Source organism: Actinomadura sp. NPDC000600, from assembly GCF_040492135.1.
In the GTDB taxonomy this organism is placed as follows: Bacteria; Actinomycetota; Actinomycetes; order Streptosporangiales; family Streptosporangiaceae; genus Spirillospora.
Genome location: NZ_JBEUPD010000021.1, coordinates 56866 through 112665 on the forward strand (window position 1 = coordinate 56866; position 55800 = coordinate 112665).

At 72.8% G+C, this 55800-nt stretch carries 56 protein-coding genes (2 of these 56 cut by a window edge); 28 read left to right on the forward strand and 28 right to left on the reverse strand.

All coding sequences use genetic code 11. From position 1 onward, the window contains the following. The 3 genes from ABWI07_RS27575 to ABWI07_RS27585 form a co-directional block, all read left to right on the forward strand. Positions 1-1430, forward strand: the 3' portion of a protein-coding gene (locus ABWI07_RS27575; RefSeq protein WP_235036578.1) for a glycoside hydrolase family 15 protein. 457 nt of this gene lie to the left of the window's left edge; only the last 1430 of its 1887 coding nucleotides appear in the window; its start codon lies beyond the left edge, outside the window; it ends in the stop codon at positions 1428-1430. Between the two features lie 114 nt (positions 1431-1544). Beyond that, positions 1545-2738 carry a septum formation family protein gene (locus tag ABWI07_RS27580; protein ID WP_353820239.1) on the forward strand — a complete coding sequence of 398 codons (1194 nt, stop codon included), beginning with the start codon at positions 1545-1547 and terminating at the stop codon, positions 2736-2738. Positions 2739-2950: 212 nt separating this feature from the next. After that, on the forward strand, positions 2951-4114 hold the full coding sequence (locus ABWI07_RS27585) for a septum formation family protein (RefSeq protein WP_353820240.1): 1164 nt from the start codon (positions 2951-2953) through the stop codon (positions 4112-4114). A gap of 46 nt (positions 4115-4160) precedes the next feature. Here the strand turns inward: ABWI07_RS27585 and secD are convergent, their stop codons facing one another. Together secD and ABWI07_RS27595 are read right to left on the reverse strand one after the other, a co-directional pair. Next, positions 4161-6431 (reverse strand): protein translocase subunit SecD, encoded by a 2271-nt coding sequence (gene secD, locus ABWI07_RS27590; RefSeq protein ID WP_149257578.1) that lies wholly within the window; start codon positions 6429-6431, stop codon positions 4161-4163. A 63-nt stretch (positions 6432-6494) separates the two neighbouring features. Then, the gene (locus tag ABWI07_RS27595) at positions 6495-6938 is read right to left on the reverse strand and encodes a hypothetical protein (RefSeq protein ID WP_149257579.1); all 444 of its coding nucleotides are present in this window, start codon (positions 6936-6938) and stop codon (positions 6495-6497) included. Positions 6939-7235: 297 nt separating this feature from the next. On the opposite strand from ABWI07_RS27595, the gene ABWI07_RS27600 reads away from it, so the two are divergent. Then, positions 7236-7913 (forward strand): hypothetical protein, encoded by a 678-nt coding sequence (locus ABWI07_RS27600; protein WP_149257580.1) that lies wholly within the window; start codon positions 7236-7238, stop codon positions 7911-7913. Between the two features lie 130 nt (positions 7914-8043). Here ABWI07_RS27600 and ABWI07_RS27605 read toward each other — a convergent pair whose 3' ends face one another. The 3 genes from ABWI07_RS27605 to ABWI07_RS27615 all read right to left on the reverse strand — a co-directional run bounded on the left by ABWI07_RS27605 (position 8044) and on the right by ABWI07_RS27615 (position 11440). Further along, a complete protein-coding gene (locus ABWI07_RS27605) occupies positions 8044-9432 on the reverse strand; it encodes a glycine--tRNA ligase (protein WP_149257581.1) in 1389 nt (462 codons plus the stop codon). A gap of 169 nt (positions 9433-9601) precedes the next feature. After that, complete coding sequence (locus ABWI07_RS27610; protein WP_149257582.1) at positions 9602-10990, reverse strand: DUF1906 domain-containing protein; 1389 nt, start codon at positions 10988-10990, stop codon at positions 9602-9604. Between the two features lie 165 nt (positions 10991-11155). Further along, entirely contained in the window at positions 11156-11440 is a 285-nt protein-coding gene (locus ABWI07_RS27615; RefSeq protein ID WP_149257583.1) for an antibiotic biosynthesis monooxygenase family protein, read from the reverse strand. A gap of 28 nt (positions 11441-11468) precedes the next feature. Here ABWI07_RS27615 and ABWI07_RS27620 point away from each other — a divergent pair, with 28 nt between their 5' ends. Both ABWI07_RS27620 and ABWI07_RS27625 read left to right on the forward strand, forming a co-directional pair. After that, positions 11469-11777 carry a DUF6703 family protein gene (locus ABWI07_RS27620; RefSeq protein ID WP_235036579.1) on the forward strand — a complete coding sequence of 103 codons (309 nt, stop codon included), beginning with the start codon at positions 11469-11471 and terminating at the stop codon, positions 11775-11777. 32 nt (positions 11778-11809) lie between these two features. After that, positions 11810-12760: a metal ABC transporter substrate-binding protein gene (locus ABWI07_RS27625; protein ID WP_353820241.1), complete on the forward strand. Its 951-nt coding sequence runs from the start codon at positions 11810-11812 to the stop codon at positions 12758-12760. Here ABWI07_RS27625 and ABWI07_RS27630 read toward each other — a convergent pair. Then, positions 12711-13982 (reverse strand): RNA-guided endonuclease InsQ/TnpB family protein, encoded by a 1272-nt coding sequence (locus ABWI07_RS27630; RefSeq protein ID WP_353820242.1) that lies wholly within the window; start codon positions 13980-13982, stop codon positions 12711-12713. The genes ABWI07_RS27625 and ABWI07_RS27630 overlap by 50 nt on opposite strands. Positions 13983-14113: 131 nt before the next feature. On the opposite strand from ABWI07_RS27630, the gene ABWI07_RS27635 reads away from it, so the two are divergent. The 5 genes from ABWI07_RS27635 (at position 14114) to ABWI07_RS27655 (ending at position 18460) form a co-directional block, all read left to right on the forward strand. Then, a complete protein-coding gene (locus ABWI07_RS27635) occupies positions 14114-14830 on the forward strand; it encodes a metal ABC transporter ATP-binding protein (protein WP_353820243.1) in 717 nt (238 codons plus the stop codon). Then, positions 14827-15729: a metal ABC transporter permease gene (locus tag ABWI07_RS27640; protein WP_149257587.1), complete on the forward strand. Its 903-nt coding sequence runs from the start codon at positions 14827-14829 to the stop codon at positions 15727-15729. Before ABWI07_RS27635 ends, ABWI07_RS27640 begins: the two co-directional genes overlap by 4 nt. Beyond that, entirely contained in the window at positions 15726-16112 is a 387-nt protein-coding gene (locus tag ABWI07_RS27645; RefSeq protein WP_149257588.1) for a Fur family transcriptional regulator, read from the forward strand. Before ABWI07_RS27640 ends, ABWI07_RS27645 begins: the two co-directional genes overlap by 4 nt. 211 nt (positions 16113-16323) lie before the next feature. Continuing rightward, positions 16324-17937, forward strand: a complete 1614-nt coding sequence (locus ABWI07_RS27650) for a M4 family metallopeptidase (protein ID WP_149257589.1) — start codon at positions 16324-16326, stop codon at positions 17935-17937. Between the two features lie 97 nt (positions 17938-18034). After that, entirely contained in the window at positions 18035-18460 is a 426-nt protein-coding gene (locus tag ABWI07_RS27655; RefSeq protein ID WP_353820244.1) for an OsmC family protein, read from the forward strand. A 225-nt stretch (positions 18461-18685) separates the two neighbouring features. On the opposite strand, the gene ABWI07_RS27660 is transcribed toward ABWI07_RS27655, so the two are convergent. Continuing rightward, positions 18686-19492 (reverse strand): isoprenyl transferase, encoded by an 807-nt coding sequence (locus ABWI07_RS27660; RefSeq protein ID WP_149257591.1) that lies wholly within the window; start codon positions 19490-19492, stop codon positions 18686-18688. Then, positions 19489-20253 carry a DNA repair protein RecO gene (gene recO / locus ABWI07_RS27665; protein WP_149257592.1) on the reverse strand — a complete coding sequence of 255 codons (765 nt, stop codon included), beginning with the start codon at positions 20251-20253 and terminating at the stop codon, positions 19489-19491. Before recO ends, ABWI07_RS27660 begins: the two co-directional genes overlap by 4 nt. A gap of 209 nt (positions 20254-20462) precedes the next feature. Here recO and ABWI07_RS27670 point away from each other — a divergent pair, with 209 nt between their 5' ends. Together ABWI07_RS27670 and ABWI07_RS27675 are read left to right on the forward strand one after the other, a co-directional pair. After that, complete coding sequence (locus tag ABWI07_RS27670; protein ID WP_353820245.1) at positions 20463-21482, forward strand: M4 family metallopeptidase; 1020 nt, start codon at positions 20463-20465, stop codon at positions 21480-21482. After that, complete coding sequence (locus ABWI07_RS27675) at positions 21479-21730, forward strand: protealysin inhibitor emfourin (RefSeq protein WP_353820246.1); 252 nt, start codon at positions 21479-21481, stop codon at positions 21728-21730. Before ABWI07_RS27670 ends, ABWI07_RS27675 begins: the two co-directional genes overlap by 4 nt. Before the next feature lie 57 nt (positions 21731-21787). Here the strand turns inward: ABWI07_RS27675 and leuA are convergent, their stop codons facing one another. From leuA to ABWI07_RS27690, 3 genes are all read right to left on the reverse strand, one after another. Continuing rightward, a complete protein-coding gene (gene leuA / locus ABWI07_RS27680; protein ID WP_149257594.1) occupies positions 21788-23515 on the reverse strand; it encodes a 2-isopropylmalate synthase in 1728 nt (575 codons plus the stop codon). A gap of 211 nt (positions 23516-23726) precedes the next feature. Further along, positions 23727-24503, reverse strand: a complete 777-nt coding sequence (gene ddaH, locus ABWI07_RS27685; protein ID WP_149257595.1) for a dimethylargininase — start codon at positions 24501-24503, stop codon at positions 23727-23729. A gap of 1 nt (position 24504) precedes the next feature. After that, positions 24505-25116, reverse strand: coding sequence for a tellurite resistance TerB family protein (locus ABWI07_RS27690; RefSeq protein ID WP_149257596.1), 612 nt, complete (start codon positions 25114-25116; stop codon positions 24505-24507). A 101-nt stretch (positions 25117-25217) separates the two neighbouring features. Between ABWI07_RS27690 and ABWI07_RS27695 the strand changes: the two genes are divergently transcribed. Beyond that, on the forward strand, positions 25218-26087 hold the full coding sequence (locus ABWI07_RS27695) for a hypothetical protein (protein WP_353820247.1): 870 nt from the start codon (positions 25218-25220) through the stop codon (positions 26085-26087). 9 nt (positions 26088-26096) lie between these two features. Here the strand turns inward: ABWI07_RS27695 and era are convergent, their stop codons facing one another. From era to ABWI07_RS27710, 3 genes are all read right to left on the reverse strand, one after another. Beyond that, positions 26097-26987, reverse strand: a complete 891-nt coding sequence (era, locus tag ABWI07_RS27700; RefSeq protein WP_149257598.1) for a GTPase Era — start codon at positions 26985-26987, stop codon at positions 26097-26099. A 294-nt stretch (positions 26988-27281) separates the two neighbouring features. Further along, positions 27282-30623 (reverse strand): ATP-binding protein, encoded by a 3342-nt coding sequence (locus ABWI07_RS27705; protein WP_353820248.1) that lies wholly within the window; start codon positions 30621-30623, stop codon positions 27282-27284. A gap of 52 nt (positions 30624-30675) precedes the next feature. Continuing rightward, a complete protein-coding gene (locus ABWI07_RS27710) occupies positions 30676-32808 on the reverse strand; it encodes an MMPL family transporter (RefSeq protein ID WP_353820249.1) in 2133 nt (710 codons plus the stop codon). 178 nt (positions 32809-32986) lie between these two features. On the opposite strand from ABWI07_RS27710, the gene ABWI07_RS27715 reads away from it, so the two are divergent. Continuing rightward, positions 32987-33325: a cytidine deaminase-like protein gene (locus ABWI07_RS27715; protein ID WP_149257601.1), complete on the forward strand. Its 339-nt coding sequence runs from the start codon at positions 32987-32989 to the stop codon at positions 33323-33325. A 65-nt stretch (positions 33326-33390) separates the two neighbouring features. Here the strand turns inward: ABWI07_RS27715 and ABWI07_RS27720 are convergent, their stop codons facing one another. The 4 genes from ABWI07_RS27720 to ABWI07_RS27735 all read right to left on the reverse strand — a co-directional run bounded on the left by ABWI07_RS27720 (position 33391) and on the right by ABWI07_RS27735 (position 36754). Next, positions 33391-34737, reverse strand: coding sequence for a hemolysin family protein (locus tag ABWI07_RS27720; protein ID WP_149257602.1), 1347 nt, complete (start codon positions 34735-34737; stop codon positions 33391-33393). Further along, positions 34737-35213: an rRNA maturation RNase YbeY gene (gene ybeY, locus ABWI07_RS27725; protein WP_149257603.1), complete on the reverse strand. Its 477-nt coding sequence runs from the start codon at positions 35211-35213 to the stop codon at positions 34737-34739. The genes ABWI07_RS27720 and ybeY overlap by 1 nt, the downstream gene beginning before the upstream one ends. Beyond that, a complete protein-coding gene (locus tag ABWI07_RS27730; protein ID WP_149257604.1) occupies positions 35210-36286 on the reverse strand; it encodes a PhoH family protein in 1077 nt (358 codons plus the stop codon). Before ABWI07_RS27730 ends, ybeY begins: the two co-directional genes overlap by 4 nt. A gap of 123 nt (positions 36287-36409) precedes the next feature. Continuing rightward, positions 36410-36754 (reverse strand): histidine triad nucleotide-binding protein, encoded by a 345-nt coding sequence (locus ABWI07_RS27735; RefSeq protein ID WP_149257605.1) that lies wholly within the window; start codon positions 36752-36754, stop codon positions 36410-36412. Between the two features lie 301 nt (positions 36755-37055). Here ABWI07_RS27735 and ABWI07_RS27740 point away from each other — a divergent pair, with 301 nt between their 5' ends. Together ABWI07_RS27740 and ABWI07_RS27745 are read left to right on the forward strand one after the other, a co-directional pair. Continuing rightward, complete coding sequence (locus ABWI07_RS27740; RefSeq protein ID WP_149257606.1) at positions 37056-37643, forward strand: SigE family RNA polymerase sigma factor; 588 nt, start codon at positions 37056-37058, stop codon at positions 37641-37643. After that, positions 37640-38326 (forward strand): hypothetical protein, encoded by a 687-nt coding sequence (locus tag ABWI07_RS27745; RefSeq protein ID WP_149257607.1) that lies wholly within the window; start codon positions 37640-37642, stop codon positions 38324-38326. The genes ABWI07_RS27740 and ABWI07_RS27745 overlap by 4 nt, the downstream gene beginning before the upstream one ends. 10 nt (positions 38327-38336) lie before the next feature. Here ABWI07_RS27745 and ABWI07_RS27750 read toward each other — a convergent pair whose 3' ends face one another. The 3 genes from ABWI07_RS27750 to hrcA all read right to left on the reverse strand — a co-directional run bounded on the left by ABWI07_RS27750 (position 38337) and on the right by hrcA (position 41373). After that, a complete protein-coding gene (locus ABWI07_RS27750) occupies positions 38337-39068 on the reverse strand; it encodes a 16S rRNA (uracil(1498)-N(3))-methyltransferase (protein WP_149257608.1) in 732 nt (243 codons plus the stop codon). A gap of 160 nt (positions 39069-39228) precedes the next feature. Next, positions 39229-40362, reverse strand: coding sequence for a molecular chaperone DnaJ (gene dnaJ, locus ABWI07_RS27755; RefSeq protein WP_149257609.1), 1134 nt, complete (start codon positions 40360-40362; stop codon positions 39229-39231). After that, the gene (gene hrcA, locus ABWI07_RS27760; protein ID WP_353820250.1) at positions 40363-41373 is read right to left on the reverse strand and encodes a heat-inducible transcriptional repressor HrcA; all 1011 of its coding nucleotides are present in this window, start codon (positions 41371-41373) and stop codon (positions 40363-40365) included. A 204-nt stretch (positions 41374-41577) separates the two neighbouring features. On the opposite strand from hrcA, the gene ABWI07_RS27765 reads away from it, so the two are divergent. Continuing rightward, positions 41578-42390 (forward strand): DUF3097 domain-containing protein, encoded by an 813-nt coding sequence (locus ABWI07_RS27765; RefSeq protein ID WP_353820251.1) that lies wholly within the window; start codon positions 41578-41580, stop codon positions 42388-42390. Between the two features lie 197 nt (positions 42391-42587). Here the strand turns inward: ABWI07_RS27765 and hemW are convergent, their stop codons facing one another. Both hemW and ABWI07_RS27775 read right to left on the reverse strand, forming a co-directional pair. Further along, positions 42588-43796, reverse strand: coding sequence for a radical SAM family heme chaperone HemW (gene hemW, locus ABWI07_RS27770; RefSeq protein ID WP_353820253.1), 1209 nt, complete (start codon positions 43794-43796; stop codon positions 42588-42590). 39 nt (positions 43797-43835) lie between these two features. Further along, positions 43836-44228, reverse strand: a complete 393-nt coding sequence (locus ABWI07_RS27775) for an antitoxin YezG family protein (protein WP_353820254.1) — start codon at positions 44226-44228, stop codon at positions 43836-43838. Positions 44229-44445: 217 nt separating this feature from the next. Between ABWI07_RS27775 and ABWI07_RS27780 the strand changes: the two genes are divergently transcribed. The 3 genes from ABWI07_RS27780 (at position 44446) to ABWI07_RS27790 (ending at position 47512) form a co-directional block, all read left to right on the forward strand. Then, positions 44446-45339, forward strand: coding sequence for a hypothetical protein (locus tag ABWI07_RS27780; RefSeq protein WP_353820256.1), 894 nt, complete (start codon positions 44446-44448; stop codon positions 45337-45339). 103 nt (positions 45340-45442) lie between these two features. Next, positions 45443-46849: a hypothetical protein gene (locus ABWI07_RS27785; protein WP_353820257.1), complete on the forward strand. Its 1407-nt coding sequence runs from the start codon at positions 45443-45445 to the stop codon at positions 46847-46849. Between the two features lie 147 nt (positions 46850-46996). After that, the gene (locus ABWI07_RS27790; RefSeq protein ID WP_353820258.1) at positions 46997-47512 is read left to right on the forward strand and encodes a DUF4870 domain-containing protein; all 516 of its coding nucleotides are present in this window, start codon (positions 46997-46999) and stop codon (positions 47510-47512) included. A gap of 54 nt (positions 47513-47566) precedes the next feature. Here the strand turns inward: ABWI07_RS27790 and lepA are convergent, their stop codons facing one another. After that, positions 47567-49411 carry a translation elongation factor 4 gene (lepA, locus tag ABWI07_RS27795; protein WP_149257618.1) on the reverse strand — a complete coding sequence of 615 codons (1845 nt, stop codon included), beginning with the start codon at positions 49409-49411 and terminating at the stop codon, positions 47567-47569. Positions 49412-49652: 241 nt separating this feature from the next. On the opposite strand from lepA, the gene rpsT reads away from it, so the two are divergent. Both rpsT and ABWI07_RS27805 read left to right on the forward strand, forming a co-directional pair. Beyond that, on the forward strand, positions 49653-49922 hold the full coding sequence (gene rpsT, locus ABWI07_RS27800; protein ID WP_149257619.1) for a 30S ribosomal protein S20: 270 nt from the start codon (positions 49653-49655) through the stop codon (positions 49920-49922). 40 nt (positions 49923-49962) lie between these two features. After that, positions 49963-50505, forward strand: coding sequence for an RNA 2'-phosphotransferase (locus ABWI07_RS27805; RefSeq protein ID WP_502912861.1), 543 nt, complete (start codon positions 49963-49965; stop codon positions 50503-50505). On the opposite strand, the gene ABWI07_RS27810 is transcribed toward ABWI07_RS27805, so the two are convergent. Continuing rightward, on the reverse strand, positions 50447-50974 hold the full coding sequence (locus tag ABWI07_RS27810; protein ID WP_353820259.1) for a hypothetical protein: 528 nt from the start codon (positions 50972-50974) through the stop codon (positions 50447-50449). The genes ABWI07_RS27805 and ABWI07_RS27810 overlap by 59 nt on opposite strands. A 70-nt stretch (positions 50975-51044) precedes the next feature. Here ABWI07_RS27810 and ABWI07_RS27815 point away from each other — a divergent pair, with 70 nt between their 5' ends. Next, on the forward strand, positions 51045-51965 hold the full coding sequence (locus ABWI07_RS27815; RefSeq protein ID WP_353820260.1) for a LysR family transcriptional regulator: 921 nt from the start codon (positions 51045-51047) through the stop codon (positions 51963-51965). Beyond that, entirely contained in the window at positions 51905-52324 is a 420-nt protein-coding gene (locus ABWI07_RS27820) for an SRPBCC family protein (RefSeq protein ID WP_353820261.1), read from the forward strand. Before ABWI07_RS27815 ends, ABWI07_RS27820 begins: the two co-directional genes overlap by 61 nt. Before the next feature lie 11 nt (positions 52325-52335). Here ABWI07_RS27820 and ABWI07_RS27825 read toward each other — a convergent pair whose 3' ends face one another. Continuing rightward, on the reverse strand, positions 52336-52881 hold the full coding sequence (locus ABWI07_RS27825) for a TetR/AcrR family transcriptional regulator (protein ID WP_235036584.1): 546 nt from the start codon (positions 52879-52881) through the stop codon (positions 52336-52338). Positions 52882-52966: 85 nt separating this feature from the next. Between ABWI07_RS27825 and ABWI07_RS27830 the strand changes: the two genes are divergently transcribed. Next, on the forward strand, positions 52967-53371 hold the full coding sequence (locus tag ABWI07_RS27830) for a nuclear transport factor 2 family protein (protein ID WP_149257623.1): 405 nt from the start codon (positions 52967-52969) through the stop codon (positions 53369-53371). 115 nt (positions 53372-53486) lie between these two features. On the opposite strand, the gene ABWI07_RS27835 is transcribed toward ABWI07_RS27830, so the two are convergent. Further along, positions 53487-53762 (reverse strand): hypothetical protein, encoded by a 276-nt coding sequence (locus tag ABWI07_RS27835; RefSeq protein ID WP_353820262.1) that lies wholly within the window; start codon positions 53760-53762, stop codon positions 53487-53489. 140 nt (positions 53763-53902) lie between these two features. Here ABWI07_RS27835 and ABWI07_RS27840 point away from each other — a divergent pair, with 140 nt between their 5' ends. Both ABWI07_RS27840 and ABWI07_RS27845 read left to right on the forward strand, forming a co-directional pair. Beyond that, positions 53903-54634, forward strand: coding sequence for a PspA/IM30 family protein (locus tag ABWI07_RS27840; protein WP_353820263.1), 732 nt, complete (start codon positions 53903-53905; stop codon positions 54632-54634). Positions 54635-54723: 89 nt separating this feature from the next. Continuing rightward, positions 54724-55146: a CBS domain-containing protein gene (locus ABWI07_RS27845; RefSeq protein WP_149257625.1), complete on the forward strand. Its 423-nt coding sequence runs from the start codon at positions 54724-54726 to the stop codon at positions 55144-55146. A 497-nt stretch (positions 55147-55643) separates the two neighbouring features. Here the strand turns inward: ABWI07_RS27845 and holA are convergent, their stop codons facing one another. After that, on the reverse strand, positions 55644-55800 hold the 3' portion of the coding sequence (gene holA / locus ABWI07_RS27850; RefSeq protein ID WP_149257626.1) for a DNA polymerase III subunit delta. Its footprint extends 797 nt past the window's final position; only the last 157 of its 954 coding nucleotides appear in the window; the start codon falls outside the window, past its right edge; the stop codon is at positions 55644-55646.

The window sequence follows — 55800 nt, forward strand, 5'->3', positions numbered from 1 at the left end:
ACGGGCAGACGCCGGCGCGCTGGGAGCACACCGGCTCCGGCTACCACGAGGCCGCCGCGCGCGGCAACGGCGTCGGGCTGCGGCTCACCACCGACATGAACGTCGGTTTCGAGGGGTCGCTCGCCACGTCGCGGACGCTGCTGAAGCAGGGCGAGTCCCGGTTCGTCGCGCTGTCCTGGAGCGAGCACGCGGCGCCCTCGTCGTGGGAGGAGGCGCAGGACCGGCTCGTCTGGACGGTCCACCACTGGCAGCACTGGCTCGACCGGGGCCGCTTCCCCGACCACCCGTGGCGCAGCCACCTGCAGCGCAGCGCGCTCACCCTGAAGGGCCTGACGTTCGCGCCGTCCGGCGCGGTGGCCGCGGCGGCGACCACGTCGCTGCCGGAGGCGCCGGGCGGCGACCGGAACTGGGACTACCGCTACACCTGGATCCGCGACTCCACCATGGCGCTGTGGGCGTTCTACACGCTCGGCTACGACTGGGAGGCCAACGACTTCTTCTACTTCATCACCGACGTCGCCGAGGCCGCCGAGGGCAAGCTGCAGATCATGTACGGGCTGGACGGCCGGGAGGAGCTGCCCGAGTCCACGCTCGACCACCTCACCGGCTACGACAACGCCCGCCCGGTGCGCATCGGCAACGAGGCGTACATGCAGGCGCAGCACGACGTGTGGGGCGCGATCATCGGCTCCATCTACCTGTTCGTGCGCAAGCGGGACCGGCTCGACGACCGGCTCTGGAAGATCGTCGTCAAGCAGGTCGAGGACGCCCTGGCCAACTGGCGGACGCCCGACTGCGGCATGTGGGAGGTGCGCGGCGAGCCGCAGCACTTCACCTCGTCCAAGGTGTTCTGCTGGGTCGCTGCCGACCGCGGGGCGCGGCTCGCGCGCATCCGCGGCGACCAGGAGCGGGCGCGCCGCTGGCAGGCCGCGGCCGACGAGATCCACGCCGACGTGCTCGCCAACGCGCTGGACGAGCGCGGCGTCTTCACCGCCCACTACGGCGCGACGGCGCTGGACGCCTCGGCGCTGCTGATCCCGCTGCTCGGCTTCCTGCCCGCCGACGACAAGCGCGTCCGGGAGACCGTCCTCGCCATCGCCGACGAGCTGTCGGAGGACGACCTCGTCCTGCGCTACCGCGCGGCGGAGACCGACGACGGCTTCGAGTCGGACGAGGGCACCTTCACGATCTGCTCCTTCTGGCTGGTCAGCACCCTGGTGATGATCGGCGAGCTGGAGCGGGCCCGCGCCCTGTGCGAGAAGCTGCTGTCCTACGCGAGCCCGCTGCAGCTGTACGCCGAGGAGATCGACCCGCACACCGGCCGCCACCTCGGCAACTTCCCGCAGGCCTTCACCCACCTGGCGCTGATCAACGCCGTCATGCAGGTGATCAGGGCCGAGAACCCCGAGGACCAGCCGCCCCTCGCCTGACCCCCCGCACCCGTGGCCGGGACCGTCCCCGGCCACGGGGTCCCTTGATCACGACTCGGCGACGACCGCCCGGAGGGCGGGTTTTTTGCCGATTGTCCGGCCTACCGTTTCGCCGTGACCACGCCACCATCTCCTGACGACGTCCCGGACGGCCCCGCGACGGACCCCGCCTGGGCACCTCCCGACAGGCCCACGTCCGACACGCCCACGTCCGACACGGACGCCACGCCCGGCCCGGCCGACGCGGCCTCGCCGGCGGACGGCGCGGACGAGACCTCGCCCGCGGACGGTCCGGAACCCTCGCCCATCGCGGGCGAGCGGCCCGATCGGGCGCGGACGAACGGCTTCGCCATCGCCGCCCTGGTCACCGGTGCCGTGGGCCTGGTCCTGTTCGCGATCGCCTTCGCCGTCGCCGCCCTGGTGCAGATCCGCCGCCGGGGAGGCCGCGGCAGGGGCCTCGCACTCGGCGGGCTCGGCGCCTCGGCGGCCTGGCTCGCGGCAGCGGCGATCATCGCGGCGCTGTTCGGCGACTCGCTGTTCTCGGCCGGAGAAGGAGAGGCCGACCCGAGCCAGCGGGACGGCTACGTGCTGTCGTCGACCCTGAAGGTGGGTGACTGCTTCACGGCGCAGACCCGTGACTCGGCCGATCCGAACGTGTTTCCCAGCCGCTGTGACAGCCCCCACAACGGTGAGGTGGTGGCCAAGCCGACGCTCCCCGCCGGCCCCTTCCCCGGAGTCGGACGGCTCGCCGCCCAGGCGGCGGCGCTGTGCAAGGAACGCACCCCGGACAACGTGAAAAAAGTCGTGGACGACGATTTCGACGCGCGGGCCGAGCTTCCCAAGCGCAAGGACTGGGAGAACGGGAAGCGGACTGTGACGTGCACGCTCGTCTACGTCGGCGAGGGCAAGTACGTCGGCGAGGGCAAGTCGCTCATCACTCCCCTCAGCCGCGCCGTGATCACTCCCCGGCACGAGGCGATGTTCGAGCAGGGCGAATGCCTGGAGAAATGGGACGAGAGCATGACCCCTCCGGTCGTGGACTGCGACCGGCCGCATAAGTTCCAGGTACTGGCGACGTACAAGCTCCAGGGCAAGGAGTACCCGGGCAGAGGGAAACTCGAGAAGATGGTCTCGAAGGGCTGCGCGAAGCGGGCGGCGGACATCTGGGGGAGCGATTCGCCGCCCGACGGCGTCTACCCCACGTTCTCCACTCCGACCGAGCAGGAGTGGAGACGCGGCTATCGGGACGTGTACTGCCTGATCGCGGGCAACGGGCCGCTCAAGCGGTCGTTCGTGCCGAAGAAGTGACGTCCCCGCCGGCTACCGGACGCGGTCGAACACGACCACCGAGTCGTTCACCGGGATCCGATGGGCCGACAACCCTGAGGACCAGCCGCCCCTCGCCTGCCCCCCGCGCCCGTGGCCGGGACCGTCCCCGGCCACGGGATTCCTTGATCACGACTCGGCGACGACCGCCGAAAAGCCCGGCTTTTACCAATTGTCCAGCCTACCGTTTCGCCGTGACCACGCCACCATCCCCTGACGACATCTCGGACGCCTCCGCTCCGAGCCCCGACTGGGCACCTCCCGACACGCTCACATCCGACGCGGACGTCGCGCCCGGCCCGACGGACGAGACCCCGCCGGCGGACACCGCGCACGAGCCCCCGCCGGAGGACGGTCCGGAGCGTCCTTCCGGCGGCGACGAGCGGCCCGTCCGGCCGCGGACGAACCGGTTCGCCATCGCCGCCCTGGTCACCGGCATTGTCGGCCTGGCGCTGCTCTCGATCGCGTTCGCCGTCGCCGCGCTCGTCCAACTCCGCCGCCGGGGAGGCAGGGGCACGGGCCTCGCTCTCGGCGGGCTCGGCGCCTCGGCGGCGTGGCTCGCGGCGGCGGCGGTCGTCGCGGCGCTGTTCGGCGATTCGCTGTTCTCGGCCGAAGACGGGGAATCCGACCCGCGCCGCCGGGACGGGTACGTGCTGCCGTCGACCTTGAAGGTGGGCGACTGCTTCACGGCGCAGACCCATGACTCGGCCGACCACTACGTGTATCCCAGCCCCTGTGCCAACCCCCACAACGGTGAGGTGGTCGCCGAGGCGGCGCTGCCCGCCGGGCCGTTCCCAGGAGTCCAGCGGCTCACGGCCCAAGCGGCGGCGCTGTGCAAGGAACGAACCCCGGACAGCGTGAAGAGGGTCACGGCCAAGGATTTCGACCCACGGGCCGAGGTCCCCGGGCGCAAGGACTGGGAGAGCGGGAAGCGGACCGTGACGTGCACGCTCGTCTACGTCGGCGAGAACAACACGCTCACCGCACCGCTCGACCGCGCCTTCATCGTCCCCAAGTACGAGACGGATTTCGAGCAGGGCGACTGCCTGGAGAAGTGGGACGAGTACATGGCCCCTCCGGTCGTGGATTGCGATCTGCCGCATCAGTACCAGGTGCTGGCGACGTACAGGCTGCGGGGCAAGGAGTACCCGGGAGACAAGAGACTCGACGAGATGATCCTGGAGGGCTGCGCGGAGCGCGCGGTGAAGGTCTGGAAGAGCGACCCGCCGCTGGACAAGGTCGACCCCACGTACTCGGCGCCGACCAAGGAGAGCTGGGAATCCGGCAATCGGGACGTGTACTGCCTGATCACGGGCAGGAACGGGCCGCTCAAGCGGTCGTTCGTGCCGAAGAAGTGACGTCCCCGCCGGGCCGCCGCCACAGCGGGCGGCGGCCCGGACGGGGTCAGACGACGGCGCCCGAGTCGTCGGGGGTGCGGCGGGCGGGCCTGGACTTCTGCTTCGGCTGGGGCGGCGGAGCCTTCGTGCGGCGCTCCAGCACCACCGCCAGCGGCGTCGCGGTGAAGACGCTGGAGTAGGTGCCGACGACGATGCCGATCAGGAGCGCGACGGCGAAGTCCGTCAGGGAGTCGCCGCCGAGGACGGCCAGGGCCGCCAGGATGAACAGGGCGCCCACCCCGGTGTTGATCGTCCGCGGGACGGTCTGCAGGGTGCCCCGGTTCGCGATGTCGGCGAACCGGCCCTTCGGGTTCGCCGTCCACATCTCCCGGACGCGGTCGAACACGACCACCGAGTCGTTCACCGAGTAGCCGATGATCGTGAGCAGCGCGGCGAGGAAGACGCCGTCGATCGGCTTGCCGAGCCAGGCGAAGACCCCGGTGACGATCGTGATGTCGTGGAACATCGCGAGGACCGAGCCCGCCGCGAACGTCCACCGGAACCGGATCGTCAGGTAGGCGAGCTGGGCCAGCAGGGCCACGGCGAGGGCGATGAGCGCCTTGGTCCGCAGCTCGTCGCCGAGGCTGGGGCCGATCAGCTCGTCGCGCTGCTTGACGGCGCCGCCGCCCTCCTTCGCGAGGGCGTCCTGGATGCGCTTCTCCTCCGCGTTGCCCAGGTCGGACGTCCGGACGGAGATGTCGTCCTTCCCCGAGGTCTGGACGACGGCGCGCGGGAACCCGGCGTCGGCGACGGCGGCGCGGGCGGTGTCGATGTCGACGTGCCTGCTGGTGGAGTACTCGACCAGGCGGCCGCCGGTGAACTCCACGCCGAAGTTCAGGCCGCGGGCGAAGATCCCCGTGACCGCGAGGACGACGGCGAGCGCGGACAGGCCCAGCCAGAGCCGGCTGCGCTTCATGATGTCGGGGCCGCTGTTCTCCAGCCACGACCGGATGCGGCCGGAGCCGCCGAGGCCGCCCGCCCTGCCCTTGCTGAGCCTCGGCATGCGCGCGGCGGCGGCGTCGGTGAGGACCCGGCTCAGCAGCATCGCGGAGACGAGGGAGCCCAGCACGCCGATGGTCAGCGTGACGCCGAAGCCCCGGACCGGCCCGGAGGCCAGGAAGAACAGCAGGCCACCGGCCAGCAGGGTCGTGACGGCCGAGTCGGCGATCGCGGACCAGGCCTTGTCGAACCCGACGGCCAGCGCCGCCCGCGCGCCGCGGCCCGGCGCCGCGGCCCGCTCCTCCCGCGCGCGTTCGAAGGCCAGCACGTTGGCGTCGATCGCCATGCCGATGGCCAGGACGAACCCGGCGAGGCCCGGCAGCGTCAGGGTGGCGCCGACGGCGACGAGGGCGCCGTAGGAGATCAGCGCGTACCCGGCGAGCGCGACCGTGGCGAGCAGGCCGGCCAGCCGGTAGACGGCCACGATGAACAGGCCGGTCAGCAGGATGCCGATGACGGCGGCGCGGGCGCTGGCGTCGATCGCCTCGTCGCCGAGCGTCGGGCCGACCACCCGCTGCTCGATGATCTTCACCGGGACGGGCAGCGAGCCGCCCTGGATGAGCGCCGCGAGGTCCTTGGCCTCGTCCGGGCTGAAGTCCCCGGTGATCTGGGTGGAGCCGCCGGTGATGCCGACGCCGCAGGCGACGCTCTCGGTGACCTGCGGCGAGGAGATCACCTTGCCGTCCAGGACGATGGCGACGCGGCGCTCGTCGCCGACCGCGCAGGCGGCCTTGGCGGTCAGCCGCTCCCAGGTGGCGCCCCCGCCGCCCTTGAACTTGACGTCGACGGCCCAGCCGCCGAGGTTCTGCGGGTCGTAGGAGGCGCTCGCCGAGCCGATCCCGGCGCCGGTGAGCGCGGCGGGGCCGATGAGGATCTGCTGCCCGCTCTCATCCGGGATCTGCTGCTGCCCCTTGGCCGGCGCGCCGCCCCCGGCCAGCACCGGATGGGCGGTGAGCTGCGCGGTCTTGCCGATGGCCTCGGCGGCGCGGGTCGGGTCCTGGACGTCCGGCAGCTCGACGATCAGCCGCCGGTCCCCGGACCGGGTGATGGACGACTCGGCGACCCCGAGCGCGTCGACGCGCCGGTGCAGCACCTCGCGGGCGCGGTCGGTGGACTCCCGGTCGGCCTTCACGGTCGGGGAGTCCTGCGTCTCCAGGACGATCTGGGTGCCGCCGCGGAGGTCGAGGCCGAGGCGGGCGGGTTTGGACCAGGCGAAGTAGAACGATGTGGCGAGCACGGCGAACGCCAGTACCGCCCGCACCACGTTGGCGCGAGTCAAGGGGAACCTCCACACAGGGGCTACGGCACCGCACGCGGGCGTGCGGCACCGGGGACGGAGAACTCAGATCCCTGTGGAGGCGGGCGGAGCGCGCCCGCGCGGGGCGCCCCTCGGCGCGACGTCGGGCGGGACGTGCGCGGCGGCGGCCCGGACGAGGCGTCCGGACCGCGGCTCGGTCGCGGCGCCGGACGCCGGGAGCGTCGCGTGCTCGGGCTGGGCGCTCGGCGCCGCCGCCCCCGCCGCGTGGAGCGCGGCGGCGGCGATCGCGGTCTGCGTACGCCCGGCCGCGCGCTGCTTGCCGGAGAGCCGGGTGCGGGACGGCGCCTGTTGCACCACCCCGGCGCGGACGCCGGAGACCGTCCCGGTGGAGGGCGCCCTGCCCGGCGCGCCCGCGCCGGCCGGGACGCCGGCGCCGACCGGTCCGGCGACGAAGCCGAGGAGGCCGAGCACGACGACGAGCAGCCGGGCGACGGGACGGCGGAAGGCGGGGTGGCGCTCGTCGCCCATTCCGCCCTCCCTCCCAGGTCTCCGGCGGCCGCTCGCCCGGCCGTTCCCGCCAACCTAGCCCACTTTCCTCCGGGCGGCGCGCACCCTGACCTGGCAGGCGAAAGCGTGAAAGCAGGCTCGTCAAGAAGGGGTTGCGTGACAAAGCCCTTGCCCTCCCCCGCGCACCCGGCCTTACCAGCAGACACTGGCGAGTGTCCCGATCCGGCCACGCCGCAGTCGACCGCCCGCCATTGCCTGCGCCATTTATGCGAATTACTTTCGCGTATGCCCACCCCGAACCGGACAGAGGAGTATCCGGTGGCACGAATCAGACAGACCGCGATCGTCGGGACCGCCGCGCTGGCCGTCCTCGCCGCGGGGGTCGCCCCCGCGTACGCCGCGGGCACCACCATCCGCAAGGGCTCGGCCACGGCCGCTGCCTACTCCGGCAACGTGCAGGCCTCGCTGCTCGGCACCGCGACGGTCAGCAGCTCGCTCGGCGGCGGCTCCTGCAGCCAGTCGACGATGACCGGCGCCATCAGCTCGGACGGCAGCGGACTCAACGTCAGCTCGGCGACCTTCACCGGCGACGGCGGCGGCCCCTGCAGCGGCAGCACCAGCTCGACGATCACCGCGCAGAGCCTGCCGTGGACGGGCGGCAACGTCACCTACGACCCCAACCACACCGGCGGCCGGGACGCCACCGTCACGATCGCCAACTTCAAGGTGAAGGCCGTGGTGAACATCTTCGGCGGCATCACCTGCGTGTTCGGCGGCAACCTCACCGCCAACGGCTACAACGGCGACAACGCCTCGCGGCCCGTCACCTCCAGCGGCGACGCGCAGGTCGGCGTGCAGAACGCCACGGTCAACAAGCAGTCGGGCAGCAGCTTCCTCTGCCCGTCCACCGCCACCGTGACCGCCACGTACGCGCTGCGCGGCGAGTCGGTCGCCGGATCCGGCACCTACGACCAGGCCCTCTACGTCACGAGCTGACGGGAGGCCGGAACGGAGCTCCCCAGGAGGCGGCAGGGCCCCTCCCAGTACGTGCTCCCAGGAAAGCGGGCCGCCCCGATATGGGGCGGCCCGTCACGTCGTCACCGGGGCCCTCGGCCCCGAAGCCGGGTCAGCAGCCGACGAGCTGCGCGGCGAGGAACGACTCGACCTGGCTGATCGCGATGCGCTCCTGGCTCATCGTGTCGCGCTCCCGGACGGTCACCGCGTCGTCCTCCAGGGTGTCGAAGTCCACGGTGACGCAGAACGGGGTGCCGATCTCGTCCTGGCGGCGGTAGCGGCGGCCGATGGCGCCGGCGTCGTCGAACTCGACGTTCCAGTTGCGGCGCAGCTGCGCGGCGAGGTCGCGGGCCTTCGGGGACAGGTCGGTGTTGCGCGACAGCGGCAGCACCGCGACCTTCACCGGGGCGAGCCGCCGGTCGAGCCGCATGACGGCGCGCTTCTCCAGCTTGCCCTTGGCGTTCGGCGCCTCGTCCTCGGCGTAGGCGTCCATCATGAAGGTGAGCGTGCAGCGGTCGACGCCGGCCGCGGGCTCGATCACGTACGGGGTGAACCGCTCGCCGGACTCCTGGTCGAAGAACGACAGGTCGGCGCCGGACGCCTTGGAGTGCGTCGTCAGGTCGTAGTCGGTGCGGTTGGCGATGCCCTCCAGCTCGCCCCACTCGCTGCCGACGAAGTCGAAGCGGTACTCCACGTCGACGGTGCGCTTGGAGTAGTGCGACAGCTTCTCCTGCGGGTGCTCGAACAGCCGCAGGTTCTCCTTGCGGATGCCGAGGTCGACGTACCACTGCATGCGCTCGTCGATCCAGTACTGGTGCCATTCCTCGTCGCTGCCGGGCTTGACGAAGAACTCCATCTCCATCTGCTCGAACTCGCGGGTCCGGAAGATGAAGTTGCCGGGCGTGATCTCGTTGCGGAACGACTTGCCGATCTGGCCGATGCCGAACGGCACCTTGCGGCGCGCGGACTGCTGGACGTTCAGGTAGTTGATGAAGATGCCCTGCGCGGTCTCGGGGCGCAGGTAGGCCAGGCCCGACTCGTCCTCGACGGGGCCGAGGTAGGTCTTGAGCAGCCCGTTGAACATCTTCGGCTCGGTGAACGAGCCCTTCACGCCGCAGTTCGGGCACGTGATGTCGGCGAGGCCGTTCGCGGGCGGGCGGCCGTGCTTCTCCTCGTAGGCCTCCTCCAGGTGGTCGGCCCGGAAGCGCTTGTGGCAGGACTGGCACTCGGTGAGCGGGTCGACGAACGCCTGGACGTGGCCGCTGGCCTCCCACACCTCGCGCGCCAGGATGACGCACGAGTCGAGGCCGACGACGTCGTCGCGGCCCTGCACCATCGACTTCCACCACTGGCGCTTGACGTTGTTCTTCAGCTCGACACCGAGCGGGCCGTAGTCCCAGGAGGCGCGGAGCCCGCCGTAGATCTCGCTCGACGGGTAGACCAGGCCCCGCCGCTTGGCGAGGTTGACGATCGTGTCCAGCACATCGGAACGGCGTGCCATGAGAGATTCTCCATCCGGCTGGCGGTCGGCGGGAACAGTGAGTGCGCCCCGGTCCCGCGGCGACGGCGGGCGGCGGCGAGTGTGATCCCCGGTGATGTGCTCCGGCGCGGTCGCCGCCGCCGCCGGAGAGTGTTCCCCAGCTTAGGGCACGGGGGCCGTTGGACAGGACCTAGTAAACGCGCCCGTCGGCGATGTCGCTGTCGACGAGCAGGGAGACCCCGCCGTGCGTCTCCCGGTGGCCGCCGCGGTACTGCTTGATGCGGCGGTGCGGGGACCACCAGCCGTCCGGCAGGTGGGGGTCGCCGTACACCTTGGCCCGGCCGTCCCAGTTGGCGAACCAGATGCCCAAGGGCTTGCTGATCGAGGACCGGCCCACGTCGCGGATCCCGGACGTGGAGCTGCTGTAGAGGCACGGCACGTACCCCTCGGACTTCAGCCGGTCGACCCAGTTGTCGACGAACCGGAGGACGGCGGCCCTGCAGGCGCTGTTCCCGTGCCTGTAGCCCTCCATGTCGTAGTAGAGCGGATTGCCTTCCGGGATGCCGAGCGCCCTGGCCCTGCGGGCCGCGTCCGCGGCGGCCCGGGCGCCCTGCGACGCGGCGTTCCCGGCGGTGAACCGCTGCCGGCGGTAGCCGCACGGCGCCTGGAGGCCCACGTAGGTGGCGGTGAGGCGGTAGCCCATCGCGCGCACCTGCCTCACCCAGGACGCCGTGAGGTTCGGCTGGGCGCATCCGCGCGCCGCTCCCCCGATGTAGATGTTGGTGACCTTGAATGAGGGGCGCCAGGCCCTCATGGTCGCGAGGGACGGGGCCGTGCAGGTGTCGAACCCCCTCCCGCGCACCCACGGGCGCTCCAGCGCCGTCCCCTGGCTGGGCGAGGGGACGTCGGTGGGCACCGGGCCTCCGCTGGGCTCCGGGCTCCCGACGGGCGCCGGCCCGTCGCCGGACTCCGCGCCCTCGTCGGGGGAGGCGCCCTCCTCCGGCGGCGAGGGGACGGCGGTGCGGCGGGCGCCCGGCCCGGCCTTCCACTTCCCGGACAGCCGGGTGCCGCGCAGGATCCGCTGGAGCCTCGCCGGATCCGTGCCGTACACGCCCGTGATCGTGACACCGGCCTCGGGGAGGGTGAGCCGCGTCTCGTGGCCGGCGGTCCGCGCGACGGTCAGCGAGGCGAGCCTCCGGGCGTGCACGGTCCGGGCGGCGCGCCCGTTCCCCGCGGGCTGGATGTGAAGGGCCTCGGTCCGGCCGACGACGCGGGCCGGGCAGTCCGGCTGCGGGCCGGGGCGGCCGAGGTAGACCGCGTGCCGGTCGTAGCGGACGCAGCGGGACGGCTCCCGGTCGAGCCGGTGCACCTCCCAGCCGGCCGGGACGGGGACGCGCAACCCCCGGTACTCGACCACCCGGGGACCGTGCGCGGTCGCCGCGCCGCCCGCCGGCCCCCGTCCGGTGAGCGCGGCGGCCTGATGGGACGCGGGCCGCGCGGGGGCCGTCCCGGCGACGGTGAGGGCGGCGGCGACGGCCGCCGCCCCGGACGAGACGCTGAACAGGACGGCACGGCGCATCACATCTCCCCCGCGGAGTGCATGATCATGTGCGGAAAGGATGACCTTGACCGGGTCGCCGAAACCGGGACGGGTCGCTTCTTGACCACCGGTTTCCCGCGTTCTGACCGTGCCTCCGGAGCGGCCGCCCGGGCGCGCCGCCGGGCGGCCGCCGGGGCGGGCCGCTCAGGCCGAGGAGACCACCTCGTAGGCGCCGGGCTCGTCCACGGCGAGGGCGGCGAGCGGCATGAACCGGAGCCGCACCTCGTAGGCGCCGAGCGCGCGGCGGTAGTGCCCCGCCCCGTCCCATTCGGTGACGAGGGCCCACAGGCCGGGGTCGTCGACGGTCCGGGCGAGGCGTCCGGAGCGGAAACCGGTGCTGGCGGCCAGCGCCTCCAGCACCGCGGTCATGCTCTCGGCGAAGCCGCCGGACTCCTCCTCCGGCACCCGGTACCGGGTTATCGCGATCATCCGTCCATCCTGGCAGTACGTTGGGCGTGTGGAGACGAGAGGTGAGCGCGGGACGGGGCTGCGGGCGGCCGTCGAGCGGCGCAGCGCGGCGCCGGTGGTGTTCCTGCACCGGCTGCCGCGATGGGTCCTGCTCGCCGCCGTGTTCGTGCTGCTGGTGGTCGGCATGGCCGGGACCGGCTGGGTGGCCGCGGCCGGGCTGCTGGCGCTGGCCGCGGCGCTGGGCTGGTTCGCCTACCTGAACTGGCCCGCGCTGGACGGCTCGGGACGGCTCCTGCGCGTCGCCGCACTGGTGGTTCTGGTCGGGTTCGCCCTGGGACGCGGCATCGGTCGGTTTTGACAACCGTTTTCATCTTCGTCCATAATCGCAACGTGCCCCGTATCCGCGCAGCCCTGCGAACCGCCACGGCCGCGGCCGTCGCCCTGGCCGGCGCGGCGGCGGGCCTGACGGCCTGCGCCGACGCGGGCGCGGACGTCCCGCCCAGCAGGACCGCGGTGGTCGCGTCCTTCTACCCGATGGCCTGGCTGGCCGGGAAGGTCGGCGGCGACGACGTGTCCGTCCGGACCCTCACCAGGCCCGGAACCGAGCCGCACGATCTGGAGTTGACGGCGCGGCAGGTCGCGAACGTCGAGGACGCCGACTACGCCGTCTACGTCAAGGGCGTCCAGCCCGCCGTGGACGACGCGGTCCGCAAGCACGCGCGGGGCAGGTCGCTCGACGCCGCGAGCCTCGTGCCGAAGCTCCCTCCGCCGGGCGAGACCGACGACGAAGAGGCCCACGACGGGATTCGGCACCAGGAGGCGCCCTACGACCCGCACATCTGGCTCGATCCGAGCCGGATGGCGACCGTGGCCACCGCGCTGGGCGAGCGGCTGGCCGCCGCCGACCCCGAGCACGCGGCCGGCTACCGGGAGCGCGCCCGCTCCACCGCGCAGGGGCTGACCGGGCTCGACCGCGAGTTCCGGGACGGGCTGGCCACCTGCGCGCGGCGGGAGATCGTGACCGCGCACGCCGCGTTCGGCTACCTCGCCGACCGCTACCGGCTCCGGCAGATCCCGGTCGCGGGGGTGGACCCGTCCGGCGAGCCGTCCCCGAAGAGGCTGGCCGAGCTGGCGCGGCTCGTCTCCTCCACCGGCGCGACGACGGTCTTCACCGAGACACTGGCGAACCCGAGGGTCGCCGGCGCCCTGGCGCGGGAGGCGGGCGTGCGGACGGCCGTGCTCGACCCGGCCGAGGGCGTGGCGGACGGGGCGTCCGGCGACTACTTGACGATCATGCGACAGAACCTGCGGGCCCTGCGGCCCGCGCTGGAGTGCTCTTGACTACTTCTCCCGCCTGAAGGCAGGGGGTTCCAGCGGTCGCCCGCCGGGTTTCCTGCTTCACCGACGACCGCCCCATCCGGGAGGTGCCCCGTTGAGGTCCTACACCGTCTCCACAGGCGGTCACCGCCAGCCCTGCGGCCAGGATGTTGCGCGCCGCGTTCACGTCGCGGTCATGCACCGCGCCGCACGCGCACGTCCACTCCCGGACGTCCAGCGGCAGCCCCTCGCGGACGGTGCCGCAGGTTCCGCACAGCTTGGTGGAGGGGAACCAGCGGTCGACCACGACCAGGTCGCGGCCGTACCAGGCGCACTTGTACTCCACCATCGAGCGCAGTTCCGCCCACGCGGCGTCGGAGATGGCGCGGGCGAGCGTGCGGTTGTTAAGCAGGTTGGCAACGGCGAGGTCTTCGATCACGACCGTTTGGTTCTCACGGACGAGACGGGTCGACAGCTTGTGCAGGAAGTCACGGCGCCGGTCGGCGATCCGCGCATGCACCCGCGCCACCTTCCGGCGAGCCTTCTCCCGATTCGCCGAACCGGGTACCTTGCGGGCCAGGTTCCGCTGCGCCTTGGCCAGGCGGGCGCGGTCACGCCGCTCGTGCCGGGGGTTAACGATCTTCTCCCCGGTCGACAGGACCGCCAGGGAGGTGATCCCGGTGTCGATCCCGACCGCCGCGTCGGTGGCGGGAGCGGCCGGGATGGTGTCCTGGCACAGGATCGAGACGAACCAGCGTCCGGCGCTGTCGCGCGACACGGTCACCGTGCTCGGCTCGGCGCCCTCGGGCAGGGGACGCGACCACCGGATGTCCAGCGGCGCGGTCATCTTCGCCAGCGTGATGTGCCCGTCGCGCCAGGTGAAGGCACTGCGGGTGTACTCGGCCGAGCAACGCGACCGCTTGCGCGACTTGAACCTTGGGTAGGCGGCGCGCTTGACGAAGAAGTTGGTGAACGCGGTCTGCAGATGCCGCAGCGCCTGCTGCAGCGGCACGCACGACACCTCGGACAGGAAGGCCAGTTCCTCGGTCTTCTTCCACTGCGTCAGCAAGGCCGACGACTGCGCGTAGGAGATCCGGCGCCGCTCGCAATGCCAGGCCCGGGTGCGCTCCTCCAAAGCCTTGTTGTACACCAGCCGCACGCACCCGAACGTGCGCGACAGCTCGGCCGCCTGCTCGCCGGTGGGGTAGAAGCGGTACTTGAACGCCCGCCTGACCTGCCGCGCCATGACCCACGTTCTAGCAGCCCCGGCCCGAGCCGACCCGGCGGACGCCGAAACGTCCCGGTTTCCTCGAGCTGTTCCGCAGGAGCCCGTTCCCTCCCCGGCCTGAAAGCCGGGGTATCCACGGAGGAGACCCAATGAGCGCGACCACCGCCCCGCCGTTCGCGATGACCGGCGGGCTCGTCCGGCGGGACGGCCGCGCGGTGCTCGCCGGCGTCGACCTGCGGGTGGAGGCCGGCGACGTGCTCGCCGTCCTCGGGCCGAACGGGGCGGGCAAGTCCACCCTCGTCCGGGCGCTGCTCGGGCTCGTCCCGCTGGCCGGCGGCCGGACCGAGATCTTCGGCGAGCCGCCCGCGCGGTTCCGCGACTGGCGGCGGATCGGCTACGTGCCGCAGCGGCTGCCGATGGGCGGCGGCGTGCCCGCGACCGTCCGCGAGGTCGTGGCATCCGGACGGGTGGCCCGGCGCTCGCGCTGGCGGCCCGCGCCGTTCGCCGACCGGGCCGCCGACCGCGCCGCCGTCGACCGCGCCCTGGAGACGGTCGGGCTGACCGCGCGGGCCCGCGACTCGTCGCACCTGCTGTCGGGCGGCCAGCAGCAGCGGGTGCTGATCGCCCGCGCGCTCGCCGGCGAACCCGACGTGTTCGTGATGGACGAGCCGACCGCCGGGGTGGACGCCGGCAGCCAGGCGGCGCTCGCGTCCGCGCTGCACGGGCTGGCCCGCGCCGGGCGCACGGTCGTCCTCGTGGCCCACGAGCTCGGGCCGATGGAGCCGCTCGTGACCCGCACGGTCGAGCTCGACCACGGCCACGCCGTCCGCGAGACCGCCCGGCAGACCCTCGAAAGGCCCGCGTGAGCGAGATGCTGCACTACGACTTCATGCGCATCGCCCTGGTGATGGCGGTGCTCATCGGCCTGACCGCCCCCGCCGTGGGGACGTTCGTCGTCCAGCGCAGACTGTCCCTGCTCGGCGACGGCATCGGCCACATCGCGCTGACCGGCATCGGCCTCGGGCTGCTCACCAGCACCTCCCCCGTCCTCGCCGCGCTGGCCGTGTCGGTGCTCGGCGCCATCGCGATCGAGGTCCTGCGGGCGCGCAGCCGCAGCGGCGCGGACGTCGTGCTCGCCCTGCTGTTCTACGGCGGGCTGGCGGGCGGAGTGCTCCTGACCAGCGCCGCAGGCGGCGGCTCGGCGGGCCTGCAGTCCTACCTGTTCGGCTCGATCAGCAGCGTGACGGTGAGCGACCTGTACGTCGTCGCGGGGCTCGCCGCCGCGGTGCTCGCGGTCGTCGCGGTGTTCGGCCGCGAGCTGTTCCTGCTCTGCCAGGACGAGGAGGTCGCGCGGGCGGCCGGGCTGCCCGTCCGGTTCCTCAGCGTGCTGATCGCCGCGACCGCCGCGGTGACGGTGGTGATCTCGATGCGGGCGATCGGGCTGCTGCTCGTCAGCGCGCTGATGGTCGTCCCGGTCGCGGCGGCGCAGCAGCTCACGCGGGGATTCTGGAGCACCATGCTGGCCGCGATGGGGATCGGTGTACTGTCGGCCGTGGCGGGTCTGGCGGGTTCCTTCCAGTACGATCTCCCTCCGGGCCCCTCGATCGTGTTGCTGGCGCTCGCGGTGTTCGTGGCCGCGGTCGCCGGGGGCTCGGTGGTGCGCCGCCGGCGTGCCCGTGCCGTGGCCGGCGCCGTCCCCGCGAGGGGCGCCGGGCCCGGCGTCGAGCCGCGCGTGGATGCCGAGGCGGAGGTGCTAGGGGGATGACGACGGCCCGCCGGGACGCGGTACGTCAGGTGCTGGCCGGCTGCGAGGGCTTCCGCAGCGCCCAGGACATCTACGCCGACCTGCGCGCCGACGGCTCCAAGATCGGCCTCACCACCGTCTACCGCGCGCTGCAGGCGCTCAGCGACGCGGGCGAGGTCGACGTGCTGCGCACCGACGAGGGCGAGGCCGTGTACCGCGCCTGCCGCACCGAGCAGCACCACCACCACCTCGTCTGCCGCGGCTGCGGCCGGACGGTCGAGGTCGAGGGCCCGGCCGTGGAGCGCTGGGCCGACACGATCGCCGCCGAGCACGGCTTCACCGACATCACCCACACGGTGGAGGTCTTCGGGACCTGCGCGAACTGCGCCGCGAAGCAGTCCTGAAGTCCGAAAACGCCCTTCCCGCGCACTTTTTGCCAACCTGTCGCTGCCCTCTGAACTCGGACAGAGTCGGTATCTCACACGCTGCGTAGGCATTTCTTGTCAAATTGCTACATCTACTTCCCAGTAGCCCTATGTCATAAATGTCCCGTCGCCACGGCGGGCCCGACGGCGGGCCCTCGGGGGAGCGTGGCGCCCGCACGAGAGGGCGTTCATGACAAGACGGGCGTTCACCAGCCGAAGGACCGCGCTCCTGGCCTCGGCGACGTTGCTCGCGACGGCCGCCACCGCGCTCCCCGCCTCCGCACGCCAGCCGGCGTCCCCACCCGGTCCGCGCGCCGCCGCCGAGCACGCGCTCCGGGCGCTCACCGGCCGCGCCGCGGAGGTCCGCGGCGGCGGCGGGCAGGCGTTCCAGGTGGTCGGGGTCGGCATCGACCGCGACGGCACCTCCCACACCCGCATGACCCGCACCTACAACGGCCTTCCCGTCCTGGGCGGCGACATCGTCGTCCACGAGTCGGCGGCCGGCGCGTGGCGCGGCACCAGCCTCACCCTCGCCAAGGCGCCGTCGGACTCCAGCCCGGAGGTCTCCGCCAAGACCGCCGAGAAGCGCGCCGCCACCAAGAGCCGCAAGGCGGACGGCGCCCCCGCGCTCGTCGTGGAGGCCCGCACCGCCGACCACGCCCCCCGCCTCGCCTGGCGCGTCCAGACCGTCGGGAAGAAGGCCGACGGGACGCCCAGCCGCGTCTTCACCTCCGTGGACGCCGCGACCGGCAAGGTACTGCTGCGCGAGGAGACGATCCGGACCGCCGCGGGCGACGGGAAGTCCCTCTACACCGGGACCGTCCCGCTCGAGACGACGCTGTCCGGCAGCACCTACCAGCTGAAGGACCCGACGCGCGGCAACACCTACACCGGGGACGCCCAGAACGACACCGACCTCTGCTTCCTGAGCTGGTGCTTCCACCGGGCCCCCGCCACCCTGTTCACCGACGCCGACAACCACTGGGGCAGCGGCACGACGTCCGACCGCGCCACCGTCGCCGTGGACGCCCAGTTCGGCACCAACACGACCTGGGACTTCTACAAGAACGTCTTCGGCCGCACCGGCATCGCCGGCGATGGCAAGGGGTCCTACAACCGCGTCCACTACGGCAGCGGCTACGCCAACGCCTTCTGGGACGACTCGTGCTTCTGCATGACCTACGGCGACGGTGACGGCAGCCAGCTCGGCCCGCTCACGTCCCTGGACGTGGCCGCGCACGAGATGAGCCACGGCGTCACCAGCTCCACCGCGAACCTCACCTACAGCGGCGAGTCCGGCGGCCTGAACGAGGCCACCTCCGACATCATGGCCGCCGCCGTGGAGTTCTACGCGAACAACTCCAACGACGTCGGCGACTACCTGGTGGGCGAGGAGATCGTCCTGCCCGGCTTCGGCAAGGCAGCGCTGCGCTTCATGGACAAGCCCAGCAGGGACGGCAGCTCCGCCGACTCCTGGTCGACGAACACCAAGAACCTCGACGTGCACTACTCCTCGGGCGTCGCCAACCACTTCTACTACCTGCTGTCCGAGGGCAGCGGCGCGAAGACGATCAACGGCGTCTCCTACAACAGCCCCACGTCCAACGGCTCCACGATCACCGGCATCGGCCGGGACGCCGCCACGAAGATCTGGTACCGGGCGCTGACCACCTACATGACGTCCTCGACCAACTACGCGGGCGCGCGCACCGCGACGCTGAACGCGGCCAAGGACCTCTACGGCTCGGGCAGCACCCAGTACAACACCGTCGCCGCGGCCTGGTCCGCGGTGAACGTCAACTAGCCCCGATCCGGGCGGAACGCCCCGCGCCGGCCTCCGGCGCGGGGCGTTCCCGCGGTTCGGGTGATCCACCCGCCGCGCCATGGTGAAGAATCGGGGCATGGCTACGACACGAACCGCGAACGCGCATTGGGAAGGCTCCCTCCTGGAGGGGCAGGGGACCGTCTCGCTGGACTCCTCGAAGCTCGGCACCTACGACGTGACCTGGGCGTCGCGGTCCGAGGAGCCGAACGGCCGGACGAGCCCCGAGGAGCTCATCGCCGCCGCCCACTCCACCTGCTACTCGATGGCCCTCTCGCACGGCCTCGCCGGCGCCGGGACCCCGCCGGAGAAGGTCGACACCAAGGCCGAGGTCACCTTCCAGCCGGGCGAGGGCATCACCGGCATCCACCTGACCGTCCGGGCCAGCGTCCCCGGCCTGTCCGCCGCCGACTTCGAGAAGGCCGCCCAGGCCGCCAAGGAAGGCTGCCCGGTCAGCAAGGCCCTCACCGGCACCAAGATCACCCTAGACGCCAGCCTGGTCTGACCCGGCCAAGCCCAGCCGGGGAACGGGCGCACCAAGCCCAGCCACTTCCCGGCCACGCGGCGACCTGAACGATCGCGATCGCGTCCGAAGGCAGTTTCGAGCGAAGCAAGAAACTGATCGCGCAGCGAGCCGCCAGGCGAGCCGGAGCGATGCAGCGATCGCACGCAGTTGGGGCGGGTCGGGCGCCCCCAGGCGCCCGACCCGCCCCAACTGCAATGAACACAGTCAGGCGCCCCCGGGCGCCTGACCCGAAAAGACCGCATTAGGCACGGCTCCTCCATAGCGGCGGTCGCGGGAGGCGTAGATCTCGCAGGCGTGCCAGAGGTGGCGGCGGTCGAAGTCGGGCCAGAGCGTGTCGAGGAACACCATCTCCGCGTAGGCCGACTGCCAGAGCAGGAAGTTGGACGTGCGCTGCTCCCCCGAGGAGCGCAGGAACAGGTCGACGTCGGGGATGCCGGGCTCGTCCAGGTAGCGGGCGAAGACCTTCTCGTTGATCTTGCCGGGGTCGAGCCGGCCGTCCCGGACGTCCCTGGCGATCGCCGCCGCCGCGTCCGCGATCTCGGCGCGGCCCCCGTAGTTCACGCAGAACTGCAGGGTGAGGACGTCGTTGTCGCGCGTCATCTCCTCGGCCGTCTCCAGCTCCTTGATGACGCTGCGCCACAGCCGGGGCCGCCGGCCCGCCCACCGCACCCGCACGCCCATCGAGTGGAGCTGGTCGCGGCGGCGGCGGATCACGTCCCGGTTGAAGCCCATGAGGAAGCGCACCTCGTCCGGCGAGCGCTTCCAGTTCTCGGTGGAGAACGCGTACGCCGACAGGTACGGGACGCCGAGCTCGATCGCGCCCATGATCACGTCGAAGAGCGAGTCCTCGCCGCGCTTGTGCCCCTCGGTGCGCGGCAGGCCGCGCTCCTTCGCCCAGCGGCCGTTGCCGTCCATGACGATGGCGACGTGCCGCGGCACCAGGTCCGCGGGGATCGGGGGCGGGGTGGCGCCGTCCCGGTGCGGATCCGGAGGCGATACGGCCCTGCTCAAACTCTCTCCCTATCGGTGTCGTCGTCGCGCGTCTCGCGCTCCACATGGCGCAGGGAACGGATCCCGTGCTCCAGATGCCACTGCAGGTAGGCGGCCACCAGGCCGCTGGTCTCCATCCGGTGGCGCTGCTCGCTGCCGTCGGCGTACTCCCAGTCGCCGCGCAGCAGCGCCAGCATCAGCGCGAACGTCGGCGGCGCCGGGGTCGCGGCGCCCGGCTGGCGGCAGTTCGCGCACACCGCCCCGCCCGCCGCGATCGCGAACCCGCGCAGCCCGCCGCGGTTGCCGCACCGGCAGCACTCGTCGAGCGCGGGCGCCCAGCCGGCGACCGACAGCGAGCGCAGCAGGTAGGCGTCCAGGACGAGCCGGGGGTCGTGGACGCGCTCGGCGAGCGTGCGCAGCCCGCCGACCAGCAGCAGGAACTGCCGCAGCGCGGGCTCGCCCTCCTCACTGGTGAGCTTCTCCGCGGTCTCCAGCATCGCCGTCCCCGCCGTGTAGCGGGGGTAGTCGCTGACGAGCGCCTCGCCGTACGGGCGCAGCGTCTCGGCCTGCGTGATCAGGTCGAGCGAGCGCCGCTCGTAGAGCTGCAGGTCCACGTGGGTGAACGGCTCCAGCCGGGCGCCGAACCTGGACCTGGTCTTGCGGACCCCCTTCGCCGCGGCGCGGATCCGGCCGGTCCGCCGGGTCAGCACCGTCACGATGCGATCGGCCTCGCCCAGCTTCTGGGTGCGCAGGACGATGCCTTCGTCGCGGTACAGGGTCACCCGTTCATTCTGACGCACGTCACCCGGTGCCTCGGTGCGCCGGGAGCATTTCCGCAGGATCTCCACAAGTCACTCAGTGACCCCGCTGCGCTTCATAACGAACACGCAACGTGACCGGATTCGGCCGTAGTGGTCCCCCGAAAGCCATGGCCCGCACGACGGGTTGCTGGCAGCGTTGTGGCATGAGATGCCACATCGTGCCACCGCACATGCTGGAACGGATCGCCCGCGATGCCGAGGACCCGGCCATACGCGGCCGGGCCCGCCGTACGCTGGCGCTCACCTCCGCCCAGTTCGTCGAGCGCCGGACGGCCGCGGCCGCGGCCCCCTCCCCGTCCGAGGACTTCGTCCCCAACCGGACGATCAACGACGCCGGGCACCGCGAGGAGCTGCCCGGCCGCACCGTCCGGGCCGAGGGAGCCCCCGCCACCGGCGACGCGACCGCAGACCGGGCCTACGACTGGCTGGGCGCGACCTTCGGCTTCTTCGAGGCCGTGTACCGGCGCGACTCGATCGACGGCGGCGGCCTGCCGATGGTCTCGACCGTCCACTACGGCGACCGCTACGACAACGCTTTCTGGAACGGCGAGCAGATGGTGTACGGGGACGGCGACGGCGTCCTGTTCACCGACTTCACCGCCCCGCTCGACGTCACCGGGCACGAACTCGTCCACGGCGTCACCCAGTACGCCGCGGGCCTGGAGTACTACGGCCAGTCTGGCGCCCTCAACGAGTCGGTGTCCGACGTGTTCGGCTCGCTCGTCAAGCAGTGGCATCTCGGCCACGGCGCCGACCGGGCCGACTGGCTCATCGGGGAGGGCCTGCTCGCCCCCGGCGTCCACGGCGTCGCGCTCCGCTCCATGAAGGAGCCGGGCACCGCCTATGACGACCCGCAGCTCGGCAAGGACCCGCAGCCCGCCCACATGGACCACTATGTCGACACCTACCGCGACAACGGCGGCGTCCACATCAACTCGGGCATCCCCAACCACGCCTTCTTCCTCGCCGCCACCGCCATCGGCGGCAACGCCTGGGAGAAGGCCGGCCGCATCTGGTACGACGCGCTCACCGGCGGTTCCCTCGCCTCCGACGTCGACTTCGCCGGCTTCGCCGCCGCGACCGTGAAGGCCGCGACCGCGCTCTACGGAGCAGGCGCCGACGAGACCGAGGCGGTGAGCAGGGCCTGGACGGGGGTAGGAGTCTCCTTGGGGGCGAACGAGACGCAGTGAAGGTGACAGTCGTCCGCAGCGGTGGGTTCGCGGGGATCGAGCGGCGCGGCGAGTCCGACAGCGCCAGCGATCCCATGCTGTCGAGGCTCGTCGGCCGCGTCGATCTGAAAAGCGTGCCGCCGCCGGGCCGAATCCCCGACCAGTTCCTCTACGAGATCGATATCGACGGCGATCGGACCACCGTCGGCGAGACCCAGCTCCACGGCCCCCTCCGGGAGCTGGTCCACCACGTCCTCGGACGCATATGACCGTCCTGTCTCGGGTTCAGGCGCCCGGGGGGACCTGAACCCGAGGCCGCAGACCGCTCATCGTCCCTGCGCGCGGGCCACCCGGTTGACGGCCGACAGCATCGCCTTGAGGGACGCGGTGACGATGTTGCCGTCGATGCCGACGCCCCACACCGTCGTGTCCTCCCCGTCGCCGAACCGCACGTCGCACTCGACGTAGGCGGCGGCGCGCGCGTCGCCGCCCGCGCTCATCGCGTGCTCGGCGTAGTCCAGCACCCGGACGTGGATCCCGATCGTGGCGAGCGCGTCCTCGAACGCCGACACGGGACCGTTGCCGACGCCCTCGATCTCGCGGATCTCGCCGTTCACGCGGATGTCGCAGCTGAGCGCGTCCTTCTCGTCCACCCGGGACGTCGCGCGGTGCGCCAGCAGCCCGGCGCGCGGGCCGCCGGTGAGGAACTCCGCCTCGAAGATCTCCCACATGCGCTCGGGGGTGACCTCGCCGCCTGCGGCGTCGGTGTGCTCCTGCACGACCCGGGAGAACTCGATCTGCAGCCGGCGCGGCAGCTCCAGCGCGTGCTCGGTCTTCATGATGTAGGCGACGCCGCCCTTGCCGGACTGGCTGTTCACCCGGATCACGGCCTCGTACGTGCGGCCGACGTCGTGCGGGTCGATCGGCAGGTACGGGACCTCCCACCGGTACCGCTCCACCGGCACGCCTGCGGCCTCGGCGTCGCGGCGCAGGTGGTCGAAGCCCTTGTTGATGGCGTCCTGGTGGGATCCGGAGAACGCGGTGTAGACCAGGTCGCCGCCGTAGGGGTGCCGCTCGTGGACGGGCAGCTGGTTGCAGTACTCGACCGTCCGGCGGATCTCGTCGATGTCGGAGAAGTCGATCTGCGGGTCGACGCCCTGGGTGAACAGGTTCAGGCCGAGGGTGACCAGGCACACGTTGCCGGTGCGCTCGCCGTTGCCGAACAGGCAGCCCTCGATGCGGTCGGCGCCCGCCATGTAGCCCAGCTCCGCGGCGGCGACGGCCGTCCCGCGGTCGTTGTGGGGGTGCAGCGACAGGATGACCGAGTCCCGGTAGGAGAGGTTCCGGTTCATCCACTCGATCTGGTCGGCGTACACGTTCGGGGTGGCCATCTCCACCGTGGCGGGCAGGTTGACGATGACCTTCCGGTCCGGCGTCGGCTTCCACACGTCGTTGACGGCGTTGCAGACCTCGACCGCGTACTCCAGCTCGGTGCCGGTGAACGACTCCGGCGAGTACTGGAAGTAGATCTCGGTGTCGCCCATGTCCTCGGCGAGCTTGGCGCACAGCTTGGCGCCCTCGACCGCGATCGCGGTGATGCCGTCCTTGTCCTGCCCGAACACCACGCGGCGCTGCAGCGTGCTGGTCGAGTTGTACAGGTGGACGATCGCCTGCTTGGCGCCGCGCACCGCCTCGAAGGTCCGCTCGATCAGCTCGGGGCGGGCCTGGGTCAGCACCTGGACGACGACGTCATCGGGGATCCGGTCCTCCTCGATGATCTGCCGGACGAAGTCGAAGTCGGTCTGGCTCGCCGCCGGGAACCCGACCTCGATCTCCTTGTAGCCCATCCGTACCAGCAGCTCGAACATCTTGAGCTTGCGGTGCGAGTCCATCGGGTCGATCAGCGCCTGGTTGCCGTCGCGCAGGTCGACGGCGCACCAGCGCGGAGCCTCGGTGATCACCTGGTCCGGCCACGTCCGGTCGGCCAGCCTGACGGGGGCGAACGGCGCGTAGCGCTGGAAGGGCATGCCGGAAGTCTGCTGTTGCGGATACATCCTGTGAGTTCTCTCTGCTCGAACCTCGCGGCCGACGTCCACGGCGAAGCCCCGCAGCGAGGGAGCCGGCCTGCTTACAGGGCCCCGCTGCGGCCGCTAAGGAGGAGCAGCTCACGCAACACGTTCGCCAAGTTAACAGATGCCATCCGTGTTACGGAAACGAACGTCCGCATCCTGAGACACAACGTCCTCCCCCGCGGTCCTGCCCCTGTCAGGGTACGAGGACGGAGAGGCAGGTCACGCAACCGTCGAGCGCCTCGAACTCGCTGATGTCGACGCTCGTGACGCGCAGGCCGTCGGCCGCCAGCCGGGCGGCCGTGCGCGGCGCCGACGCCGCCATGAGGACGTGGTCGGGCCCCAGCACCACCACGTGGGCGCCCTCCGGTTCGCGGACGACCCGCAGGCACGGCAGAACCGACGTGTCCACCATCTCCGGGACGCCGATCAGGCCGCCGTCCGGCAGCGCGGTCATCGCCGACTTCAGGTGCAGGCAGCCGCGGATGTCCACCGGGACGACCTTCCGCCCGCCCAGCAGGTGCGCGAGCTGGCAGATGCCCTCCTCGTTGGTCCGGGCGCCGCGGCCCACGTAGACGGTGCCGTCCGCCTGCAGGACGTCCCCGCCGTCCAGCGTTCCGGGCTCCTTGATCCGCTCGACCCGCAGGCCCAGGTCGCGCGCGGCCTGCTCCGCGCCGGGGGTCTCGCCGCGGCGGCTCGGCGCACCCGACCGGCCGACGACGGCCAGGCCGCCGCAGACGACCAGGGCGTCCTCGACGAAGACGGCGTCGGGCAGGTCGTCGGCGGGCGCGACGGCGCGGACGCGCCAGCCCGCGGCCCGCAGCGCCGCGACGTACGCCTCGTGCTGGCGCGCCGCGAGCCCCACGTCCACCGGGCGGCGGTCCGCGTGGGTGACGATGCCCTCGGCGAGGCGCGGTCCGGGCGGCCTGACCAGTGCGCTGCCCGCGGAGGCGGGGCCTGCGGCGGAAGGCATGTCAGCGCGCCGCCCCCTCCGTGGTCACGATGACGCCGAGCGCGTAGGCGCGGGACATGCCGAGCAGGGCGGCGATGCCGTGCAGGGCGGACCGCTCCCCCTCGCCGAGCGGGCCGTCCGCCAGCCCGATCCGGACGGCCTGCGCGAGGAACCACTCCTTGGCCTCCACGGCGAGGTGCGCCCCGGCCTGGACGACCTCCTGCTCCAGGAACGTCCGGCGCAGCGCGAGGTCGGCGTCCACGGCGGCCGCGTCGTAGTCGGGCTCGCCGTAGCCGGTGACCGTCGTGATCGCGCGGGCGCGGGCGGCGGCGTCGGCGGGATCGCCGGAGCGCAGCACCAGGGCCGCGGCCGCCCGCATCCCGGCGGCCAGGGACTCGGCCATCTGCTGCGCGGTCGGCGTCCGCAGGGCGGACACGGGAAGGCGGGCGCGGCACGTGCGGCACTCCACGGCGTGCCCGAGGCGCCACAGCGGCACCATCGGGACGAAGAACACCGAGAACCAGCGGCGTCCGGCGCGCCTCCGGTAGGCGCGGTCGCCCCCGCACTGCGGGCAGTGGAACGTCCCCTCGCTGACCGTACGGAACACCGCCGTCAGGCCAAAAACGAGCAACACCGGCGCTCTCCTCCCATAACGGACTTCGTTCCAACCTACAGATCCGCGCGGGGGGAGGTGGCCGTCCCGGGCAATGCCCTTCGTACGTTTACGCTGGGTTCATGACCGGTGACCTGGGATCCGACGCGGGCCGCGCGCGGTCGCGCCCGTCCTTCCTGCCGCCCGTCGACGGCTATCCGCCGCCGCACGACGGGCCGGCCGAGGCCGTCCCCGCCGCTCCCGGCCCGTACCCGCGGCGGGGCGGCGGCGCCTGGATCGCCGCCCTGATCATCGCCGCGTCCGGCCTGCTGGTGTCGGCGTTCCTGCCGTGGGCTCGCGCAGAGGTCGTCGTCGACCTGTTCGGCCGCTCGCTGAGCCGCGACCTCGGCAGCATCGCGGGCATCGACGCCGACGACATCGTCCTCGCCGTCCCGGTCCTCGCCGTGATCGCGATCGCGCTGGCCGCCTGGGACCTGATCGGGCGGGACGCCCGGATCGGCGGGCTCGCCGCGGTCCCCGGCATGCTCGCCCTGCTGGTGTGCGGGATCTTCGTGCTGCGGCTCGGCGACGTCCGCGACGACCTGCCCCAGACCGGCCTCGACCTCGGCTACCAGATCACCGTCCGGTTCGGCTGGTACCTCGCGGTCATCACGTCCCTGCTCGTGGTCGGCTTCAGCCTCGCCCGCCCCGTCAGCGACCGCGTCGCGAAGTCGCAGAGCCAAGAGGAGCAGGACTACCCGCAGCCTCCCCATGCCGACCAGCAGTACACGGGCCAGCAGTACACCGGCGAGCAGTACGCAGGCGAGCAGTACGCAGGCGAGCAGTACCCGGCCCAGCAGTACCCGACGGGTGAGTACGCCGCCTGGCCCTCGGAGGAGCAGGCGTGGGGCCGCCAGGGGCAGCCGCACGAGGAGCCCGCGCCGCCCGACGGCGAGCCCGGGACGGACCGGCCCGATCCCGAAGGGACGGCGCCCCGGCGGGACGCGGACTGACGCCGACCGTCAGTCGTAGAAGCCGAGCCTGCGGAGCTGCTTGGGGTCGCGCTGCCAGTCCTTGAGGACGCTGACGCGCAGGTCGAGGAACACCTTCGTGCCGAGCAGGGCCTCGATCTGGCGGCGCGCCGCCGCGCCGACCTCCCGCAGCCGCGAGCCCTTGTGCCCGATGATGATCCCCTTCTGGCTGGACCGCTCGACGAACAGGTGCGCGTAGACGTCGACGAGGTCGTCGCGGCCCTCGCGGGGCGCCATCTCGTCCACCACGACGGCGATCGAGTGGGGCAGCTCGTCCCGGACGCCCTCCAGCGCCGCCTCGCGGATCAGCTCGCCGACCAGGACCTGCTCGGGCTCGTCGGTCAGGTCGCCCTCCGGGTAGAGCGGCATGCCCTCAGGCAGATGGGAGATCAGCAGGTCGCCCACGAGGCCGACCTGGAAGCCGCTCTCGGCCGAGCACGGAACGATGTCGGCGAACTCGCCGAGCCCCCCGACCGCGAGGAGCTGCTCGGCGACCTGCTCGGGCGCGGCGAGGTCGGTCTTGGTGACGATCGCGACCACGGGCGTCTTCCTGACCCCCGCGAGCTCCCTGGCGATGTACCTGTCGCCGGGGCCGACCGGCTGGTCGGCGGGCACGCAGAACCCGATCACGTCGACCTCGGTCAGCGTGGACCGGACGAGGCTGTCGAGCCGCTCCCCGAGCAGCGTCCGGGGCTTGTGCAGGCCGGGGGTGTCGACGACGACGAGCTGCGCGTCCGGACGGTGCACGATCCCCCGGATGGCGCGCCGCGTCGTCTGCGGACGGCTGCTGGTGATCGCCACCTTCGTCCCGACCAGCGCGTTCATCAACGTCGACTTGCCCACATTGGGCCGCCCGATAAAACAAGCGAACCCTGTATTCATTGCGTTCCTCTCCTCCTTCGGGCCTGGCGGCCCTCCATCGTCGAGAAACGCGGGCGATCGCTGGCATCGCTCCGACTCGCCTGACGGCTCGCTGCGCGATCAGATTCTCGCAAGCTCGAATCTGCCTTCGGACGCGATCGCAACCATAGAGGTCGTTGCGGGGTTGCGGCGGTGGCCAGGGCCAGTGCGTCCATGGAGACGGGTGCGCTTATGGCTTTTTCTCCTTGTTCGGGCCCAGCGGCCCTCCGTCCGCGGCTGGGGATGCCAGTTTAGTCGGGTTGCAGGAGAGAGCGGTCACGCCGCGGTGCCGAGGCCTTCGAGGGCCGCGGCGGCCTTCTCGGTCCAGAAGGGGGCCTCCAGGCGGGCGGCGACGTCAGCGGCCCTGCGGTAGTGGGCGGCGGCCACGTCGGCGGGGCGTTCCAGGAAGCGGGCGAGGTCGCCGAGGACCTGGGCGGCGGGGCCGACCGTGGCGACGGCGGTGGCGCCGCCGGTGAAGTGGCCCTCGTAGGGCAGCAGCGCCGCGTAGGCCTCCTCGGCCAGGGGGCGGTCGCCGAGGGCGACGGCGCGCAGGCCGCGGACCGCCATGGTCAGGTCGAAGAAGTAGTCGCGCCGGACGGGCCCGGCACCGGCGACGACCCGGCGGGCCTCGGCGAGGCGGCCGGCGGCGGCCAGGGTGAGCGCGTACATGTCCGCGGTCGCCCCGACGTGCCCCCACTGCTCGTGCAGCCAGGCGGCCTCGTCCATCGCCTCCTCGGCCCGCCCCAGGACCAGCCGCAGGCAGAACGGGCCGAGAAGGGCCATGCCGCGCTCGCTGAACCAGATCCGGGTCCGGCCGATGGAGCCGCCGACCTCGGCGAACGCGCGTTCCGCCTCCTCCGGCCGGGCGGCGAAGGCGCGCACCAGCGCCGTGTACCAGTCGGCGATGCGGGCGAGCAGCGGCAGCCCGTACTGCTCGGCGAGCCGGCGCCCCTCCGTACGGTGCCGGTGCGCGGCGGGCAGGTCGAGCGCGGCGACGCTCGTCTGCTGGAGCTGCAGGTGGGCGAGGACGCGGTAGGTGCCGAGGTCGTGCTCGGTGGCGAGGGCCAGCAGCTCGGAAGCGAACCGGTGGCGCTCGGTGAGCCCCTCCGCGCTCCGGTAGGAGTTGATGTAGGCGCCGTTGAGGGCCAGGGCGACCAGCTCGGGCGCGCCCAGCTCGCGGGCCAGGCGGAGCGCCGCCTCGGCGGCCGCCGCGCCCCGGTCGTGCTGCTCGCCCTCCAGCTCGATCGCCAGCGTGGTCAGCAATCTGACGCGCAGCTCCGGCTCGGCTTCGGGCAGGCGTGCCAGCGCCTCCTCGGTGGCCTCCACGGTGTCGAGGTCGAGGCTCCCGTACTCCCGGCTCGTCCACAGCGTCGGGACGTCGAAGCCCACGATGATCCGGGCGAGGAGCCGGACGTCGCCGAACGCGCGGGCGTCGGCGATGGCGGCGATCCGCCGGACCCTGGCGTCGACGACCTGCCCGGCGAGGGCGCTCGACCGGATCGCGGCGACCTCCGCCTCCAGCCGGTCGCGGGTCGCCTCGGGGCCCTGCGCGCGGAGCGTCTCGACGACGCGGACCCACAGGTCGGCGGCGGTTCCGTGCGCGAACCGCATCTCGGCGGCCGCGGCGGCGCGCCGCGCGTACCGGACGGCCTTGTCCGGGTCTGTGCCGGATTCGAGGTAGTGGTGCGCGATCGCGGCGGCCTCGTCCGGGAGGTGCCGTTCGAGCGCGGCGGCGACCCGGCCGTGCACGCGGGTGCGGCGGGCCCGGGACAGGCCCGTGTAGAGGGTGTCGCGGACGAGGGCGTGCGCGAACCGGATCCGGCCGGGCGCGGGCTCGGTGACGAGGCCCGCGGCCAGGCCCGCCTCCACGGCGTCGATCACCGTCTCCTCGTCCCCGGACAGGTCGGCCAGAACGCGCAGGTCGGCGTCCCGGCCGGCGACCGCGGCATCCCGCAGCACGGTCTGGACCGGTCCCGGCAGCCGCGCGATGCGGCGCCGCAGCACGTCGCCGACGCCGGCGGGTACCCGGCGCGTGGCGGCGGGCAGCCCCTCGGCGTCCAGAAGCCGGGCCGTCTCCCGGGTGAAGAACGGGTTGCCGCCCGTGCGCTCGGCGATCGCGGACAGCTCCGCGTCGTCCAGCCCGGCGGCGCAGGTGTCCCGGACGAGGACCGCGACCTCCGCCGGCGACAGCCCGGCCAGCTCGATCCGCGCGGGCTCGTGCCGGGCGAGGGCGGCCAGCGCTGCGGCGAGACCGTCCGGGACCTCGGTCTGCCGGAACGTGGCCAGCAGCAGGACGGGACGGTCCCGCAGCCGCCCGGCGAGCCGGATGAGCAGGGCGAGGGTCTCCTCGTCCGCCCAGTGCAGATCGTCCAGGACGAGCAGGAGCGGCGCGGTGTCCGCGAGTTCGGCGAGGTAGTCCCCGACCGCCAGGTGGAGGCGGAAGCGCCCCGTGACGACGTCGGCCTCGCCGCGCTCGACGACGGCGTCGTCCAGCAGCGGCCCGAGCCGTCCGGCGAGGCCGGCGGCGGGCGGGGCGGCGGCCGCCAGCCCGCGCAGCAGCTCGGCCCAGGGCCAGGCCGCGGGCGCTCCCCCGGTCTCCGGCGCCGTCCCCCATCCGCACGTCCAGCCCCGTGCGGCCAGGTCGCGCGAGAACCTCTCGGCGAGCGCGGTCTTGCCCATGCCGGCGTCGCCGCAGAGGAGGACGGCGCCGCCGCGGCCCGCGGCGGCGCTCCGGGCGGCCTCCTCCAGTCGCGCCAGTTCCTGGACGCGTCCCACGAAGGCGGGGCCGTCCTCGGCGCGGGGCTCGGACGCGAGCCGCAGCGCAGGACGGGCCGTCGCCGGCCGTTCCGGTTCCCCGAGGGCGGGGTCCTGCGCAAGGATGCCGGCCTCCAGGCGGCGCAGCGCCGGGCCGGGGTCGACGCCGAGTTCCTCGGTCAGGGTCGCGCGGGCTCGCCGGAGGGCGCCGAGGGCGTCGCCCTGGCGTCCGGCGCGGTACAGGGCGAGGGCCAGCAGCCGCCACGCCTCCTCGCGCAGCGGGTTGGCGGCGGCGTGGGTCTCCAGGTCGGGGACGGCCTCGGGGGCGGCGCCGAGCCGGAGCATCGCCCCGGCGCGGTGCTCGACCGCGAGCCGGCGCCGCTCGTCCAGGCGGGCGGCCTCGGCCGCCGCCCACGGCAGGTCGCCGAACTCGGCGTAGGCGGGCCCGCGCCACTCGGCGAGCGCCGCCTCCGCGCGGCGGCGGGCCTCCGGCGGGTCGGCGTCCGACAGCTCGGCGGCCTGGTCGATCAGCGCGTCGAACCGCCACGCGTCGACGGCGCCGTCCGGCAGCCGCAGCGCGTACCCCGGCGGCTCGGTGACCAGGACCCGCGCGGGCGTGCGGGGCGGGCGGTCCGGTTCTAGCGCGCGGCGCAGGTGGGACACGAACGACTGGAGGCCGGCGGCGGCGCGCGGCGGGGCCGTGCCCGCCCACAGGTCGTCGACGAGCCTCTCGGCGGGCACCATCCGGCCCCGCGCGGCGACGAGGCGGGCGAGCACGGAGCGCTGCCGGTGACCGCCGAGGTCGGCGGCGGCCCCCGCCACCTCGGCTCCGAAGGCCCCGAGAACGCGTACGACAGGCGACATGTCCCGATCAGCCTAACCGGGACATGCCGCCCTCCTCTGATCACTCCCCCGGTTACGCGCGGCTGGGTTCGGGCCGCCGCACGGGGGCCCCGGCGGGCGCCGCGCCGCCGTGCAGGTCGATCGTCGGCAGCACCCGGGCGAGCGGCTTCGGCAGCCACCAGTTCGCCCGGCCGAGCAGCGACATCGTGGCGGGCACCAGCACCAGCCGGACGACCGTCGCGTCCAGCGCCACCGCCACCGCGAGCCCGACCCCCATCTGCTTGATCACCAGGCCGGGGTCGGCGGCGAAGCCGAGGAACACCGCCACCATGATCAGCGCCGCGCTGCTGATCACCCGGCCGGTCGCGGCCAGCCCGGTGGACACCGACCCGCGCGCGTCGCCGTGCAGCAGCCATTCCTCCCGGACCCGCGAGAGCAGGAAGACCTCGTAGTCCATGGAGACGCCGAACAGCACGGCGAACATCAGCAGCAGGATGAACGACGACACCGGGACGCTGTGCGGGAGGCCGAGCAGCTCGGCGCCCCAGCCCCACTGGAACACGGCCGTGAGCACCCCGTACGCGGCGCCGATCGACAGCAGGTTCATCACCGCGGCCTTCAGCGGCGCCAGCAGCGACCGGAACACGATCATCAGCATGATGAACGAGGTCGCCACCACCGCGCCGATCACCGGCCACAGCCGGTCCGAGAGCATCCGGGACAGGTCCACGTAGGCGGCGGTCAGCCCGGTGATCTCGGTGTCCGGCGGCAGGACGTCCGCGCGGATCCGGTCGACGAGCCCGGTCACCCGCTCGTCCTGCGGCCCGTACCTCGGGGTGACCATGATCACCGCGGCGTCGCCGCGCGGGGAGGCCTGCGGCGGCGCCGCGGACGCGACGCCCTCGGTGGCCGCAAGCCGGTCCCGGAGCGCCGGCAGGGCGGCCCGGTCGGTCTTGCGCAGGTCGACCGCGACGATGAGCGGGCCGTTGGCGCCGGGCCCGAAGCCGTCGGCGACAAGGTCGTAGGCGTTGCGGACGGTGTTGGACGTCGGCTCGCTGCTGGCGTCGCTCGGCCACGTCCGCATGCCGAGCGCGGGGGCGGCGAGCGTCAGCATCAGCACGGCGGCGGCGAGCAGCCACGGCCAGGGGTGCCGTCCGACGTGCACGGCCCACCGCCGGACCCGCGGCGAGTCCACGGCGATCGCCGCGCCCGCGGCCCGGTCGCGGCGGCGCAGCACCCGGCGGCCGGCGAGGCCCAGCACGGCCGGCAGCAGCGTGACGGCGCTCAGCACGGTCGCCGCGACGACGATGCCGGTGGTGAACCCCATCGTCATGAACACCGGGATCCGCGACAGCACCAGCCCGCACAGCGCCAGCAGCACCGTGAACCCCGCGAAGATCACCGACAGGCCCGCCGTCGCGCTGGCGCGTCCCACCGACTCCGGGACGTCGAGCCCCTCCGCGAGCCCCTCCCGGTGGCGGGTCAGCACGAACAGCGCGTAGTCGATGCCGACCCCCAGCCCGACCATGATGGCGAGCGTCGGCGCGGTGGTGGCGACATCGGTGAACGCGGCCACCAGCGTGATCCCGGACACGCCGACGCCGAGCCCGGCCAGCGCGACGGCGAGCGGCAGCCCGGCCGCCACCACCGACCCGAACGCCAGCAGCAGGATGACCAGGGCGGCCACGATCCCGATGGCCTCGGCGACGCCGCCGGGCGCGGTCACGTTCTCGGGGACCTGGCCGCCGAACTCCACCCGGTAGCCGGCGGCGTCCAGGTTCCGCGTCGCCGACCGCAGCAGGTCGAGGGTCTCCTTCGGCCCGAGGTCGGTCACCGGCACGGAGTACCGGACGGTCATCAGCGCGGTGGCGCCGCCCTTGCCGAACTGCGCCGGGTCGACGCCGCTGACGTGCGGCAGCCCGCGCAGCTCCCCCGCCGCCGCGGCCAGCTTCGCCGGGTCGACCTTCCCCGACCTCGCGTGCACCACGACCCGGGCGTCGGCCCCTGACAGCGCTGGGAACCGCTCCTGCAGCAGGTCGGTGGCCTGCTGCGAGCCCGTCCCGGCCAGCGTGTAGTTGTCGTGCAGGGTGCCCCCGGCGACGCCGGAGAGCCCGGCCATCGCGGCGACGAGCACCAGCCACACCACGATGAACCGCCAGGGCCGCATGGCGGCGGCCCTCCCCAGGCGGTAGAGCAGACGGGACATCACTTCTCCCCCAGAACGGCATTGTTCGACGCCCTACAGGCTCGCGTGCGCCCCTTGCCGTCCACTTGCCGCCGACTTGCGGCCCGCCTGGCCGGCCCGCGGACCTGCGGCCCGCCCGCTCCGCGCGGGTGACCCCGCCGGTCGCGCCGCCCGCTCGCGATGCCCGTACGCTGGGGGCGTGAGCGAGCTGAACGCCGAGGACGCGAAGATCATCACCCTGGCCCGGTCCGCGCGGGCCCGCACGGGCGCCGCCGAGGGCGCCGCCGTGCGCGACGAGACCGGCCGCACCTACTCCGCCACGAGCGTGGACCTGCCGTCCCTGAAGCTCTCGGCGCTCAAGGTCGCCGTCGCGATGGCCGTCTCCAGCGGCGCCGAGGACCTGGAGGCCGCCGCCCTCGTCACCGCCGCGGACGCGCCCGACCCCTCCGACGTCAGCGCCGTCCGCGACCTCGGCCCCAAGGCCCCGGTCCTGCTCGCCGCCCCCGACGGAACCCTCCGCGACACCATCGGCGCCTGAGCCCCTCCGCCCGCAGAGGCGGGCAGAGCCGGAGAAGGGCGGCGGCCGGGACGACGGCCCAGCTGTCAGCCGGAGTGGTCGGAGGCCGCGCGGCTCTCGGCGTCCGCAGCCGGCGCGCCGAGGCGCCGCACCAGGACGGTGCCGACCCGGTTGCGGCGGCCGGCGATGGTCTCGGCCTTGAGGGACAGCGCGGGGCCCGGCTCGCCGGTCCCGGCCTCGATCGTGGCGACCTCGGCGGTGGAGCCCTCGATGGGGACGCGGCCGAGCGCGTGGGCGAGCAGCCCGCCGACCGTCTCGACGTCCTCGGCGTCGATCTCCAGGTCGAACAGCTCGGCGAGGTCCTCCACGGGCAGGCGGGCGGTGACCCGGACCGCGTCGTCGGAGAGCCAGGTCACCGGCGGGATCTCCACGTCGTACTCGTCGGTGATCTCCCCGACGATCTCCTCCAGGATGTCCTCGATGGTGACCAGGCCGGCGGTGCCGCCGTACTCGTCGATCACGATCGCCACGTGGATCTGCCGCGCCTGCATCTCGCGCAGCAGCTCGTCGATCGGCTTGCTGTCGGGGACGTAGGTGGCGGGCCGCATGACCGAGTCGACCGTCTCGACCGACTCGCCCTCGCGGTGCTCCTGGCTGCGCCGGACGACGTCCTTGAGGTAGGCGATGCCGACGACGTCGTCCTCGTTCTCGCCGACGACGGGGATGCGGGAGAAGCCGCTGCGCAGCGCCAGCGACATCGCCTGCCGCAGCGTCTTCGTGCGCTCGATGAACACGATGTCGGTGCGCGGCACCATCACCTCGCGGACGAGGGTGTCGCCCAGCTCGAACACCGAGTGGATCATCTCCCGCTCGACCGGCTCGATCAGGCTGCGCTGCTCGGCGAGGTCGACCAGGTCGCGCAGCTCCGCCTCGGAGGCGAACGGGCCCTCCCGGAAGCCCTTGCCGGGCGTGAGGGCGTTGCCGAGCAGGATCAGCAGCCGGGGCAGCGGCCCGAACACCCGGGTCACCGGGTGGATCACGGCGGCGCCCGCCAGCGCGATCCGGTCGGCGTGCTGGATGCCGAGGGTGCGCGGCCCCACCCCGATCGCCACGTAGCTGACGACGATCATGACGGCGGCGGCGGTCACGTAGGCGCGCCAGGTCTCGTCAAGCCAGGAGATGCACAGGTCGGCGACGATGACCGTGGCGACCAGCTCGCAGCCGATCCGCAGCAGCAGGACCATGTTGACGTAGCGGGCCGGGTCGGCGACGACCTCCGCCAGCCGCCGGGCGCCGCGGCGGCCCTCCCGGACGGCCTCCTCGACGGTGACGCGCGACACCCGGGCGAGCGCGGTCTCGGTGCCGGCCAGCAGGCCCGCCAGGAAGACCAGGCCCACCGCCAGGGCGGACAGCCACGCCTGCGCGGTGCTCATCAGCCGCCGCGTTCCTCCCGCCAGGAGGTGAGGAGCTCGGCCTGCAGGCCGAACATCTCCCGGTGCTCCTCCGGCTCGGCGTGGTCGTAGCCCAGGAGGTGCAGGATGCCGTGCGTGCACAGCAGCTCGAGCTCCTCCGCGGTGCTGTGCCCGGCCTCCCGCGCCTGCTTCTCGGCGACGGCGGGGCACAGCACGACGTCGCCCAGCAGCCCCGGGTCGGTCTCGCCGTCCTCGTCGGCGCCGCCGGACATGTGCCCGGGGCGGAGCTCGTCCATGGGGAAGGACAGCACGTCGGTCGGGCCCGGCTCGTCCATCCACTTCTCGTGCAGCTCGGTCATCGCGGCCTCGTCGACCAGCAGCACCGACAGCTCCGCCAGCGGATGGACGCGCATCCCGTCGAGGACGTGCCGGGACAGGGCGGCGATGCCCTGCTCGTCGACCTCGACGCCCGACTCGTTCAGCACCTCGACGCTCACTGCCGCCCCCGCTTGCGGGGACCGCCGCGCGCCGCGCCCTGCTTGAACGGCGGCACCTGCTTCTCGTCGTACCGGTTGTAGGCGTCGACGATGTCGGTGACGAGCTTGTGCCGCACGACGTCGCGGCTGTCGAGCCGGCAGAAGTCGATGTCGCCGACGCCGTCGAGGATCTCCTGGACGACGCGCAGCCCGCTCATCTGCCCGTTCGGCAGGTCGACCTGGGTGACGTCGCCGGTCACGACGACCTTCGACCCGAACCCGAGCCGGGTGAGGAACATCTTCATCTGCTCGGGCGAGGTGTTCTGCGCCTCGTCGAGGATGATGAACGAGTCGTTCAGCGTCCGGCCGCGCATGTAGGCCAGGGGGGCCACCTCGATGGTCCCGGCGGCCATCAGGCGCGGGATCGAGTCGGGGTCGACCATGTCGTGCAGCGCGTCGTACAGCGGGCGCAGGTACGGGTCGATCTTCTCGTAGAGCGTGCCCGGCAGGAAGCCGAGCCGCTCGCCCGCCTCGACGGCCGGGCGGGTGAGGATGATCCGGTTGACCTGCTTGTCCTGCAGCGCGCGGACGGCCTTGGCCATGGCCAGGTACGTCTTGCCGGTGCCCGCGGGGCCGATGCCGAACACGATCGTGTGCTTGTCGATCGCGTCGATGTACCGCCGCTGGTTCAGCGTCTTCGGGCGGATGGTCCGGCCACGGCTGGACAGCACGTCCAGGGTGAGGACCTCCGCCGGACGCGCGCCGCTCTCGCCGCGCAGCATCGCCAGGCTGCGCTCGACGGCGTCGGGGGTGAGCTGGGTGCCGCCCTTCAGCAGTTCGAGCATCTCGGTGAAGAGCCGGGAGACGAGGTCGGTCTCGCCCTCCGGGCCGGTCACGGTGATCTCGTTGCCGCGGACGTGGATGTCGATGTCGGCGCCGAAACCGTGCTCGATCGCGTGGAGCAGCTCGTCGCGGGAGCCCAGCAGGCTCACCATCGAATGCTCGTCCGGCACCACGATCTTGATCTGCGAGCGCGAGCCTGTCCGGTCGTCGCGCCCCGTGCGGGTTGCCCTCGCGTGAGTTGATTCGACCATCAGCCGGGCCTTGCGGCCTATCGGACCTGCCTTCTGTCTGCTCCGGGTGTCCTGGTGTACCGGTTCCATCGTACTGGCGACCCCCGACACACCGCCGCCGCATTTTCCGCGCGGCGGGCGGGCTCAGCCGGGCGGCCAGTTCAGGCCGCGCCCGCCCAGCACGTGGGCGTGCACGTGGAACACCGTCTGCCCCGCCTGGGGGCCGGTGTTGAACACGACCCGGTAGCCGGTCTCGGCGATGCCCTCGTCGGCCGCGACCTGGTGGGCCTCGCGCACCAGCTCGGCGAGCAGCTCGGCGTCGGCTCCGGCCAGCTCGGCGGCCGTGGAGTGGTGGTCGCGCGGGATGACCAGCACGTGCGTCGGCGCCTGCGGGTTGATGTCGCGGAACGCCACCGTCCCCGCCGACTCGCGGACGATCGTGGCGGGCACGTCCCCGGAAACGATCTTGCAGAACAGGCAGTCGGTCATCTGTCTCCCCTCGCGGGCGGTCGCGGACCGCCCGGAAATCCTATCGGGACCGGCGGAGCCGTGGATCACGGCCGCCCGTGGCGGATAGGGTTTCGTCAATCGACTCCCTGTAGCCGTCGGCATTTCGACCGGCCACTGGCTAAGGTTGTCAGCTCAAGGCGTAACCCCCCGGTTCGCAAGGCGTCGCGACGCATCTCGCCCCGGCGGGAACGCCCGGTACATGCCGGCCGGACGCGATCGTCCGAATGGACGGCGGGGGGCCGGCAAAGGCGGCGGATAGGTGACCGAGGCAAACCAGGACATGCCCTTTCGTAAACCGAACGACGAGGGTGCGCGTCCCACTGACGTGACCGAGACCCTCGTGGCCAGGGGCACGGCGGGCGTGGTGGCCGCCGCCTGGGACGCCGATCAGGCGGTGACCGCCCTCTACAGCGCCAACTACCGTTCGCTGGTGCGCCTGGCGGCCATGCTCGTCCGGGACGCGGGGACGGCCGAGGAGGTCGTGCAGGACGCGTTCGTCGCGATGCACGGCGGCTGGCGCCGGCTGCGCGACCCGGACAAGGCCCTGTCGTACCTGCGGCAGTCGGTGGTCAACCGGTCGCGATCGGTGCTCCGGCACCGCGCCGTCGTCGAGAAGTACGCCCCCAAGGGGCTGCCCGACGCGCCGAGCGCGGAAGCCGGGGCCATCGGGGAGCTGGAACGCTCGGCGGTGATCGACGCGCTGTCCCGGCTCCCCGCCCGCCAGCGGGAGGCGCTCGTCCTTCGCTACTACGCCGATCTGTCCGAAGCGGAGATCGCCAACGCGATGGGCATCTCCCGCGGCGCCGTGAAGAGTCATACGGCGCGCGGCATGACCGCGCTACGCAACGTCCTGGAGCAGTTCTCATGACCACCGACCCCCACGACGAGCACGGCGAGATCCTCCGCCGCGCCCTGCACGCGGAGGCGGACTCGGTCAACCCCGCGGGCGACGGCCTGGAGCGCATCCGGGCCCGCATCGCCGACGGCCACGGCCGCCGGTTCGGTCTCGGACGCTTCGGCCCGGCGCGCTTCGGGTTCGACCGGTTCACCGTGAACTGGGCCCGGCCCGTCCTCGCCGTGGCCGCCGCCGTGCTGATCGCCGGGCTGGGCGTGACGGCGCCCCGGACGATCGACCTGATCCAGCAGTCGGTCGGCAACAGCAGCCGGTCCGGCCACGAGGGCGGCGACGCCGCCGGCGACCGCACCGGACAGGGCGACGACCCCCAGTTCCCCGACCCCTCGTCGCCGGGGAGCAGCCAGTCCGGCGAGCCGAGCAGCTCGGAGGCGCCGACGAGCAGTTCCTCGCCGGGGCTCTCGTCCTGCCGCATACCCTCGCCGGGCGCCTCGGCCAGCGCGTCCTCCACGCCGACCCCGGCGACCACGCCGTGCCCGAGCGAGACGCCGACGCAGACGACGCCGGCCACGCCCTCCTCGCCGCCCGCCCCGACCACGCCCGAGCCGTCGAGCAAGCCGACCGAGCAGCCGACGCCGCCGGCCGAGACGAGCGAGCCCGCGAGCGTCACCGAGCAGGGCGCGTCGACGACGCCCTGACCGGCGGGCGCTACCAGCGGCCGGTGGCGGCCAGCAGGACGCTCGCCGCCGCGACGCCCGCCGTCGAGGTGCGCAGCACGGTCGGGCCGAGCCGCGTTGGGCGACCGCCCGCGGCGCGGAAGCGCTCCAGCTCGTCCTCGCTGATCCCGCCCTCGGGGCCGACCACGAGGATGATCTCGCCCTCCGCGGGCGGCTCCACGGCGCTCAGCGGCGCCTCGGCCTCCTCGTGCAGGACCAGGGCGAGGGCCGCGGCGGAGATCCGCTCGGCGACGTCCTCGGTGGAGGCCAGCTCCGGCATCGCCGGCAGCCTGCCGCGCCGGGCCTGCTTGCCGGCCTCGCGGGCGGTCGCGCGCCAGCGCCCGAGGGCCTTGTCGCGGCGCTCCGGGCGCCAGCGGGTGACGCACCGGGACGCCGACCACGGGACGATCTCGTCCACGCCGACCTCGGTCATGGTCTCGACCGCGAGCTCGCCCCGGTCGCCCTTCGGGAGGGCCTGCACGACCACCAGACGGGGCGAGGGCGGCGGCTCCCGGTGCCGGGCCAGCACGTCGAGCGTGAGGGTCGCCCGGTCGGCGGCGGTGACGACGCACTCGGCCAGCAGGCCCTCGCCGTCGGTCAGGTCGACCCGCTCCCCCGGCCGCAGCCGCCGCACGGCCGCCGCGTGCCGCCCTTCGGGGCCGTCCAGCAGCACGCTGTCGCGCTGAAGCGCGTCCGTCCCGGCGAGGAAGACCGGCGGGCTCATCCGAGCCGCCCGCGGCGCGCGGGCGCCCGGTCAGCTGAACACATCGCTGCTCCCCACGAGGCCGTCCCCCGCACCCGGTTCCGATCCGCTCGTACGGGGGCCTGCCGCCATGCTCTTAGTCGCCGCGGCGGCCTTCCTGGTAGGCCGCCGCCACCGCGCTTCAGTGCTGGTTGAAGACGTCCTTGAGACGGGAGAACACGCCGCGCTGCCCGGGGGCGAACCTGCCGGGCGGGCGCTCCTCGCCGCGCAGCACCGCGAGCCGCCGCAGCAGCTCCTCCTGCTCCTCGTCGAGCCGGTTCGGCGTCTCCACGTTGACGTGGATCATCAGATCGCCGCGGCCGCTCTCGTTGAGATGCCGGACGCCCCGGTTGTAGAGCGTGATGACCTGCCCCGACTGCGTGCCGGGCTTGATGTCGACGCTCTCGGCCGCGTCCAGCGTCTCGATCGTGACGCTGGTGCCGAGCGCCGCCGCCGTCATCGGGATCTCGACCGTGCAGTGCAGGTCGTCGCCCTCGCGCTCGAAGATGGGGTGCGGCTTCTCGACGATCTCCAGGAACAGGTCGCCGGGCGGGCCGCCGCCCGGGCCGACCTCGCCCTCGCCGGCGAGCTGGATGTGGATGCCGTTCTCCACCCCGGCCGGGATCTTCACCTTGACGGTGCGGCGGGTCCGGACCCGGCCGTCGCCGGAGCACTCGGTGCACGGGTTGCGGATCACCGAGCCGAAGCCGCCGCACGCCGGGCACGGCCGGGCCGTCATGACCTGGCCGAGGAACGAGCGCTGGACCTGCTGGACCTCGCCGCGGCCGTGGCACGTCTCGCAGGTCTCCGGGTGGGTGCCGGGCGCGCAGCCCGACCCCTCGCAGGTCGTGCAGGCGACCGCGGTGTCGATGGAGAGCTCCCGCGTCGTGCCGAACGCGGTCTCGGCGAGGTCGAGCTCGACCCGCAGCGTCGCGTTGCGGCCGCGCCGCGCGCGCGAGCGCGGGCCCCGCGAGGTCGCGGTGCCGAAGAAGGCGTCCATGATGTCGCTGAACGGGAACCCGGCGCCGCCGAACCCGCCGGCGCCCGCGCCCCCGGCGGACGCGAAGGGGTCCGCGCCGAGGTCGTACATCTCGCGCTTCTTGGGGTCGGAGAGCACCTCGTAGGCCTGGGTGATCTCCTTGAACCGCTCCTGGGTCTCCGGATCCGGGTTGACGTCCGGGTGGAGCTCCCGCGCGAGCCGGCGGTAGGCCTTCTTGACCTCGTCGGCGCTGGCGTCCCGCCGGACGCCCAGGGTCGCGTAGTAGTCGTTCGCCACTTACGACCCCGCCAGGATCTGTCCCACGTAGCGTGCCACTGCCCGTACCGCTCCCATCGTGCTGGGGTAATCCATGCGTGTCGGCCCGAGCACTCCCAGCCGGGCCAGAGTGAGGTCGCCCACCCCGTAGTCGGCGGCGACGACCGAGGTCGACTTCAGCCCCTGGTCGGGGTTCTCGGTGCCGATCCGCACCGTAACTGTAGAGGAGTCGCCGGTCTCGCCGAGCAACCGCATGAGGACCACCTGCTCCTCCAGCGCCACCAGGACGTCCCGCAGGCTCTGCGAGAAGTCCACGGCGGCGAGGTTGGCCGCCCCGGCGAAGACGATCTTCTCCTCGTGCTTCTCGACGAGCGTCTCCAGCAGCACCGACAGCACCGCCGCCGCCACCGGCCGGTCGTCCGGGCCCACCTTGTCGGGCAGGTCCGCCACCGCGGCCGGGACCTCGCCGAAGCCGAGCCCGTCCAGGCACGTGTTGAGCAACGCCCGCAGGTGCCCGATCGATTCCTCGGAGATCGGCCCCGTCTCGATGACGCGCTGCTCCACCCGCCCGGTGTTGGTGATCAGGACGAGCAGCAGCCGCCCCTCCGCCACCGGGACCAGTTCCACGTGCCGCACCGCCGAGCGGGTCAGCGACGGGTACTGCACCACCGCGACCTGCCGGGTCAGCTGCGCGAGCAGCCGCACCGTGCGGCCCACGACGTCGTCGAGGTCGTACGCCCCGGACAGGAACGTCTCGATGGCGCGGCGCTCGGCGACCGACAGCGGCTTGATCGTGGAAAGCCGGTCGACGAACAGCCGGTAGCCCTTGTCGGTGGGGACCCGCCCGGCGCTGGTGTGGGGCTGGGCGATGTAGCCCTGCTCCTCCAGCACCGCCATGTCGTTGCGGATGGTCGCGGGCGAGACGCCGAGGTTGTGCCGGTCGGCCAGCGCCTTGGACCCCACCGGTTCGTTGGTGGAGACGTAGTCCTCGACGATGGCGCGCAGGACCGCTAGTTTCCGGTCGTCCAGCACGTGGTCACCTCCTTCGTCCGGCCGGGCCGTGCTCCTGGCACTCCTTGCTTTCGAGTGCCAAGTCTACGGCCCGGAAGGCTCGGCTGGAGCGCCCCCGCACTCTCCGCATGGCTGCGTGATCCTATCCGGCCCCGGAACGGACGCCACGCCGAGGAAAGCGGGCCGCCCGGGCACGCGCCTCCCGGCGGGTTAATGTGCGGACCTGTGCGGAGTAAGAAGTACGGAAACGACGTGCTGGCGGGCGACTGGCGCAGGCCGCGCAAGGGGCAGATCCCGGAGGTGCCCGCCGAGCCGGGCCTCGTCGCCGAGGACCCCGACAGCGGTTTCTGCGGCGCCGTGGTCGGCTGCGACAAGTTCGGGGTCACCCTGGAGGACCGGTTCGGCAAGCGCCGGGTCTTCCCGCTGACCAAGTCCGGGTTCCTCATCGACGGCAAGCCCGTCACCCTCGTCCGGCCGAGCGCCGCGCCGAGGGGCCCGGCGCGGTCCGCCTCCGGCTCGATCGCCGTCCAGGGCCTGCGGGCGCAGGTCGCCAAGGAGAGCCGCATCTACGTGGAGGGCGTCCACGACGCCGAGTTGGTCGAGAAGATCTGGGGCCACGACCTGCGCGTCGAGGGCGTCGTCGTCGAGTACCTCGAAGGCGTCGACGACCTGCCCGCCATCGTCGAGGAGTTCGAACCCGGCGAGGACCGGCGCCTCGGCGTCCTGGTCGACCATCTCGTGGAGGGCTCCAAGGAGTCCCGGATCGCCGGCCAGGTCACCTCGCCGTACGTCCTCGTCACCGGCCACCCCTTCATCGACATCTGGGAGGCCGTCAAGCCCGCGGCCGTAGGCATCCGCGCCTGGCCGCGCATCCCCCGAGGCATCCCCTGGAAGGAGGGCGTGGTCGCCGAACTCGGCTGGGGCGACGACACGGGCGCCGCCTGGAAACGCATCCTCAACTCGGTGAACACCTACACCGACCTGGAACCAGCCCTACTAGGCCGCGTAGAAGAACTGATCGACTTTGTTACTGTGTAGACCCAGGGGGGCGACCCCCTGGAACCCCCGTCACGACGCAGGCGATCCTCACGCCGCCGTTGCGGCCTGTCGTGCCCGTGACGACGTGTGAGGCGTCGCTGCGGTCGCCTGCGTCGGCGGGCATGCGCGTTGCGCTCGCTGCACTCGCTCCACGCGCCTGCCCGCACTGTGTCTTCCCAGGGGGGCGACCCCCTGGGCTAGCACAGCGCTCGGACTACTGCGTCGGCTAGGAGGCGGCCCTTGAGGGTGAGGACGGCTCGCCCCTGCTCGTAGGGAGCGGGTTCGATCAGGCCCTCGTCTATCAGGCTGCGGGCGGCTTCGTCGTCCAGGAGGTTGGTAGGGCAGCCCTGGGCCAGGCGCAGTTCGAGCATGACGCGTTCGATGTGCCGGTCTTCGTCGGTGAGGATCTCCCGGGCGTGGGCGGGGGTGGTGCCCTCGGCGAGGCGGGCGGCGTAGGCGGCGGGGTGCTTGACGTTCCACCAGCGGGTTCCGCCGACGTGGCTGTGGGCGCCCGGGCCGACGCCCCACCAGTCGGCGCCCGTCCAGTAGAGCATGTTGTGCCGGCAGGCGGCGCGTGGGTCGGCGGCCCAGTTGGAGATCTCGTACCAGTGCAGGCCGTGGGCGCTGAGCAGCTCGTCGGCGATCAGGTAGCGGTCGGCCATGGCGTCGTCGTCGGGCGCGGTCAGTTCGCCGCGCCTCACCTGCGCCGCGAGGCGGGTGCCCTCTTCGACGATGAGCGCGTAGGCGGACACGTGGTCGGGCTCCGCCGCCAAGGCCGCTTCCAGGGAGCCCCTCCAGTCGTCGTCCGTCTCCCCTGGCGTCCCGTAGATGAGGTCGAGGTTGATGTGCTCGAAGCCCGCCTTGCGGGTCCACTCGACGACCTGCGGGACGCGTCCGGGCGTATGCGCGCGTTCCAGGACGGCGAGGACGTGCTCGCGCGCACTCTGCATGCCGTACGAGACGCGCGTGAACCCGGCCTCGCGGAGCTTGCCGATGTACGCCTCGTCCACCGACTCGGGGTTGGCCTCGGTGGTGACCTCCGCCCCTGGGGCCAGGCCGAACTCGGCGTCGATCGCGGCCAGCACGCGGCCCAGGTCGTCCGGCGCTAGGAGGGTCGGGGTACCGCCGCCGACGAAGACGGTCTCGACGGGCAGGTCCGCCTCCCCGAGGACGCGCCGGGCCATCCGGACCTCGCGGATGGCGGTGTCGGCGTAGGAGTCTCGGCTCGCCCCAGGCCCCAGCTCCGTCGCCGTGTAGGTGTTGAAGTCGCAGTACCCGCACCGGGTCACGCAGAACGGCACGTGCACGTAGAACGCGAACGGGCGCTCACCCAGGCCGTGCAGGGCACTGCGGGGCAGCGCACCGTCTGCCGGTACGGGGTCGCCGTCAGGAAGCGTCGAGGGCACCCCTCAAGTCTGCCCCGCTCCGCCCCCTGCTTCGGCCGCTCAGGCCTCCCCGAGCTTGTCGCGGAGCCAGTCGGGGATGTGCTCGTCGGCGCGGGGGAAGCGGTCGAGGTCCTGGACATAGGCGGACGGGGCCAGCGGCGGGGTGAAGTCGGGCTCGCCGTCGTAGTCGAACTCCGCGCTGAAGTGGCCCGAGCGCTCCACCTGGAGGCGCGCCGTGAACCAGGCCCCCTTGTCGGACCGGTACATGACGCGGCGCAGCTCGTCCATCTTCCCGACGGCCTGGCCCGGGGGCAGGGCCGTACGGCGTCCTCCGCCCGGGCCCTCGACCTCGAAGGAGGCGCTGTCGATGCCGACCGTCGCGCGGAACTCGAAGTCGAGCCGCTGCCAGCCCGCGGGGGCGGCGGAACGCAGCGCGCGGACCGCGCCGTTCACCGTTTCCCGTTCCTTCGCGGAACGCAGAACCTGCTCGGGGTGGGTCACACTGCCTCCGCGAGGTCGGCCGGTTCGTTTCGATCAGGCACCGTACCCGTCCGACCGTACCTCCGTCCGCGCCCGTGCCAAGCAGCCGCCGCCGTGTCGCGGCCGACCGGCGGCACTTCGGCCGCCGACCGGCTGAGACACCGCAACGAATACGGATATTGTCGTCCGGATGCGAAACGAGGGTGGGACCGGCCGGGAGCGCGTGCCCGCCCGGGTGCTGCTGCGAGGCGAGCCGGACGGCTGGCACTGGGTGCTGGTGGACGACGCGGGCGCCGAGCGGCGCTCGGACTTCGCCGGCGCGGGGACGCGCTGGGCCGCGGGCGGCCGGCCGGACCCGGAGCCGGCGTGGTGGCGCCGCAGGCTCGCCGAGACGGCCGAGGGGCTGCGGGAGGCGGTCGCCGAGCGGCTGACCGACGCGACGTTCCGCGAGTTCGGCGCCGAGGCCGTGATCACCTGGTTCGCGGTGGCGGAGCCCGTCGAGTGGGAGGGCATCGTCACCCTGCGGGAGGCCGACCCGGCGCGGTTCCCCGGCCGGGTGCCGCCGTTCGTGGTCACGCTGGAGCCGGGCCGCGGCGCGCTGCTGCCGGACGCGAGCCTGCTGTTCTCCACCCGCGCCGCGGACGCCTGGACGACCCTCGACGCGGTCGCCGAGCGCTGCGGCACCCTCCCGCCGAAGCCGTCGTTCCTCTGCGGCTGGACCGGGCACCGCAGCGTCCGGGTCGGGCGCGGCACGCTGGCGCTGTCCACCGGCCGGGGCGAGGACGGCGTGGAGCGGCTCGCGCAGATCTGCGGGACGCGGTCGCCCGGCTGGAGCGGCAACCCGGAGATGCGGTTCCGGCTCGACGGGGTCGACCTGCTCGACGAGCCCGCCGGCGACGTCGTCGCGCTGCTGCGGGAGCTGGACCACGAGATCGTCAGGCGCGGCCGGTCCGTCCGGCTGGCGGCCTCCGGGCTCACGCTCCACACCCCGGACGGGGCGGACGGGGCGGACGGGGCGGAGCGGTTCACCGGCGTGTCCCTGGGGGTGCCGGCGGCGCTGTCGCCGCTGTGGACCGGCTCCTGACGCACCCGGCCCCACGGCCGACTCCCGGCGCACACGGAGACGACACCCACGGGGGACCGCCTCGTCACCCGAACGCAACCGCGGCCGCCTAGGTTCCCCGATCATGAGAAGCCGCGCGCGCCATGCCGTGCTCGCCGTGACCGGCGCCGTCCTCGCCGGCGCTCCCCTCTCCCTCACCGCCTCCCCCGCCCACGCCGCCGGACCGCCCGGCACGATCAACGTCCACCGCGGCGGCCCCGCCCGGTCGCTGCCCTTCACCGCCCGCCGGGACGGGGAGGCGCTGATCTCCTTCTCCGCCTCCGCCCCGGGTGTCTCCTGGGTCCGCCGGGGCGCCGAGTCGGCCGTCGTGTCGATCGCCGTCGACGGGCGACACGTGACCGACCTCGTCGTCCCCTCGTCCGACCCGATCCCCCGCAGCCTCGGCCTCGGGCACGTGGGGCGGGGCCGCCACAAGGTGACGCTGCGGTTCGCCAAGGGCAGCGCGCCCGCGGCCCGCCGCGTCACGCTCCGGCACCCCCGGGTCAGCATGCCGGACGCGGAGGCGCTCGCCCTGCGCCACGCGCCCGTCGTCGTCGGCCGCACGGGGTGGCCGACCGGCGACCCGTACCAGAACGCCACCACCGACACCCCGCTGGTGGCCTGGCACGAGACCCGTCCCGCCGCCGCTCCCGGCCACCAGATCATCGAGTACTCGGTGGTGTGGAGCAACGAGGACGGCGGCACCGACACGCCCGCGCTGATGGCCCGCTGGGGCCGGACGACCGACATCGAGTGGATCTACCGGGTCGAGGTCGACGCGTCCGGCCGGCGCGTGGACGGCACCGCCGTCTACCAGGCGCCCATGCACATGACCCTGAAGTTCACGGGCCGCTACGAAGGCGACCACCCGGTGCTGCAGACCTGCACCCAGAACAACAACATGTGCGACGTGGTCTCGCCCGGCGCTCCGCTGCGCTTCCTGCCGGACGCCACCGGGACGCGCCCGGACGGCCGCGCCCGCGAGGTCGTCATGGACCGGGAGCCGTGGACCTACCGGATCGCGGCGCAGGAGATGGTCCGCGAAGGGAAGATCGAGAAGCCGTCCGACCCCGCGACGCGCGAAGTGGGCGACCAGCGGACGTACCTGTTCGTGGAGTTCGCCAAGACGACGGGCGCCGCGACCGGGTCCGGGTCGGCTCCGGGGGTCGCGCTGGGGGTGCGGCTGAAGTCCGACCCGTCCCGGCTGTACCGCTCCGACCACGACGAGCCGACCTGGTCGATCGAGCGGGACGGCGCCGTGGCCACCACCGTCGAACTGCCCGAGGGGACGGGCGTCGCCGACATCGCGAGCATCGAGGCCCTTCGCCGGCCCACCGGGCTCGGGGACAACGGCGCGCCGGCCACGGTCACGTCCGTCAACCGCGGGTTCTTCCTGGACGACTCGTTCCAGCCGCAGCCTTCGTCCGTCCAGTGGAAGGGCTCGGTCACGCTCACGCAGGCGGCCCCCACCGCCGTCATCTGGCACCCCTGACCCGACACCAGGCACCGCACAGGGGCCCGTGGCGCGAATCGGCCACGGGTCCCTGTTCATCGGGAACCCGGGCGAACTCCACAGGCGTCCAAGGAGTCATACACTTCGCCAATAGCTTGCATAGCGACCCCGGAGAGGACGTCCGCCATGGCCTACGGGCCTCCCCCGCCGCCCGGCCAGGGACAGCAGCCACAGTGGCAGCAGCAGCAACAGGCCCCCTGGCAGCAGCCCGGAAACGCCTGGCAGCAGCCGCAGCAGCCGCAGCCTGGCATGGGCTGGCAGCAGCAGCCGCAGGGCGGGAGCAACACCGCCCAGATCCCCGGGAGCTTCGGCCCCGTCACCGACGACGAGAAGACGTGGTCGCTGATGGCGTACGTGGGCCAGTTCCTCTTCGGCGCGATCGCCCCGGCCGTGGTCTACCTCGGCAAGGCCCGCTCGCCGTTCGTGCGCAGGCACGCCGCGCAGGGCCTCAACATGGGCATCGCGAGCATCGCCGTCTGGATCGTCTTCGGGCTGCTGTCGCTGGCCGTCGACTTCTTCATCTGGGTGCCGCTGCTGTTCACGGCCGTGGTGATGTTCTTCCTGGTGTACGCGGGCAGGGCCGCCAACCGCGGCGAGTTCAGGCGCGTGCCGTCCGCGGTTGCCTGGCCCCTGCTGAAGTAGCGCCCGCCGGAGCGGCGCGGTCCGGCCGCCCTCCGGCCGCCGGAGCGGCGCCGGCTACTTCTTGCCCTTGTCGGCGTCGCCGCCGCCGCCGGTCGAGAGGGCGGCGACGAAGGCCTCCTGCGGGACGTCCACCCGCCCGATGGTCTTCATCCGCTTCTTGCCCTCCTTCTGCTTCTCCAGCAGCTTGCGCTTGCGGGAGATGTCGCCGCCGTAGCACTTGGCGAGGACGTCCTTGCGGATGGCGCGGATGTTCTCGCGGGCGATGATGCGGGCCCCGACCGCGGCCTGGATCGGCACCTCGTACTGCTGCCGCGGGATCAGCTCCTTGAGCTTGGCCGTCATCATCAGGCCGTACTCGCGGGACTTGTCCTTGTGCACGATCTGGCTGAAGGCGTCCACCGACTCGCCCTGCAGCAGGATGTCGACCTTCACCAGGTCGGACTCCTGCTCGCCGCTGGGCTCGTAGTCGAGCGAGGCGTACCCGCGCGTCTTCGACTTCAGCTGGTCGAAGAAGTCGAAGATGATCTCGGCGAGCGGCAGCGTGTAGCGGATCTCGACGCGGTCCTCCGACAGGTAGTCCATGCCGAGCAGCACGCCGCGGCGGCCCTGGCACAGCTCCATGATCGCGCCGATGTGCTCGGACGGGGACAGCAGAGTGGCCTTCACCACCGGCTCGTACACCGCGCCGATCTTGCCCTCGGGGAACTCGCTGGGGTTGGTGACGGTGTGCTCCGAGCCGTCCTCCATCACGACCCGGTACACCACGTTCGGCGCGGTCGAGATCAGCGACAGGTCGAACTCGCGCTCCAGCCGCTCCCGGACGATCTCCATGTGCAGCAGGCCGAGGAAGCCGCAGCGGAACCCGAACCCGAGCGCCGCCGACGTCTCCGGCTCGTAGACGAGCGCGGCGTCGTTCAGCCGCAGCTTGTCGAGCGCGTCGCGCAGTTCGGGGTACTGGTCGCCGTCCACCGGGTACAGGCCGGAGAACACCATCGGCTTCGGGTCGCGGTAGCCGCCGAGCGAATCGGGGGCCGGCCGGGACGCGCCGGTCACGGTGTCGCCGACCCGCGCCTGCCGGACGTCCTTCACCCCGGTGATCAGGTATCCGACCTCGCCGACGCCGAGGCCCTGCACGGGCTTGGGCTCCGGGGAGATCACGCCGACCTCCAGGGTCTCGTGCGCGGCCCCGGTCGACATCATCAGGCTCTTCTCGCGCCGCGAGAGGCGCCCGTCCACGATCCGGACGTAGGTGACGACGCCCCGGTAGGTGTCGTACACCGAGTCGAAGATCAGCGCCCGGGCGGGCCCGTCGGGGTCGCCGACCGGCGCGGGCACCTCTTCGACGATCTTGTCGAGCAGCTCGCGGACGCCCTCACCCGTCTTGCCCGACACGCGCAGCACGTCCGAGGGGTCGCAGCCGATGATCCCGGCCAGCTCCTCGGCGTACTTCTCCGGCTGCGCCGCCGGGAGGTCGATCTTGTTGAGGACGGGGATCAGGTGCAGGTCGGCCTCTAGTGCCAGGTAGAGGTTGGCGAGCGTCTGCGCCTCGATGCCCTGCGCCGCGTCCACCAGCAGGACCGCGCCCTCGCACGCCGCGAGCGACCGCGACACCTCGTAGGAGAAGTCGACGTGCCCGGGGGTGTCGATCAGGTTGAGGACGTGGTCGACGCCGCCCGACGTCCAGGGCAGCCGGACCGCCTGGCTCTTGATCGTGATGCCGCGCTCGCGCTCGATGTCCATGCGGTCGAGGTACTGGGCGCGCATCTGGCGCTCCTCGACCACTCCGGTCAGCTGCAGCATCCGGTCCGCGAGGGTCGACTTGCCATGGTCGATGTGCGCGATGATGCAGAAGTTGCGGATGATCGCGGGATCGGTCTTGTCAGGCTGGGGCGCTGGCACCGGGGTCCGTTCGCAATGCTCACAGGTGGACAGGGATCTGTGTCTCCCATAGTCCCATGTCCGGCGCGATGCTCCGTGCACGGCCCGGTTTGGGACGGGCCCCGGTGATTGGTAAGCTGTGCGACTGCGTGTGGCGTAGCGTCGTGCCCCGGGGGCACCGTCCCGCCCCCGTTCAGACATTTCGTCAGCGCCTGCCGATACGCGCAGGCCCAGGATCGCGACCAAGCTGAGGCTCTACGACGTGGCTAACATCAAGTCCCAGATCAAGCGCAACAAGCAGAACGAGAAGGCCCGCCTGCGCAACAAGGCCGTCAAGTCCGAGCTGAAGACGGTGATCCGCAAGTTCCGCGAGGCCGCCGAGGCCGGCAACGTGGACGACGCCGTCGCCGCGCAGCGGGTCGCCGCGCGCAAGCTGGACAAGGCCGTCAGCAAGGGCGTCATCCACAAGAACCAGGCCGCCAACCGCAAGTCGGCGATCGCCAAGCAGGCCGCCGCCCTGCAGGCCAAGTAGGACCGCACGCCCGGGGCCGGCCGCGCGCCGGCCCCGACGCATGTCCATGGACGAGCGCCGCGCGGTCAAGATCTCCAAGTATCTCGCCAAGCATCTGCGGCACCGCCCCGAGCGGATCGGCATCACGCTCGATCCCGAGGGATGGGCGGACGTCACCGAGCTGCTCTCGGCCGCCGCGGCCCACGGCTTCGCGCTCACCCGCGCGGAGCTCGAACACGTGGTGGCGGTCAACGACAAGAAGCGGTACGAGCTCGCGGGGAACCGGATCCGGGCCGTCCAGGGCCACTCGGTCCCCGTGGCGCTGAACCTGCCGGTGACGCCCCCGCCTGACCTGCTCTACCACGGCACCGTGCGCCGTTCAGTCGACCCCATCCTGCGGGAGGGCCTGCTGCCCATGGGGCGGCACGCCGTCCACCTGTCCCCCGACCGCGAGACGGCCCGGCGCGTCGGCGCCAGGCGCGGCGTCCCCGTCGTGCTGACCGTCCAGGCCGGGCGGATGGCGGCCGACGGCCACGAGTTCCGTGTCAGCGCGAACGGTGTGTGGCTGGTCGACGCGGTCCCACCGCGATATCTGAGCGAATAGCCTCCGCGGCCGTCCAGTCGGGGACGTGCCGCACCCATTCGGGCCCTCCCTTCGGCCCGAACAGGTACCGGTACGGGACGATCTCGCGGATGGCGCGGTGCACGTCAAGGCGGTCGTCGATCATGTGGGTGATCCCGAGTTCCGCGCAGTGCAGCGCCTTGTCCTGCCGCTTCCGGCAGAACCGCACGTTGCCCCGCGGCAGGCCCGTCCGCCCGTAGAAGTCGTGGTGGTCGAGCCAGGCCAGCGTCCTTTCGCGCACCCGGTCGCCGCATTTGGAGATGATCCACGCCCGTCCTCCGAACGCCTCGATCAGCCCGGGCAGCACCTCGTAGACGCCGTCCGTCGCCGGGGAGGCGAGTGCCTGCTCGAAGGTGCCGTCGAGGAACACCGTGTCGTTCTCACCTGGGGCACTGAGCCCGCCATGGATGACCCGGCCGAAATCGACGCCGAGTCGCGGTTCGTTGTCCATGGCCCAACTTTCGGGCGGAACACCCCTAAAGCAGAACTATCAATCATTGCGATAGCTATAGTCAGCGCCTATGGAACTGAGCCGCCTGTCCACGGACGCGCTCGCCTCGTTCGCCGTCTTTGCGGACCACCTCAACTTCACCCGCGCCGCCGAGGCACTCCACATCTCCCAGCCGGCCCTCCACGTCAAGGTGCAGAAACTCGCCGACACCCTGGGCCGCCCCCTCTACACCCGGCACGGGCGCCGCCTCGCCCTCACCCCCGCCGGCGAGCAGGTCGCCCGCTTCGCCCGCGACCTCGACGCCCGGATGACGGCGTTCCTCGCGGACGTCCAGGGCACGTCCCCGTCCCGCGTCCCGACCCTGGCCGCAGGCGAGGGCGCCTACCTCTACCTCCTCGGCGGCGTCGTCCGCCCGGGCCTCCGCCTGGTCAACGGCGACCGCGCCCGCACCCTCGCCGCCGTCCGCACCGGCCGCGCCGACGTCGGCGTCGCCGTCCTGGACGTCCTGCCCGCCGACGTCGCGGCCGTCCCGCTGGCGTCCTACCCCCAGACGCTCGTCATGCCGGACGACCACCCGCTCACCGCGAAGCCGCACCTCACGCTCGCCGACCTCGCCGGCGCCTCCCTCGTCGTCCCGCCCGCCGAGGGCCCGCACCGCGCCACCCTCGAACGCGCCCTGCGCGCCGCCGAGGTGCCCTGGTCCCTGGCGGTCGAGGCCGCGGGCTGGCCCCTGATGCTGCACTTCGCGTCCCTCGGCGTCGGGCTCGCCGTCGTCAACGGCTGCGTCCCCCCTCCCCCGGGCCTGGCTGCCCGCGAGATCATCGACCTGCCCGCCGTCCCCTACTACGCTCTCCACCTGCCGGACAGGGCCGACGACCCCCTCGTCGCGGACCTCCTGACCGCCATCCGCACATCGCTGAGGAGCACGCCGTGCACTTCGAGACCTCCGTCGACATCGACGCCGCGCCCGAGACCGTCTGGAACCTCCTGAAGGACGTCGAGCGCTGGCCCGACATGACCGCCTCGATGGACCGCGTCGAAGTCCTGGACGAGCCGTTCACCCTGGGCAGCCGGGCCCGCGTCCACCAGCCGAAACTCCCCGCCGCCGTCTGGACGGTCACGGCCTACGACGAGAGCCGGACCTTCACCTGGGAGTCCCGCTCCCCCGGCGTCACCACGACCGGGGCCCACGAGATCGTCCCCACTCCCGACGGCAAGTCCACCGTCCGCCTCACCCTCGACCAGAAGGGCCCGCTGGCCCCCGTCTTCGCCCTCCTCGCCGGCCGCCTCACCCGCCGCTACGTCGTGATGGAGGCCGAGGGCCTGAAGGCCAAGGCCGAACAGGGCTAGACCGCGCGCGGTCAGGCGGTCGGACGCAGGCCGGCGAGCATGATGTCGAGCGTCCGCCGGCGCAGGTCGGCGTCCCAGCCGCCCAGCAGGGCGCCCTGACACGCGCTGACCAGCAGGGCCATCACCTCGTCCAGACGAATTTCGGCGGCGACCGCGCCCGCCTCCTGACCGCGGGCGAGCAGTCCTCCCACCGCGCCGCTGAGCGATCCCAGCGGCCCGGTGATCGGAATCTCCATCCCCTCGCCCGCGAGCAGCCCGACCACCGTCCGGTTCGCCGCCGTCCGCTCCACGAGCCGCGCGAAGAACTCGAAGAGCGCGCTTGCCGGATCCCCGTGCGCCATGAGCTCGGCGGCGTCGTCCGTGACCTGCTGCAACAGCCGTTTCATCAACGCGCGCAGCAGGTCGGCCTTCGTCGGGAAGTGCCGGAACACGGTGCCGATCGCCACCCCCGCGCGCCGCGCCACCTCCTCCGTCGACGCCTCCGGCCCCGCGTCGGCGAACACCTCCTCCGCCGCCTCCAGGATCCGCTCCCGGTTGCGCAGCGCGTCCGCGCGCATCGGCCCGACCTCCCCTGGACAACATGAGTCTGGACTCATTATCGTCGCAATCATGAGTCACCACTCATCTTAGGAGGCGGACTCCATGCAAGCCACGCCGCGCGAGATGTTCCAGCGCATGCAGCAGCGCTGGCTAGGCCACCCGACGACGTTCATCGGGGATCTCCTAGCCGACGACGTCGTCATCGAGACCCCCTTCGCGCCACTCGGCCGACCGACGAGGTTCGAGGGCAGGCAGAGGTTCCTGGAGTTCGCCGAGCCCCAGCGGGCAGCGCTCCCCGTCCGGTTCGACGCCTGCCGCACCCTCGCCGTCCATGACACCGCCGACCCCAACACGATCGTGGTGGAGTACGAACTGACCGGCACGAACACCACCACGTCCAAGCAGTCCACCGCGACCTTCATCGGCGTCCTGACGATCCGCGACGCCCAGATAACCCTGTGGCGCGAATACCAGAACACCCTGGCCATAATCCAGGCCCTCACCTAGAACAAGCTGCGGGTGTCGCGGCGGGCGGGCGCGGGTCAGCCTCGGGCGGGCGCGGGTCAGCCTCGGGCGGGCGCGGGTCAGCCTCGGGCGGCGGTCAGCCTCGGGCGGGCGTGGGTCAGCCTCGGGCGGCGACGATTCGGGCGACGGTCCGTTCCAGGGCGTAGGCGGGGTCGGCGGCGCCGCCCTTGACCGCCTCGTCGGCCTCGGCGACGGCGGTCAGCGCCCGCGACCCCGTCCCGGACCAGTCGCGTGGTCGTCGAGGAGCGGCCGCGGCCGCGTGCGGGCCGGCGGCGTGCAGGGCGGCCGGGCTGGCGGGCGCCGCCGCCACCGTGCTCAGGGCGGTCGCCGCACCGAGGAGGACGATCGATATCGCTCGCTGATCGTCGGGCAAAGGACCGTCCCCCTCTGGTGCGTCGTGGCCGGCGTCCGGCGGTCCGGGTGGGCGCACGGGCCTGCCGCACTGGGGACCTTTGTCCCTAGAGGAGACGGTCCGCGGTGGGAAGGGGGAAGGTGAACGAGGAGGTGAGTCGGATGGGCCTGCCCCATCGGATGGCGGAGATGTTCCGGGTCAAGGCGAACACGGCACTGAACCGCGCCGAGGACCCGCGCGAGCTGCTGGACTACTCGTACGCGCTGCAGCGGGACCTGCTCTCCGACGTCCGCCGCAGCGTCGTGGACGTCGCGACCGCGCGGCGGCGCGCCGAGGAGCGGCGGGACGGGCTGCGGCGCTCGGCAGCCCACCTGCAGGAGCAGGCGGATAAGGTGCTCGCCGCGGGCCACGCCGACCTCGCCCGCGACGCGCTCGCCGAGCGCGCGAGGCTGCTGGAGCGGATCGACGGGCTGGACGACCGGATCGCCGCCCTGCGGGCCGAGGAGGAGCGGCTCACCGCCGCCGCCGGCCGTCTCCAGGCCAAGGTCGAGGCGTTCTCCCACGACAAGGAGGCGCTCAAGGCGCGCTACACGCTCGCGGAGGCGGAGACGTACGTGGACGAGACCGTGTCGGGGATCTCCGCCGACATGGCCGGAGAGGAGCGGGCGGAGGACAGGACGGCCGAGGCGCACGCCCGCGCCGAGGTCCTCGACGAGCTGCTCGAGACGGGGACGCTGCGCGATCCGCTGCTGGACATCGGACAGGAGCCCGTGCGGCCGGACCTCCAGGCCCGCCTGGACCGGGCCGTGACCGGGGCGGCGGTGGACGAGGAGCTCGACCGGATGAGGGCGCGGATGCAGGAGGAGCGCACCCAGCCGCCTACCGGCGATTAGACGGCTCGGGACCGGACGCCGGACGCGCAGGTGAGGGCACGTTTCGGGACCGGAAGCCGCGAGAAGGAAGCACTCAAAGGGGGATTAAGATGACAACAGCCCGCGAAGTAATGCATTTCGGTGTGGAATGTCTCGGCATCGAGGAGACGCTCGGCACGGCGGCGAAGCGGATGTCGGAACTCGACGTGGGGGCGATGCCCGTCTGCGAGAACAGCCGGCTCCGGGGGATCATCACCGACCGCGACATCGTCGTGAAGTGCGTCGCGAAGGGCGGCGACCCGAGCAAGGTCAAGGCCGGCGACCTCATCGGCGAGGCCCCGCTGTGGTGGGTCGAACCGGATACCGACGTCGACGAGGTGCTGCACCACATGGTCGAGCACAAGATCCGCCGGCTGCCCGTGCTGGACCACGAGGAGATCGTCGGGATCATCAGCCAGGCGGACCTCGCGGCCAAGCTGCCCGAGGAGAAGGCCCGCGAGCTCGTCGAGGCCATCTCCATCACCTCGCACTGACGCACCCAGCGGTGCCCTCGCGCCGGGCGCGGGGACACCGCGTTCCGTGCGGCCGGTCGCCGGGGCTAGGGCCGTACGCGACGCGGCGTCCCGGCCGCTGGAGGAGCCCCATGACCGAAGGCCGGCAAGCGCGGCCCGTCCTCGTCGGGTACGACGAGTCACGGTTGGCGAGCGCGCGCTGCGCTGGGCCGTGGACGAGGCCGGGCCCGGGGGCTACCGCTGATCGTCTGCCGCGCGTGCGACCGGTTCGAGCAGGATGCGGCGCCTCCCGTCCTTTCGGCGACTGCCACACCGGCGCCGTCCATGAGGCCGCCGACCCGAAGACGTCTCACGATCGCCGCTGATCACACCATCGGCCGGCGTGACCGTCCGTAATGTTCGGCGCTCCTAGCCAACCGGGTCAGCCCGGGCAGGCCAACCTCAGACGGAGCAACCTCGGGTGCGCCGACCCCGAGCGGTGGGCACGCCCTCAAGCGGAGCAGCCTCGGGCGACCGGGTCAGCCTCGGGCGGCGACGATTCGGGCGACGGTCCGTTCCAGGGCGTAGGCGGGGTCGGCGGCGCCGCCCTTGACCGCCTCGTCGGCCTCGGCGACGGCGGTCAGCGCGCGCGCGACCCCGTCTCCGGACCAGCCGCGGAGTTGCTTCTGCACCCGG

Coding starts and splice junctions, on each gene's coding strand:
- ABWI07_RS27595 (WP_149257579.1), bottom strand. CDS start 6,938: ATGGGCGACGAGCGCCACCCCGCCTTCCGCCGTCCCGTCGCCCGGCTG.
- ABWI07_RS27605 (WP_149257581.1), bottom strand. CDS start 9,432: ATGGCACGCCGTTCCGATGTGCTGGACACGATCGTCAACCTCGCCAAG.
- ABWI07_RS27610 (WP_149257582.1), bottom strand. CDS start 10,990: ATGCGCCGTGCCGTCCTGTTCAGCGTCTCGTCCGGGGCGGCGGCCGTC.
- ABWI07_RS27615 (WP_149257583.1), bottom strand. CDS start 11,440: ATGATCGCGATAACCCGGTACCGGGTGCCGGAGGAGGAGTCCGGCGGC.
- ABWI07_RS27630 (WP_353820242.1), bottom strand. CDS start 13,982: ATGGCGCGGCAGGTCAGGCGGGCGTTCAAGTACCGCTTCTACCCCACC.
- ABWI07_RS27635 (WP_353820243.1), top strand. CDS start 14,114: ATGAGCGCGACCACCGCCCCGCCGTTCGCGATGACCGGCGGGCTCGTC.
- ABWI07_RS27645 (WP_149257588.1), top strand. CDS start 15,726: ATGACGACGGCCCGCCGGGACGCGGTACGTCAGGTGCTGGCCGGCTGC.
- ABWI07_RS27650 (WP_149257589.1), top strand. CDS start 16,324: ATGACAAGACGGGCGTTCACCAGCCGAAGGACCGCGCTCCTGGCCTCG.
- ABWI07_RS27655 (WP_353820244.1), top strand. CDS start 18,035: ATGGCTACGACACGAACCGCGAACGCGCATTGGGAAGGCTCCCTCCTG.
- ABWI07_RS27670 (WP_353820245.1), top strand. CDS start 20,463: ATGCTGGAACGGATCGCCCGCGATGCCGAGGACCCGGCCATACGCGGC.
- leuA (WP_149257594.1), bottom strand. CDS start 23,515: ATGTATCCGCAACAGCAGACTTCCGGCATGCCCTTCCAGCGCTACGCG.
- ddaH (WP_149257595.1), bottom strand. CDS start 24,503: ATGCCTTCCGCCGCAGGCCCCGCCTCCGCGGGCAGCGCACTGGTCAGG.
- ABWI07_RS27695 (WP_353820247.1), top strand. CDS start 25,218: ATGACCGGTGACCTGGGATCCGACGCGGGCCGCGCGCGGTCGCGCCCG.
- era (WP_149257598.1), bottom strand. CDS start 26,987: ATGAATACAGGGTTCGCTTGTTTTATCGGGCGGCCCAATGTGGGCAAG.
- ABWI07_RS27705 (WP_353820248.1), bottom strand. CDS start 30,623: ATGTCGCCTGTCGTACGCGTTCTCGGGGCCTTCGGAGCCGAGGTGGCG.
- ABWI07_RS27710 (WP_353820249.1), bottom strand. CDS start 32,808: ATGTCCCGTCTGCTCTACCGCCTGGGGAGGGCCGCCGCCATGCGGCCC.
- ABWI07_RS27720 (WP_149257602.1), bottom strand. CDS start 34,737: ATGAGCACCGCGCAGGCGTGGCTGTCCGCCCTGGCGGTGGGCCTGGTC.
- ABWI07_RS27730 (WP_149257604.1), bottom strand. CDS start 36,286: ATGGTCGAATCAACTCACGCGAGGGCAACCCGCACGGGGCGCGACGAC.
- ABWI07_RS27735 (WP_149257605.1), bottom strand. CDS start 36,754: ATGACCGACTGCCTGTTCTGCAAGATCGTTTCCGGGGACGTGCCCGCC.
- ABWI07_RS27740 (WP_149257606.1), top strand. CDS start 37,056: ATGCCCTTTCGTAAACCGAACGACGAGGGTGCGCGTCCCACTGACGTG.
- ABWI07_RS27745 (WP_149257607.1), top strand. CDS start 37,640: ATGACCACCGACCCCCACGACGAGCACGGCGAGATCCTCCGCCGCGCC.
- ABWI07_RS27750 (WP_149257608.1), bottom strand. CDS start 39,068: ATGAGCCCGCCGGTCTTCCTCGCCGGGACGGACGCGCTTCAGCGCGAC.
- ABWI07_RS27780 (WP_353820256.1), top strand. CDS start 44,446: ATGCGAAACGAGGGTGGGACCGGCCGGGAGCGCGTGCCCGCCCGGGTG.
- ABWI07_RS27785 (WP_353820257.1), top strand. CDS start 45,443: ATGAGAAGCCGCGCGCGCCATGCCGTGCTCGCCGTGACCGGCGCCGTC.
- ABWI07_RS27790 (WP_353820258.1), top strand. CDS start 46,997: ATGGCCTACGGGCCTCCCCCGCCGCCCGGCCAGGGACAGCAGCCACAG.
- ABWI07_RS27805 (WP_502912861.1), top strand. CDS start 49,963: ATGTCCATGGACGAGCGCCGCGCGGTCAAGATCTCCAAGTATCTCGCC.
- ABWI07_RS27810 (WP_353820259.1), bottom strand. CDS start 50,974: ATGGACAACGAACCGCGACTCGGCGTCGATTTCGGCCGGGTCATCCAT.
- ABWI07_RS27815 (WP_353820260.1), top strand. CDS start 51,045: ATGGAACTGAGCCGCCTGTCCACGGACGCGCTCGCCTCGTTCGCCGTC.
- ABWI07_RS27825 (WP_235036584.1), bottom strand. CDS start 52,881: ATGCGCGCGGACGCGCTGCGCAACCGGGAGCGGATCCTGGAGGCGGCG.
- ABWI07_RS27830 (WP_149257623.1), top strand. CDS start 52,967: ATGCAAGCCACGCCGCGCGAGATGTTCCAGCGCATGCAGCAGCGCTGG.
- ABWI07_RS27840 (WP_353820263.1), top strand. CDS start 53,903: ATGGGCCTGCCCCATCGGATGGCGGAGATGTTCCGGGTCAAGGCGAAC.
- ABWI07_RS27845 (WP_149257625.1), top strand. CDS start 54,724: ATGACAACAGCCCGCGAAGTAATGCATTTCGGTGTGGAATGTCTCGGC.